This window comes from Hymenobacter sublimis, from assembly GCF_023101345.1.
Taxonomy (GTDB): Bacteria; Bacteroidota; Bacteroidia; order Cytophagales; family Hymenobacteraceae; genus Hymenobacter; species Hymenobacter sublimis.
Genome location: NZ_CP095848.1, coordinates 4,373,270 through 4,430,940, shown reverse-complemented (window position 1 = coordinate 4,430,940; position 57,671 = coordinate 4,373,270). Strand labels below are relative to the sequence as shown.

43 protein-coding genes, 5 tRNA genes and 3 rRNA genes (2 of these 51 running past the window's edge) are annotated in these 57,671 nt (G+C 57.1%); 22 read left to right on the top strand and 29 right to left on the bottom strand.

Features of this window, described 5'->3' with window-relative positions; all coding sequences use genetic code 11:
- Positions 1-1,084 carry the 3' portion of a lipocalin-like domain-containing protein gene (locus tag MWH26_RS18570; RefSeq protein ID WP_247975435.1) on the top strand. The gene continues 47 nt to the left of window position 1, outside the view, so only the last 1,084 of its 1,131 coding nucleotides appear in the window; its start codon lies off the left edge, out of view; the stop codon is at positions 1,082-1,084.
- Between the two features lie 42 nt (positions 1,085-1,126).
- On the opposite strand, the gene MWH26_RS18565 is transcribed toward MWH26_RS18570, so the two are convergent.
- Positions 1,127-2,314 carry a sensor histidine kinase gene (locus MWH26_RS18565; protein ID WP_247975434.1) on the bottom strand — a complete coding sequence of 396 codons (1,188 nt, stop codon included), beginning with the start codon at positions 2,312-2,314 and terminating at the stop codon, positions 1,127-1,129.
- Positions 2,315-2,590: 276 nt separating this feature from the next.
- On the opposite strand from MWH26_RS18565, the gene hemA reads away from it, so the two are divergent.
- Complete coding sequence (hemA, locus tag MWH26_RS18560; protein WP_244694365.1) at positions 2,591-3,862, top strand: glutamyl-tRNA reductase; 1,272 nt, start codon at positions 2,591-2,593, stop codon at positions 3,860-3,862.
- Positions 3,863-3,957: 95 nt separating this feature from the next.
- On the opposite strand, the gene MWH26_RS18555 is transcribed toward hemA, so the two are convergent.
- Positions 3,958-4,266, bottom strand: a complete 309-nt coding sequence (locus tag MWH26_RS18555) for an ArsR/SmtB family transcription factor (RefSeq protein WP_044003755.1) — start codon at positions 4,264-4,266, stop codon at positions 3,958-3,960.
- Between the two features lie 328 nt (positions 4,267-4,594).
- Between MWH26_RS18555 and MWH26_RS18550 the strand changes: the two genes are divergently transcribed.
- Both MWH26_RS18550 and MWH26_RS18545 read left to right on the top strand, forming a co-directional pair.
- Positions 4,595-5,824: a Glu/Leu/Phe/Val dehydrogenase dimerization domain-containing protein gene (locus MWH26_RS18550; protein WP_247977107.1), complete on the top strand. Its 1,230-nt coding sequence runs from the start codon at positions 4,595-4,597 to the stop codon at positions 5,822-5,824.
- 111 nt (positions 5,825-5,935) lie between these two features.
- Positions 5,936-7,045 (top strand): mechanosensitive ion channel family protein, encoded by a 1,110-nt coding sequence (locus MWH26_RS18545; RefSeq protein WP_247975433.1) that lies wholly within the window; start codon positions 5,936-5,938, stop codon positions 7,043-7,045.
- Positions 7,046-7,137: 92 nt separating this feature from the next.
- Here the strand turns inward: MWH26_RS18545 and MWH26_RS18540 are convergent, their stop codons facing one another.
- Positions 7,138-8,046, bottom strand: coding sequence for a TerB family tellurite resistance protein (locus MWH26_RS18540; RefSeq protein WP_247975432.1), 909 nt, complete (start codon positions 8,044-8,046; stop codon positions 7,138-7,140).
- Between the two features lie 183 nt (positions 8,047-8,229).
- The gene (locus tag MWH26_RS18535) at positions 8,230-10,734 is read right to left on the bottom strand and encodes an AsmA-like C-terminal region-containing protein (protein WP_247975431.1); all 2,505 of its coding nucleotides are present in this window, start codon (positions 10,732-10,734) and stop codon (positions 8,230-8,232) included.
- A 184-nt stretch (positions 10,735-10,918) separates the two neighbouring features.
- On the opposite strand from MWH26_RS18535, the gene MWH26_RS18530 reads away from it, so the two are divergent.
- Positions 10,919-10,993: transfer RNA gene (locus tag MWH26_RS18530), tRNA-Val, on the top strand.
- A 24-nt stretch (positions 10,994-11,017) separates the two neighbouring features.
- Positions 11,018-11,092 (top strand) — tRNA-Val (locus MWH26_RS18525).
- Positions 11,093-11,172: 80 nt separating this feature from the next.
- Here the strand turns inward: MWH26_RS18525 and MWH26_RS18520 are convergent.
- A complete protein-coding gene (locus tag MWH26_RS18520) occupies positions 11,173-12,465 on the bottom strand; it encodes a hypothetical protein (protein WP_247975430.1) in 1,293 nt (430 codons plus the stop codon).
- A gap of 75 nt (positions 12,466-12,540) precedes the next feature.
- Here MWH26_RS18520 and MWH26_RS18515 point away from each other — a divergent pair, with 75 nt between their 5' ends.
- Positions 12,541-14,184, top strand: a complete 1,644-nt coding sequence (locus MWH26_RS18515; protein WP_247975429.1) for a hypothetical protein — start codon at positions 12,541-12,543, stop codon at positions 14,182-14,184.
- Positions 14,185-14,230: 46 nt separating this feature from the next.
- Positions 14,231-15,403 (top strand): GNAT family N-acetyltransferase, encoded by a 1,173-nt coding sequence (locus MWH26_RS18510; RefSeq protein WP_247975428.1) that lies wholly within the window; start codon positions 14,231-14,233, stop codon positions 15,401-15,403.
- Between the two features lie 123 nt (positions 15,404-15,526).
- Here MWH26_RS18510 and coaE read toward each other — a convergent pair whose 3' ends face one another.
- The 8 genes from coaE to MWH26_RS18470 form a co-directional block, all read right to left on the bottom strand.
- Positions 15,527-16,123, bottom strand: coding sequence for a dephospho-CoA kinase (gene coaE / locus MWH26_RS18505; RefSeq protein WP_247977106.1), 597 nt, complete (start codon positions 16,121-16,123; stop codon positions 15,527-15,529).
- A 32-nt stretch (positions 16,124-16,155) separates the two neighbouring features.
- Positions 16,156-17,121: a YbbR-like domain-containing protein gene (locus MWH26_RS18500; RefSeq protein WP_247975427.1), complete on the bottom strand. Its 966-nt coding sequence runs from the start codon at positions 17,119-17,121 to the stop codon at positions 16,156-16,158.
- A gap of 144 nt (positions 17,122-17,265) precedes the next feature.
- Positions 17,266-17,595 (bottom strand): preprotein translocase subunit YajC, encoded by a 330-nt coding sequence (gene yajC, locus MWH26_RS18495; RefSeq protein ID WP_247975426.1) that lies wholly within the window; start codon positions 17,593-17,595, stop codon positions 17,266-17,268.
- A gap of 80 nt (positions 17,596-17,675) precedes the next feature.
- Complete coding sequence (locus MWH26_RS18490) at positions 17,676-18,200, bottom strand: DUF1573 domain-containing protein (protein ID WP_244694353.1); 525 nt, start codon at positions 18,198-18,200, stop codon at positions 17,676-17,678.
- 201 nt (positions 18,201-18,401) lie between these two features.
- Positions 18,402-19,406 (bottom strand): isocitrate/isopropylmalate dehydrogenase family protein, encoded by a 1,005-nt coding sequence (locus tag MWH26_RS18485; protein WP_247975425.1) that lies wholly within the window; start codon positions 19,404-19,406, stop codon positions 18,402-18,404.
- A gap of 272 nt (positions 19,407-19,678) precedes the next feature.
- Positions 19,679-19,990, bottom strand: a complete 312-nt coding sequence (locus MWH26_RS18480; protein ID WP_188557732.1) for a YtxH domain-containing protein — start codon at positions 19,988-19,990, stop codon at positions 19,679-19,681.
- Positions 19,991-20,123: 133 nt separating this feature from the next.
- Complete coding sequence (gene nusB, locus MWH26_RS18475; protein ID WP_247975424.1) at positions 20,124-21,308, bottom strand: transcription antitermination factor NusB; 1,185 nt, start codon at positions 21,306-21,308, stop codon at positions 20,124-20,126.
- A gap of 116 nt (positions 21,309-21,424) precedes the next feature.
- Positions 21,425-22,516 carry a Glu/Leu/Phe/Val dehydrogenase dimerization domain-containing protein gene (locus tag MWH26_RS18470; protein ID WP_247975423.1) on the bottom strand — a complete coding sequence of 364 codons (1,092 nt, stop codon included), beginning with the start codon at positions 22,514-22,516 and terminating at the stop codon, positions 21,425-21,427.
- A gap of 559 nt (positions 22,517-23,075) precedes the next feature.
- Between MWH26_RS18470 and MWH26_RS18465 the strand changes: the two genes are divergently transcribed.
- A complete protein-coding gene (locus MWH26_RS18465; RefSeq protein WP_244694351.1) occupies positions 23,076-24,860 on the top strand; it encodes an ABC transporter ATP-binding protein in 1,785 nt (594 codons plus the stop codon).
- An 85-nt stretch (positions 24,861-24,945) separates the two neighbouring features.
- On the opposite strand, the gene MWH26_RS18460 is transcribed toward MWH26_RS18465, so the two are convergent.
- Positions 24,946-25,356, bottom strand: coding sequence for a T9SS type A sorting domain-containing protein (locus tag MWH26_RS18460; protein WP_247975422.1), 411 nt, complete (start codon positions 25,354-25,356; stop codon positions 24,946-24,948).
- Between the two features lie 293 nt (positions 25,357-25,649).
- Here MWH26_RS18460 and MWH26_RS18455 point away from each other — a divergent pair.
- Together MWH26_RS18455 and MWH26_RS18450 are read left to right on the top strand one after the other, a co-directional pair.
- Positions 25,650-25,723: transfer RNA gene (locus tag MWH26_RS18455), tRNA-Pro, on the top strand.
- Between the two features lie 104 nt (positions 25,724-25,827).
- Positions 25,828-25,901, top strand: a tRNA-Pro gene (locus MWH26_RS18450).
- Between the two features lie 141 nt (positions 25,902-26,042).
- Here the strand turns inward: MWH26_RS18450 and MWH26_RS18445 are convergent.
- From MWH26_RS18445 to MWH26_RS18430, 4 genes are all read right to left on the bottom strand, one after another.
- Positions 26,043-26,567, bottom strand: coding sequence for a hypothetical protein (locus MWH26_RS18445; protein WP_244694349.1), 525 nt, complete (start codon positions 26,565-26,567; stop codon positions 26,043-26,045).
- A gap of 65 nt (positions 26,568-26,632) precedes the next feature.
- Positions 26,633-28,411 (bottom strand): ABC transporter ATP-binding protein, encoded by a 1,779-nt coding sequence (locus MWH26_RS18440; RefSeq protein WP_247975421.1) that lies wholly within the window; start codon positions 28,409-28,411, stop codon positions 26,633-26,635.
- Positions 28,412-28,523: 112 nt separating this feature from the next.
- Entirely contained in the window at positions 28,524-29,315 is a 792-nt protein-coding gene (gene truA, locus MWH26_RS18435; protein ID WP_247975420.1) for a tRNA pseudouridine(38-40) synthase TruA, read from the bottom strand.
- Positions 29,316-29,618: 303 nt separating this feature from the next.
- Entirely contained in the window at positions 29,619-30,818 is a 1,200-nt protein-coding gene (locus MWH26_RS18430; protein ID WP_247975419.1) for a thiolase family protein, read from the bottom strand.
- 90 nt (positions 30,819-30,908) lie between these two features.
- Here MWH26_RS18430 and MWH26_RS18425 point away from each other — a divergent pair, with 90 nt between their 5' ends.
- A complete protein-coding gene (locus MWH26_RS18425; RefSeq protein WP_247975418.1) occupies positions 30,909-31,385 on the top strand; it encodes a DUF4293 domain-containing protein in 477 nt (158 codons plus the stop codon).
- Positions 31,386-31,949: 564 nt separating this feature from the next.
- On the opposite strand, the gene rrf is transcribed toward MWH26_RS18425, so the two are convergent.
- From rrf to MWH26_RS18385, 8 genes are all read right to left on the bottom strand, one after another.
- Positions 31,950-32,061 (bottom strand): 5S ribosomal RNA (gene rrf, locus MWH26_RS18420).
- Between the two features lie 95 nt (positions 32,062-32,156).
- Positions 32,157-35,058 (bottom strand): 23S ribosomal RNA (locus MWH26_RS18415).
- A 195-nt stretch (positions 35,059-35,253) separates the two neighbouring features.
- Positions 35,254-36,768: ribosomal RNA gene (locus MWH26_RS18410) — 16S ribosomal RNA — on the bottom strand.
- The 16S, 23S and 5S rRNA genes sit together here, the layout of an rRNA operon.
- Before the next feature lie 888 nt (positions 36,769-37,656).
- Positions 37,657-37,944, bottom strand: a complete 288-nt coding sequence (locus MWH26_RS18405) for a proline and serine-rich protein 1 family protein (protein ID WP_247975417.1) — start codon at positions 37,942-37,944, stop codon at positions 37,657-37,659.
- Positions 37,945-38,617: 673 nt separating this feature from the next.
- Positions 38,618-40,549, bottom strand: a complete 1,932-nt coding sequence (locus MWH26_RS18400; protein ID WP_247975416.1) for a CHU_0125 family OmpA-like outer membrane integrity protein — start codon at positions 40,547-40,549, stop codon at positions 38,618-38,620.
- A 95-nt stretch (positions 40,550-40,644) separates the two neighbouring features.
- Positions 40,645-41,142 (bottom strand): hypothetical protein, encoded by a 498-nt coding sequence (locus MWH26_RS18395; RefSeq protein ID WP_247975415.1) that lies wholly within the window; start codon positions 41,140-41,142, stop codon positions 40,645-40,647.
- 144 nt (positions 41,143-41,286) lie between these two features.
- On the bottom strand, positions 41,287-42,141 hold the full coding sequence (locus MWH26_RS18390) for a (Fe-S)-binding protein (RefSeq protein ID WP_375374051.1): 855 nt from the start codon (positions 42,139-42,141) through the stop codon (positions 41,287-41,289).
- A 127-nt stretch (positions 42,142-42,268) separates the two neighbouring features.
- Positions 42,269-43,660, bottom strand: a complete 1,392-nt coding sequence (locus tag MWH26_RS18385; RefSeq protein ID WP_247975413.1) for a 4Fe-4S dicluster domain-containing protein — start codon at positions 43,658-43,660, stop codon at positions 42,269-42,271.
- A 177-nt stretch (positions 43,661-43,837) separates the two neighbouring features.
- Between MWH26_RS18385 and MWH26_RS18380 the strand changes: the two genes are divergently transcribed.
- Positions 43,838-43,910, top strand: a tRNA-Phe gene (locus MWH26_RS18380).
- Positions 43,911-43,964: 54 nt separating this feature from the next.
- Here the strand turns inward: MWH26_RS18380 and MWH26_RS18375 are convergent.
- The gene (locus MWH26_RS18375; RefSeq protein ID WP_244694338.1) at positions 43,965-44,336 is read right to left on the bottom strand and encodes a hypothetical protein; all 372 of its coding nucleotides are present in this window, start codon (positions 44,334-44,336) and stop codon (positions 43,965-43,967) included.
- 349 nt (positions 44,337-44,685) lie between these two features.
- Between MWH26_RS18375 and nagB the strand changes: the two genes are divergently transcribed.
- The 5 genes from nagB to MWH26_RS18350 all read left to right on the top strand — a co-directional run bounded on the left by nagB (position 44,686) and on the right by MWH26_RS18350 (position 53,883).
- Complete coding sequence (gene nagB, locus MWH26_RS18370; RefSeq protein ID WP_247975412.1) at positions 44,686-46,644, top strand: glucosamine-6-phosphate deaminase; 1,959 nt, start codon at positions 44,686-44,688, stop codon at positions 46,642-46,644.
- A 149-nt stretch (positions 46,645-46,793) separates the two neighbouring features.
- Positions 46,794-47,432 carry an RNA polymerase sigma-70 factor gene (locus MWH26_RS18365; protein ID WP_247975411.1) on the top strand — a complete coding sequence of 213 codons (639 nt, stop codon included), beginning with the start codon at positions 46,794-46,796 and terminating at the stop codon, positions 47,430-47,432.
- Between the two features lie 142 nt (positions 47,433-47,574).
- Positions 47,575-48,669 carry a FecR family protein gene (locus tag MWH26_RS18360; protein WP_247975410.1) on the top strand — a complete coding sequence of 365 codons (1,095 nt, stop codon included), beginning with the start codon at positions 47,575-47,577 and terminating at the stop codon, positions 48,667-48,669.
- A 171-nt stretch (positions 48,670-48,840) separates the two neighbouring features.
- On the top strand, positions 48,841-52,341 hold the full coding sequence (locus MWH26_RS18355; protein WP_247975409.1) for a SusC/RagA family TonB-linked outer membrane protein: 3,501 nt from the start codon (positions 48,841-48,843) through the stop codon (positions 52,339-52,341).
- Positions 52,342-52,359: 18 nt separating this feature from the next.
- Positions 52,360-53,883, top strand: coding sequence for a SusD/RagB family nutrient-binding outer membrane lipoprotein (locus tag MWH26_RS18350; RefSeq protein ID WP_247975408.1), 1,524 nt, complete (start codon positions 52,360-52,362; stop codon positions 53,881-53,883).
- A 188-nt stretch (positions 53,884-54,071) separates the two neighbouring features.
- Here MWH26_RS18350 and MWH26_RS18345 read toward each other — a convergent pair whose 3' ends face one another.
- On the bottom strand, positions 54,072-55,214 hold the full coding sequence (locus MWH26_RS18345; protein WP_247975407.1) for a J domain-containing protein: 1,143 nt from the start codon (positions 55,212-55,214) through the stop codon (positions 54,072-54,074).
- Positions 55,215-55,359: 145 nt separating this feature from the next.
- Between MWH26_RS18345 and MWH26_RS18340 the strand changes: the two genes are divergently transcribed.
- The 4 genes from MWH26_RS18340 to MWH26_RS18325 are packed head-to-tail and all read left to right on the top strand — an operon-like array spanning position 55,360 to position 57,241.
- Entirely contained in the window at positions 55,360-55,746 is a 387-nt protein-coding gene (locus MWH26_RS18340) for a phage holin family protein (protein WP_244694330.1), read from the top strand.
- An 8-nt stretch (positions 55,747-55,754) separates the two neighbouring features.
- Complete coding sequence (locus MWH26_RS18335) at positions 55,755-55,982, top strand: hypothetical protein (protein ID WP_247975406.1); 228 nt, start codon at positions 55,755-55,757, stop codon at positions 55,980-55,982.
- Positions 55,939-56,493, top strand: a complete 555-nt coding sequence (locus MWH26_RS18330) for a hypothetical protein (RefSeq protein WP_247975405.1) — start codon at positions 55,939-55,941, stop codon at positions 56,491-56,493. Before MWH26_RS18335 ends, MWH26_RS18330 begins: the two co-directional genes overlap by 44 nt.
- The gene (locus MWH26_RS18325) at positions 56,471-57,241 is read left to right on the top strand and encodes a geranylgeranylglyceryl/heptaprenylglyceryl phosphate synthase (RefSeq protein ID WP_247977105.1); all 771 of its coding nucleotides are present in this window, start codon (positions 56,471-56,473) and stop codon (positions 57,239-57,241) included. Before MWH26_RS18330 ends, MWH26_RS18325 begins: the two co-directional genes overlap by 23 nt.
- A gap of 122 nt (positions 57,242-57,363) precedes the next feature.
- Here the strand turns inward: MWH26_RS18325 and MWH26_RS18320 are convergent, their stop codons facing one another.
- On the bottom strand, positions 57,364-57,671 hold the 3' end of the coding sequence (locus tag MWH26_RS18320; protein WP_188557287.1) for a helix-turn-helix domain-containing protein. The gene runs 616 nt beyond the window's last position; only the last 308 of its 924 coding nucleotides appear in the window; the start codon falls outside the window, past its right edge — the gene reads right to left on this strand; its stop codon occupies positions 57,364-57,366.

Genomic DNA, 57,671 nt, shown 5'->3' with positions numbered 1-57,671 from the left:
CGGCTGCGCCCTCAAGCCCACCAACAAGCACGATGTATTTTCCGAGCGGGCCCAGCTGCCTCAGGAAGAGGCGGTGCATAAACAGAACTCCTTGGAATGGTGGTACTTCACGGGCCACTTGCGCGACAAAGCCACCGGCGAGACGTTCGGGGTAGAGTATGTGTTCTTCCACTTCAACATCACGGGCAAGAAGGACTGGCAGATGGTCAACTTCGCCCTCACCGACCCGCAGCAGCAGCAGTTCCGCTACGATTATAAAGTGGAGCGCCTGCCCCAGCTGCTGGCTCCTACCCTGCCGCTCCGCTTAGTGACCCAGAAACAGGCCCAGCGCTGGACGCTCAGCGGGCAGGAAGGCACCTACCACTTGCAGGCCCGCATGGCCGCCCACACCGGCCACGCCATCGACCTGACGACTACCCCCACCAAGCCCGTACTACTGCACGGGGGCACTGGCTACGAGCACTACGGGCCCACCGCCACGGCCGGCTACTACAGCTACCCCCGCCTGCAAGCCAGCGGCTCGGTTGAAATCAACGGCAAGGTCCGGCAGGTAGAGGGCGAGCTGTGGTACGACCGGCAGTGGAACTGCAACAGCGTAACCACCAAGGACCTGGGCTGGGACTGGTTTAGCATTCAGCTCGACGAGCCCCGTGAGGAAATTATGGCCTATCAGCTCTACAACAAGGCCACAGGGCAAAGCATTGGGGGCGGCTCGCACTACGGAGCTCAGGCCCAAAACACCCACCTTGGCCAACAGGACTTTCAGCTGGAGCCCCTGGCTTATTGGACCAGTCCGCACTCCAAGCTGCGCTACCCCAACAAGTGGCGCCTGCGCATCCCCAGCCAGGGCTACGACCTGACCATTACCCCCGTCATGCCGGATCAGGAGTTGACCCTAAAACTATTTGCGGGCATCAAAATGCACTACTGGGAGGGCATGTGCCGGGTAGAAGGCACCCACCACGGCAAGCCCGTGCACGGCAACAGCTACGTAGAAATCACCAACCGCTCGGAAGTAAAAAAGGTCAGGGAAGGGGCCGAAGAGGTGGCAACCCAGGACCAGAAAACCGGCCGGAGCGAGTAGCACACTGGTCACGGTAGCAGGGTAGGCTAACTAGCCGCTAGGTTACCCGTTCAGTATCACCCGGAAGGTAGTGCCGCGGCCTACCTCGCTCCATTTCACGAAGAGGCGCCCTTTGTGGTAGTTCTCGATGATGCGCTTGGCCAGGGCCAGCCCCAGGCCCCAGCCCCGCTTTTTGGTGGTGTAGCCGGGCAGGAACACGCTTTCGAGCTTACTTTTGGAGATGCCCTTGCCCGTATCGGTGATGTCGATGGCAATTTGGGACTTGTTGCGCACGGGGCGGCGCAGGTGAATGGTAATGCTGCCGCGGCCGTCCATAGCATCCACGGCGTTTTTGCAGATGTTCTCAATGACCCAGTCGAAAAGTGGGATGTTGACTTGGGCGGGCGTATCAGTGGGCAAGTCGGTTTTTATCTCGAAGCTCACCTTTCTAGACACCCGGCTTTGCAGATAGCTGATGGCATTCTGGGTGACGCGCAGGATGTTCTCGTCCTTGAGCACGGGCACCGAGCCGATGTTGCTGAACCGCTCCGTAATGATTTCCAGTCGCCGGATGTCCTTGCCCAGCTCCTCCACAATAGGCTCACCCTTAAACCGTTCCGACTCGCGCAGGTAGGCCTGCCAGCCCACTAGGCTGCTGAGCGGGGTGCCCAGCTGGTGGGCCGTTTCCTTGGCTAGGCCCACCCACACGCGGTTCTGCTCCGCCCGGCGGGAGTAGCTGAACGCGAAGTAGGCAATAACGCCCAGGCAGCCGATAATAGCCAGCTGCACCAGCGGGTAAAACCGCAGCTGCGTCAGGAGCGACGACTCCTTATAGTAAATGAAGTTGCGCACGCCGCCCCCAATCTCAATGACAATGGGTGGGTGCTGCTCCTTCATTTTTTGCATTTCCCGTTGCAGGTAGGTCACGCGGGCCGTCTCGCTCAGGCCCTTCGGAACCGGTAGATTCTGGGCGTCGAGGGGGTAGCCGCTGTCATCGGCCCAGATGACGGGAATGGTGGTGTTGGCCTCAATAATCTCATCATACAGGAAGGACACGTTCGATTCTTCCTCGGTGTTGATGAGGTAGCGCTGGGTTTTGGCGTAGAGGTCAATTTGCTTTTGCTCCCGCTCCGAGAGGCGCTGCACCAGCAGGTTGGTGTAGATAACCGTGGCCGCCCCAATCAGCAGGGCCACGCCTACAATTACGAGCTTGATGCGGGACTTTTGGTCGTAAATCGGGATGGGCAGCACAGGGCAGAAACAAGCGGATGGGAAGGTGCAGCATACGGCCCGCACCCCTACGAAGATACGGCCTCGCCAACGGGCAGCTCAACAGTAGAGAGCCTAGGCGTAACGCAACGAAATGATTTTTGTCTAATTAAACGAGAATAACCTTTCTTTAATCTGCTTAAACCCCTCTTTCAACGCCAATATAGGTTTGCCCGAACCACTAGGGGGTAGCAACTGTTTTTACGCTAGCAATTTGTACTGTATTTTTGCCCTCTGATTCTCGCACTAGCACAAGCTATGCTCCATCCATTCAAGGCCGTTAGTCTTTCCTTTAAAAAAGCTCCCCTGGAAATCCGGGAGCTGATTGCCTTGGACGAGGCTGCCTGTCGCCGTTTCCTGCACACCCTCCACCACGAGCTGGCCCTCACCGACCTGCTTGTGCTGAGCACCTGTAACCGCACAGAAGTATATTATTCCGCTGCGCGCGACCAAAGCCCCGCCATTATTGAAGCCCTGGGTCAGCTCAAGAATCTGCCCGAGGTAGCTGAGTACTTTCCCTACTTCGATATTCTCGATCAGCATACCGACGCCGTACGCCACCTCTTTGAGGTAGCCATGGGCCTTGACGCCCAAGTAGTTGGCGACATGCAGATCAGCAATCAGGTCAAGCAGGCTTATCAGTGGTCGGCTGATGCCGATGCCGCGGGCCCTTTCTTGCACCGCTTGCTGCACACTATCTTCTTCACCAACAAGCGCGTGCAGCAGGAAACCTCCTTCCGCGACGGGGCAGCCTCTACCTCCTACGCCGCATTGGAGTTGGTGGAAGAGTTGACCGCCGACCTCGCCAACCCGCGCGTACTGGTGGTAGGCTTGGGCGAAATTGGAGCCGATGTTTGCCGCCACTTCGGCGACAGTAAGCTGTTTCAGGACGTGACCATCTGTAACCGCACCCGCTCCAAGGCCGATGAATTGGCTCAGGAGTGTGGCCTGAAGGTTATTGATTTCGAAAGCTTGGTGCCTGGTCTTAAGGAAGCCGACATCATCATCAGCAGCATTGCCCGCGACGAGCCTTTTTTCACCCGCGACATGGTGGAGCGCCTCGACGTGCTGAGCTATAAGTTCTTCATCGACCTGTCTGTGCCCCGCAGCATTGCCACTGATGTGGAGCAGGTGCCTGGCGTGCTGGTGTACAACATTGACGCCATCCACAGCAAGGCCTCGGCCGCGCTGGAGCGCCGTTTGGCCGCCGTGCCCCAGGTACGGGCCATTATCGAAGAAAGCATGATTGGCCTGCAGGACTGGACCAAGGAAATGATGGTGTCCCCGACCATTCAGAAGCTGAAGAACGCCCTGGAGCAGATTCGGCTGGAGGAAATGGACCGCTTCCAGAAGAAAATGAGCCCCGAGGAGGCCAAGCGCATGGACGACATTACCCGCTCCCTGATGCAGAAGATTCTGAAGCAGCCCGTGCTACAGCTCAAAGCCGCCTGCAAACGCGGCGAGGCCGACCAGCTCATCGATGTACTGACGGATCTGTTCGACCTGGAACGCCAGCCCGACGTAGCTTAGTTATTTCACCATTGGATCCATACAAAAAGCCCTTCTGAGAGTCAGAAGGGCTTTTTGTATATCGATAGTTACCGTTGCTCCTTCGAAGCCGGCACTTACATGGTGTCGCAGCAATCCTCCAACGAATCGATTACGTCCAGTAGCTTCGGAATGGAAAGAGAATAGTAAATCTTAGTGCCCACCTTAAACGAGGACAGGATGCCCCGGTCTTTGAGGGTGATGAGGTGCTGGGAGGCAATAGCCTGGGGCAAATCGAGGGAGCGGTAGATTTCCGTGACGGTCATCTTCTCCTCTTTACCGAGCAGATCGACGATGGCCAGGCGCTTCGGGTGCGCCAATACCTTCAGCATGGCGGCCGCCTTGTCTACTTTTTTGGACTCTACTCTTGAAAGCAATGGTTTCATATGTCGTTACAACGGTGGTACCAGGGTGGGGCAGGCAGGAATATGGCTAATACGATATTCTACGGCTGCATAGTTCCTTTTAACGTACCAGCTGCCAAAAAAATTTACAAATCCAACAGATTTGCATCCTCTTTCCCTTAAACGTGGCAATTCCCGGCAACAGTACCCTTGCCTTTGTAATACGCTCATAGTCAGCGAGTGGGCTACACTGGCCACGAAATCAGCGGCAGTGGCCTTCCCAAGCCGTGCCCGCACGCTATAACCACGGGCCCAAAGCCACTGCTTACCTTTGCGCCGAAGCTCCTACCCTACCCCCGACTATTTTTCCATGAAAGACCTGCTCACCAAGTTTGAAAACAAGCGCCCCGAAATTGTTTTTGAGTGGAAAGACGCCGAAACCGAAGCCGAAGGCTGGGTGGTGATTAACTCCCTGCGCGGCGGGGCAGCCGGCGGGGGCACCCGTATGCGCAAGGGCCTCGACAAGCGCGAGGTGGAAAGCTTGGCCAAGACCATGGAGGTGAAGTTCACCGTCTCGGGTCCGGCCATTGGCGGCGCAAAGTCGGGCATCAACTTCGACCCCCAGGACCCGCGCAAGCGCGGCGTGCTGGAGCGCTGGTACCGAGCCGTAATTCCCTTGCTGAAAGCCTATTACGGCACCGGCGGCGACCTAAACGTGGACGAGATTCACGACGTTATTCCCATTACGGAGGACTATGGCCTCTGGCACCCGCAGGAAGGTATTGTGAACGGGCACTACCGCGCCACCGAGCCCCAGAAGATACAGAAGCTGGGCCAACTGCGCCAGGGCGTGGTAAAAGTGCTCGAAGACGCTACCTTCTCTCCGGACCTGAGCCGCAAATACACCGTCGCGGACCTGATTACGGGCTACGGGGTAGCTGAAGCCGTGCGCCACTACTACGCGCTGTGGGGCGGCCGCTCCGTAGCAGGCAAGCGCGCCATTATTCAAGGCTGGGGCAACGTGGGCGCGGCGGCAGCTTACTACCTAGCCACCCAGGGCGCCCGCATCACAGGCATCATCGACCGGGCTGGCGGGCTCATCAAGGAAGATGGCTTTTCGCTGGAGGAAATCCGGACGCTTTTTTTGCAGCGCGAAGGCAATGCCTTGGCAGCCAGCAACCTGCTTTCTTTTTCGGAAGTAAATCAGCGCATCTGGAGTAGCGGGGCTGAAATTTTTATTCCGGCGGCGGCCTCCCGCTTGGTAGCGCGCGAGCAGGTTGAGCAGCTGGTAGCAGGCGGACTGGAAGTGATTTCCTGCGGGGCCAACGTGCCCTTCCAAGACCCAGAAATCTTCTTCGGCCCCACCGGCGAGTTTGCCGATGCCAATGTCAGCGTGATTCCCGATTTCATTGCCAACTGCGGCATGGCCCGAGTATTCGCCTACCTGATGGAATCCAACGCGGAAATTACCGATCAGGCTATTTTTCAGGACACTTCTACCATCATTCGGGCGGCCCTGCAACGCACTCGTCACCAGAGCGAGGCCACTACCGGCATCGCCCAGAAGTCGTTTGAAATGGCGCTGCGCCAGTTGGTATAATTGGGTCTTAGGGACGCAGGATCTTGGATAATGTTCACCGAAGCAAGAAGCTAGCAGAACAGTAGTCAAGACCCGAAACCCACAGGACCTCAAGGCCCCAAGACCTTACTCATGACCCTTCAGGAGATTCTGAACTACCGCTTCCTCGGCAACAACGTGGGGGCCTACCTGACGTGCCTGGGCATTTTGCTGTTCGGGTACGCCTTCAAGACGCTGCTTTCGCGCCTGCTTTCCAAGCTGGTATTTCGCTTCATTCGCAAGCGCACGGAGGGCGTTAGTGAGCAGCAGTTTCAGGCCTTGCTGATTCAGCCCGTGTCCATCGTGGTGTTCTTCGTCACGATATACCTAGCCTTTCAGGTCCTGGACTACCCCGTGCGCAGCGCCGACATCACCAAGCACGAGCCCTGGCCCCAGGTGGCGCTGTTTCGGCTCTACCAGATTGCCATTATCACGGGTGTCGCCTGGATTGGGCTGCGGCTGATTGATTTTCTGGTGCTGGTGTTCCGCCGCCGGGCCGAGACGCAAGTTTCCCGCCTCAACGACCAGCTGATTCCCTTCGCTAAAGACCTGCTCAAGGTTCTGGTCCTGACGCTGGCCTTTCTGGTGATGCTCAGCAAGGTGTTCGGGGTCAACGTAACGGCCCTTATTGGGGGTTTGGGTATTGGCGGCCTGGCCGTGGCCTTTGCTGCCAAGGAAAGCCTCGAAAACCTGATTGCCTCCTTCACCATCTTCCTTGATCGGCCCTTCGCGGTCGGCGACCTGGTGGAAGTGGGCGCCGTGACGGGCACCGTGGAGAAGGTTGGCTTCCGGAGCACGCGCCTGCGCACGGCGGAGAAAAGCTACGTCACGGTGCCCAACAAGAGCATGATCGACAAGCCCCTGGACAACCTCTCGCTACGCACGGCCCGGCGCGTAAGCTTCACGTTGGCGTTGAGCCACACTACCACCAGCCAGCAGCTCCACCGCATTGTGGAAGAAGGCAAGCTGGCTCTGGAAGAAAACCCGCTGGTAACCAAGGAGGTGCAGATTCAGTTTGCGGCCCTTACCCCCGCGGCCAAAGAGGTAACCGTGCAGTATTTCGTAGAAACTACAAACTACGACGAGTACCTGCACGTGAAAGAGCAGCTGAATTACCGCCTGGTGGAGGTGGTAGAAGCCGCCGGCGGTGCCTTCGCCAGCACGGGCACCACGGTGGTGCAGCTGGTTGGCTCCCCGAGCTAATACTATCCTGCTTTCAGGTTGGCATAATAAATAAGCGGGCTGCCCCAGTTGGAGCAGCCCGCTTATTGTTGTATTGTTTTTAGAAGGTAAGGTTACCGGCCCCCGAGCAAACCGCCGAGCAAGCCACCCATACCGCCGTTCATCAGGCCACCCAGCCCGCCACCGCCAGCACTGCGGGGCTGCGAGTTAGGCTGTCCGCCCAGGCCTCCCAGAATCGACATTAGGGAGCCCAAGCCCCCACTGCCCACGTGCGAGCCTTGCTGCGGATAATTGCCATAGGAGCTTTGCTGGCCCCCGCCGCCCATCATGCCGCCAAGGAGGCCACCGCCGAGCAGGCCCCCGAGCAAACCGCCCATGCCGCTTTGGGCCGCGCCCCCGAGCAGGCCCCCCATGGTACCACCACCGGTCATGCCGCCGAGCAGGCCACCGCCACCACCGGGCATTCCGCCGCCGCGGTTCATCACTCTGGAAATAACCATGGGAGCCACTACCCCGAGCAGGCCCGCCATCAGGGCTCCTTTAGGAATTCCTACGTTCGACAGCTTGTCGGAAATGCCGCCCAAAAAGCCTTGTTTGGCCGGGTCATTGGCATCGTGGGGTACGTGCGCAGCTTGGTCAACTACTTGTTCCAGAACCTGCTTTTGCTGCTGGTTGATGCCAAGGTAGGCGGCAATTTTGTTTACCATTTCCTCCTCCGTGTTGGAGTAAGCACCATCGGCGCGGGCAAAGCTGATCAGGTCGGTTACCAGGGAGAAACGCAGGTCGCTGGAGCGCAGGGCATCCAAGTTGCCTTTGATGCTTTCGTTAGAGGCGTCTTTGGCTGCGCTCAGTACCTGTTGGGTAGCGCCGCCGCTCAGGTTGGCCTGGTGGGCAAGTTGCTGCAGGAACTCTATTTCGGCGGCCGATGCTTCGCGGTCAGCAGAAGCGAGGCTAGCAATAACGCTCAGGTAAGCGGCTTTCTCTTGGTCGGAGTAGTTCTGCAGGAGTTGGGTATCGTTCATAACAGCAAGGAAAGTAGGTGGAAATAAACCAGCTACCCTTAACGCAAGCTCTTCGGATAGGTTAGCCCCGCCTCCTGTCCAGAAGCAACTAGCGCTTATCCGGGCCCAACCATCAATCGGCCACGCTTTTCACCTGACTCACAGATATTTACTCGGTGCGCCAGAGCTTGCACTACCCCAGTTTTAAAAATCAAAGTACTCGCCTGTTTGCGGCTGGGCTGGTTTTTTCACTGGTTTTTTTATCTCGAAACTGGGTTTTGCCACGGCGGCGGGGCCGATGGGAGCAGCCGTGGTTCTGGGGGCACTGCTTGCACTACTGGGCCGGGTGCCGGTGGCTGGCCCCGCCACAACCGGCGCGGTGGGCTCCCGGGCCGCCCGCTCGTAGCGAATGGTAAAGTCCCGCTCGTTGCCCTGAATAGCCAGGCGCAGCATAGGCCCTTCCGCCCCGGCCCGAACCTGGGGCAGCAGCCCAGGCAACAAGGGAATCCGAACGTGATAGTCCATTTGCTGATCAAATGTGTGGGTGCCCGTCACCCGAATCAGGGAGGCGGCTTTCACGTTAGACCGAATATCCATTTCGGGCACATACACAGTCCGGCTTTGCACGTAGAGGCGGTTTTGCAACTCGGCAAACCGCAAATGGCGCAGGGTGGCTCGGCTGGCTAAAAAGCTCAGCTTCTGCATGGGCTCGAAGTTAAGTAGCTCGCCCTGCCGGACGGTAGCGTGCACTTCCGCCTCCAGGCGGTCGGTAAGTGGGGTTAGATGCTGGTCGAAGTAAGAATCGACCTCGGCCGTCGCCGTAAGGCGGCCCCGCAAGTGGCGCTGGGTGATAAACTGCTGACCGAAATCCTCGAACACGTAGAACAAGCTGTCCAGCGGCACTTGCTGGCAGCCTACCACGGTACTGGCCTTCATAAGCTGGGGCTGGCGCACATCTACGCGGCCCTGTACGCTCACTTGGCCCCCGGCAGCGAGCAACGTTAGGCCAGGGGAAGTAAACACCCGGTCCTGTAGGTGTAACGTGCCGCGCAGGGTACGCCCCCGCAGCCGCCGAAAACGCAGCTGGGCAGCCGTCGTCTGCAGGTTGAGGGCAATACTGGCCGGTACGCGCAAGCCATCCCCTTTTGTAGTACTACCCTGTTTCTGGCCGGCAGATGGGGTAGCCACGGGCTGGTAGGCGTAGAGGAGCTGATTGAAATCCAAGAGGCGGCTGGCTACCACGGCCTCCAGCCGGAGGGGCTGACCGGGCTGGAGCAGCCACCGGGTTACGTTGCGCAGTGTGCCTCGGCCCCGAAAATCGGAGTTTCCCAGCTCCCCGCTCAGGGCAGGTACGGCCACATCCGAGCCCTGTAGCTGCAAGCGGCCGGTTAGGTGGGTGAAGGGCTGCCGAAAGTCGCGCAGCTGCAGGTACACGTCTCGCAGGGCTAATTCCCCACTAGCCTGAGCCGCAGTGGGCCGATGACGCAGGTCTTGCAGGCGTCCGTTCAACCGTAGCCGCACCGTGGCATTGCCGCGGGCCTGGCGCACGGTAGCAAGCGGGAAGAAACGCACCGCCCGGGCCACGTCTAACTCCGCCTGGGCCTGCAGCTGCACCCGGGGGTCGGCGAAATTGCGAATTTGCAGATTACCGCTGAAAGGCCGGCCACTAAGTTGCCCCCGCACATTGTTCAGGGTTAGCTCGGCGGTACGGGCGGCCTGGGAGCTTCCGTTGGTGAAAGCCCCGGTAAGGCTGACGTGGTCAATGGCCTGCTGGTAGCGGGGGTGGTAAAAAGAGGCTTCCTTGCAGCCAAACCGCACCGCTACCGTGGGGTTACGGGCGGCAGACAACTCGCCGCGCACCGTGCCCCCAAAATATACAGCGCCTCGGCTCCGGTAGCCCGCTAGCCGCTGGGCCAGGCGGGGCGGCAGTAGCGCCAGCACCGATTGCACATCAGCCCCGGTGGCCTCGCAGCGCACATCTAACACGGCCGCCCGCTGGTAATCAATGGTGCCCGCTACCGCGTAAGCGGCGGGTCCGATATGGATTTGGGAGGGTTCAATGGTCAGCTTCTGGCCGGGCCGGTCGATAACCAACGTTGTACTCACCGTCAGCTCTTTGCGCTGAAAGTACTCGTCATTTCCCAGGCGTAGGGCTGCCACCTGCGCTACCCCTTGGGCGGTAATATCCAAGCGGGCGTCGGTGATGCTTAAGGCCGCGCGCAGCTGTGGGGTGTGCAGGCTGAAGTGCTGATGCCGGCTGGCATCTTCGTACAGCACCCGCACCCGCTGCAGTTCAATACCTTCCAGCTCCATGCCGAAAGGTGAGGTAGCGGCGGGAGCGGTGGTATCAGGGCGCAGAACGTGGTAGTTGCCCCGGCCCTGGGCGTTGCGGCGCACCCGCACCTGCGCATCGGCCAGCGTAACGGCCCGGATGTGGTAGCGGCCGGCCAGCAGGTCCCAAGCATCAAAGGCGCAGTAGAGCCGCCGGGCCCGGGCCAGCTTCACGGTATCGGTAGGCTCGGAGCCGGCCACCACTACGTTGTGCAGGGTCACGGACAAGCGTGGAAACTGATCTAGCACTGATACCTCCAAGCGGCTGGCTTGCACGGGTACTTGCAGGCGCCGGTTCAGGGCCTGCACAAACAAGCCGATGATTCGATCCTGCCCCAACCACACGCCGCCTACCGCGCCAACCAGGAGCGCAAGCAAGGTTAAAAAAGAAATTTTGAGAAATCTGCTCACCGTGTTTACCTCCTGAAACTTCTGACTGGCAATCAGTTTCCCGCACAACGCGTACCAGACAGCAAAATTTCTTGACCCAAAGATGGGATAAAGTGTTGCGTATTCGAAAATGACCTCCCATATTTGCCATCCCAAACGGGATACGCCCAACGGGAGATTAGCTCAGCTGGTTCAGAGCATCTGCCTTACAAGCAGAGGGTCACTGGTTCGAACCCAGTATCTCCCACTTACTTTTTTACGCATACCCCTCGGGAGATTAGCTCAGCTGGTTCAGAGCATCTGCCTTACAAGCAGAGGGTCACTGGTTCGAACCCAGTATCTCCCACGAAAGGACAGTCCGTAACGGCTGTCCTTTTTTGTTTTGGTACAGGAGTGGCAACCATCCGGGTCGATAAAGTCCGCATCTTATCGATTTTCCGGCGGCAGGGTCAGCCGCTGGCGCAACCGGTGTCCCACTATTAGGGGAAATAAAAGCAGGGCCGGCTCGGCGAAGAACCGCCACCGAAAGCCCACGAAAAACACCAGGCTGATAGCCCAGGTAGCCAGCAGTGGCAGCAGCAACAGCCAGTCGCGGCTTTCGAAGCGCAGACCGCGGTAGTGCAGCACAGTAAGAGTCAGAGCCGCGAAAAAGGCCAAGTGCACTAGGGCCGTGAAGGGGTTCCAAGGAGTGCGGGGAGCATCGGCTACAAAGTTTTCCGGTGAAAAGAACAATGCCGTTTTCTTTATCCACAACCGAGCTTCTTTCAGTGGGTGTGCTGCTACCCATTGCCGAGCCAGTTGGGCACGAGCCTGGCTTTCTTGGTACTGATTTAACGAGTCGAGGTGAGGAATGGCGGCGCGGACGTACTGGTCGAAGGGGCCCGTGCGCTCGTCCCAGTCGAACATAAAGCGCCCCTGGGCTACCGGATTATGGCCCTGCAGCAGCTCGAAGCCCGCTTGATTGCTGAGCGTGTACGCCCCAAACTGCCGGTAATTTTTTAGCAGAATAGGCATGTGGCTCAGCACCAGCAGCACGAGCACAACGGCCCCAAGGCCCCAGGCCGCCCGGCGGGTAGCGGCTGGCACGGAGCGGCGCAGCATCAGCAGCAAGAATACGGCAAACAGGCTACCATACACGGCCAGCAAATAGCCCCGTAGTAGGCACGACAGCACCACGGCCGACGTAACCAAAGCTGCATCTGGCCAGTGCAGCGCCCGCCCGCCGTGCAGACGCAACAGCTTATACACCACCACAATCAGCAGGGGTAGCGTAATATTTTCAAACCACCAAAAGGCGCCCACATAATAGACTACCCCCGGCGAAATAGCCCAGAGCCCGGCCCCGGCCCACGCCACCCCGGGAGCTAGCCCAAAGTAGCGCAGGGTGCGCTGCACGTAGAGGCCGCCGAGCAGGTAGCAGCCAGCCGCCGCCGCGTACACCAGCAGGGTTAGGTAGTGGCGGGGCAGGCCTGCCTTGCTCCAGCCCATGTACACGAATACCGGAAAGCTGGCGTGGAAGGCATCGGGGCGCAGTTGCTGGCGCTCCGGGTCGAGGCTAACGTAGCCGCGGCCGGCTAGGTAGTTGTCGGCAATGCGGCCGTTGCGGCGCTCATCGTAGTTCCACTCCAGACCCGGATTCAGGCCCAGATTAAGCGCCAGACGAATAACCAGCAGCAAAACCGCCACGGGCCAGATAAAGCGAGGAATGGAGCGTAACACCAGCGGAGCAGAACGTGAGTTGGCAATGAATTGCCGAATTTAGCCGCGTTTTCTGCTTTCCTTGCCACTTCGTTTATGCCCATTTCCGTTCCGCCTCGCCTTCCTGCTTCCTCTGGCCCGTGGGCCCGGTGGGTAGTAGGAAGTTTCTTTGGGGTGCTGGTGTTGCTGGGCGTGGTTCTGCACCGCGACTATGGGGTAGGCTGGGATGAGCAGCTCGACCGATTGAACGGCATCATCAATGCCAAATATGTGGCTCTGCACCTGGCCCCGGAACTGGCCCGACGGCAGCCTACCTTCGCTGCAATTCCGGACATGCGCGAAAACTCGGACGCCGACCACGGGGTGCTGTATCAATTGCCGTTGGTGGTGCTGGAAAAAGTGGTGGGCACCGAGGATTCCCGGGACGTGTACTTTCTGCGCCACCTGGTTATCTGGCTAACCTGCGTGGCCGGCACCTACGCCCTGTACCGGGTAGCAGCGGGCTACCTCGGTAGCTGGCGCTGGGGGTTGCTTATTGCCGCGGCCCTGGTGCTTTCCCCGCGGCTGTTTGCCGAGTCGTTCTACAACTACAAGGACGTGGTGTTTCTGGGGTTTTTCACGTTGGGCATTGGCACGCTGCGGCGCTGGCTCCGGCAACCTACCGGATGGCACGCGGCCCTGCACGCCCTGGCCGTGGGGGCAGCCATTGATGTGCGCACCATGGGCGTGCTGCTGCTGGGCCTTACCATCGGGTTTGCGGGCTTGGAAGCCTGGTTTCGGCCCGACGTGCGGCAGCGGCTGGCTACTGGCCTTGCGCTGTTTGTTCCGCTGACGGCGGCTGTGGTAGTGCTGGGCTGGCCTTACCTCTGGGAACACCCGGCGGGCAACTTCTTGGCCGCCTTCCAGAGTTTCAGCCGCTACCGGGCCGAGATGCTGACCGTGTATCTGGGCCAGGAAATTTCTATTCAGCACCTGCCCTGGCACTACGCCCCTGTGTGGCTGCTGGTAACTACCCCCCTGCCCTACTCAGTACTATTCGGCGTGGGCGTAGGGGTAATAGCGTGGCGGGCCCTGCGCCGGCCCTGGGCGTGGCTGACCTCGACTATTGGCCGGGCCGATTTGCTGATGTTAGCTTGGTTTTTCGGGCCGTTGGGAGCTGTTATTCTGCTAAACTCCGTGCTGTATGATAGCTGGCGGCACCTGTACTTCATCTACCCGGCCTTTCTGCTGCTGGCGGGCCGAGGCCTACAAGCTGCGTGGAACTACTGGCGGGCTACCCCTACCTCTCGGGTGATAACGCGGCGACTGGGGTACGGGGCGGTGGGGCTGCTGACGCTGGGGCTAGCCCACACGGCCTTGCGCATGGTGCTCGATCATCCCTACCAGAACATGTACTACAGCTTTCTGCCTGGTCCCGTTGCCGGGCGCCTCTTCGAGCGGGATTATTGGGGCCTTTCGGGTCGGGAAGGATTGCAGTGGATCATGGACCACGACAGCAGCGCCACGGTGCCCGTAGCCACGGACCCGCGCACGGGCCTGATGCTGCACAATGCCCAGCTGTTGCTGCCCCCCGCCCAACGAGCCCGCCTACGCATGGTGCCCGTGGAGCAGGCCCGCTACTTTCTTACGACCTACCGTTGGCACCCGGCCGCTTACCCTAGCAGTTTGGGCCCGGAGGTATATTGCCGCCGCGTACGGGGCATCACCCTGGTTTCCGTTTTCCGAAGGCCCGGCCGGTAACATACGCTGCTGAAGCCGTCCTTCCCCTTATTCTGCTTTCTTTTCCATGCCCCTGCTTGAAGTTTCTTCCCCCCAGCACATTCGTCAGTTCCTGGATTTGCCCGCGCGCCTGTACCAGGATCAGCCCAGCTGGATTGCGCCCCTCGACCACGAAATAGAAGCCGTTTTCGACCCGCAGCGCAACCATAACTTCGCCCACGGTGAAGCCATCCGTTGGATTCTGACCAATGAGGCCGGCACGGTCATCGGGCGGGTTGCGGCCTTTATCAACCACGAAACACCCCAAACCGATCCAACTCTGCCCGTGGGCGGCATGGGCTTTTTTGAGTGCGTTAATGACCAGGCGGCGGCCAACGTGCTGTTCGAAGCGTGCCGGCAATGGTTAAGCCAGCGTGGCCTGCAAGCCATGGACGGTCCCATCAACTTCGGGGAGCGGGACCGGTACTGGGGCCTGCTAACGGCGGGCTTCACGGAGCCCAACTACGGCATGTTCTACCACTTGCCCTACTACCAGCAACTGTTTGAGCAGTACGGTTTTCAGGTATTCTTCAAGCAGTATACTTGCTACCGCGAGGTAGCCGCTCCCTTGCACGAGAGCTTTAGCCGGGCGGCGGTGAAATACGCTCAGCAGTATCCGGAGTTCCGCTTTCAGCACGCGCAAAAACGTGACGCCGAGAAGCTGGCCCAAGACTTTCACCACGTCTATAACCTGGCTTGGGCCAACCACAGCGGCGTTAATCCCATGTCCCTGGACAAGGCCCGGGCCTTGGTGAAGGAGATGAAGCCCGTAGTGGATGAGCGCCTGCTCTGGTTTGCCTACCACCACGACGAGCCCATTGCCTTCTTCGTGAGCCTGCCCGAGCTAAACCAAATTTTTAAGCACGTAGGCCGCAACTTCAACCTCTGGGGCAAGTTGCGTTTCCTGTGGGAAAAGCGGAAGTACGACCAGCGCTCCGACAAGAAAATGTTCGGCGTCATTTTCGGGGTGGTGCCGGAGTGGCAGGGCAAAGGCATTGAGTCGGCGCTGATGGTGCACGCCCGGGCCGAGTTTATGCGCGCCGGCTACACCGATATCGAAATGAACTGGATTGGCGACTTCAACCCTCGCATGCTGGCCGTTACCCGTTCCATCGGGGCCCGCATTCACAAAACCCACGTCACCTACCGCTACCTCTTCGACCGCGCCCGCCCCTTCGAGCGCAGCCCAATTATCCGGTAGGTGGTAAGGTTGTGAACTAGTGAATTCGTGAGTAATAATAAGCTCTAACACTCACCCTTAAGCCGTCATCCTTCGCAAGCGCAGGATGACAGATGGGTTTAACTAGTTCACCATTTCACCAACCTAATACTGTCTGAATTCCTTGTCCAGCTGCAGGACCTGCGGGATTAATAGATGATGGTCGTCGTTGTGGATGACGTAGTTGGCCCGGCGGATTTTTTCTTCCTCGCTGAGCTGCTTGCCGATGATGGTCAGGATATCATCGGGGGTGCGGTGCGGGTCGCGGTGGAGCACCCGGGCCTGACGAATTTCCAGGGGCGCAAATACGGTGATGATGCGGTCTAGCTGCTGATAGGCGCCGGACTCATACAGCAAGGCGGCTTCCTTGAGAAGGTAGGGGTAGCCAGCCGCTTGTTGGGCGGTGGCCCAGGCCTCAAAGTCGCGGCCTACGTGGGGGTGCACCAGGGCATTGAGGCGGGCCAGTTGGGTCGGGTCGGGAAAGGCTACGCGGGCCAGATACGTGCGGTTTAGCTGGCCCTGGGTATCGAACGTTTCGGAACCGAAGGCGGCCGTGAGTTCTTCTCGCAGCTGCGGGTGGTGCGCCATAACCCATTTAGCGCGAGCATCAGAATCATACACCGGAGCGCCTAGCACTTGAAACAGTCGGCATACCACGCTTTTCCCGGAGCCTATTCCGCCGGTAATCCCGATTTTCAGCATCATTTGCACTAATTGAAGTATACCGATTAGCCTTAGTGCTCGACCCGGTGCACCTGCACCCCGCGGGTGAGGACTAGGTAGCCCCGGGCCTGGGCCGGCTTCTCGGCCAGAAACGGACGCAGGCTGGAGTCTCGATTAGTGAACTGCCCGTAGTGTAGCTGCACCCGCACCTGCTTGCGCTGAAAGCCTACGGTATCCTCGGGGAAAAACTGCAGCCGCACCCGCACGGTAGCCGGCGAAAAGTGGTAAACGTGCCCCGCGGGGGCGTCCAGCAGCTCCGGCACCACCTCCACGGGCACCGTCACCACGGGCCGGCGTAGCAAGCGGACCCGTACGTCCTGCACGTTGGTGTGCACCAAGTCGGGCCCGCCAATGGGTACTCGAATATCTCCGGTGGAGGAGCCCGCGGGAGCCTGGGGCAGATGCACGGGGTAGGGACTAGGCAAGTAATTTACCTTACTGGCCGGGCCCCGAAATACCACGCTGGCGGGCTCAAATCGGGCATCATAGGGCAGCGCCGCCCCGTCGGTGGCCGGGCTCAGGGCCAGGGGCAGCCGCCGGCTCACTAGGCGGTCCAGCTCCACCCACAGCGTATCGGAGAGCAGGTAGTTGAATTGCAACCCTTCCATGGCCTGCTGCAGGGCCGGCCGAATGGCCCGGGTGGTGACGTAGCGGGTAGAGGCCGGGGCGCTTAGAGTCAGCTCGGCCGGTTTTACGTCCAGCATCAACTGGCGGCGCAGCAGCTTCCAGCCCCGGCCCGTCACGTTCACAGGTACCTCCTTGGGGAGGGGCTGCACTGGAATAAAGCGGCTGTTATCGTAGCGCCACGCCAGGGGGTAGGTAATGCGGGTGGTGTACGTCTTGTTCAGGGCGTTGAGCAGCCAGAACGTGCTGGCCACCAGAAAACACGCCGTAACGGCCCGCCAATAGCTTCGCTCCTGCCCGTAAAACGGGTTCATAAACCAGCGCAGCACACGGTCGGGACGGGCAGATGGCACGAGCAGCAGAATTAGGTCTTGAAACGAGTATCCCGAAGCAGGGCTCCTGCTCGCTCCAACCAGCAGATACTGGTGCAACAAGGTACTAACCTTGCCGCTTTGGTGCGAGCGAAACTTCTGCTTCGGGATGCCGGCCAGTAGATATTAAGCGGCGGGGGTAGCGTTTTTGCTGACTACCTCGCGGGCAATGGCTGAGCGGTCAAAGCGCAGACGCACTCCTTTGTCTACTTCCACCGTCACGGTGTCCTCGTTCACATCTACCACCCGGCCGTGCAACCCACCGATAGTCACCACATTGGCGCCCTTCGCTAGTGCCGCCCGAAACTTTTTGGCTTCGGCGGAACGGCGCTGCTGAGGCCGGATCATAAAGAAGTACATCACGACTACCATGGCCACGAGTGGCAGGTAGGAAATCAGGCCGCCGGAGGTAGGCGAGGCTTGGAGCAGAAGCGTGGCAAACATGAGCTGTAGCATCAGGAAGGAAAGAAAAACCTGTCATCGGCAGCAAACCCTGAAGCTTACTGCCGATGACAGGCTATTACGCAAACGCTGGATTAGCGCGTGGGACCGTTCTGGCCGTCGGAAAGGATGTTGGCCTTAATTACCACTTTCGTGATGCTAGGCTGGGTGTTGGCCTGAATGGCTACTTCCTTGTTCTGGATGCCGCTTTTGCCGTGCGAGTCAAACTGCACATCAATGGTGCCTTTGGCGCCGGGCGCAATGGGCTCCTTGGTCCAGTTGGGGGTAGTGCAGCCGCAGGAAGCCGTGGCGTTTTCAATCAGCAACGGCGACTTGCCGGTGTTGGTGAACTCGAAGGTGTGCTTTACCACGTCACCGGGCTTGATGTCGCCGAAATCGTGCTCAGCAACGGCAAAGTTCATGACCGGGGCGTTCGGGTTCGGGGCCTCCGTTTCGTTGGTTACGTTGGGGTTATCAACGACCGGGTTAGCTACCGCCTCGTTGGCGTTGGCGGCGGCGGCGTTCATGCCCTCGGCCCCAACCTCGGCCTTGTTGTTGTTACAAGCACCCAGCAGCAGCGCGCCGGAAAGCAGGAAAGCTGAAAACAGATTGCGTTTCATGTTGATCGGAAAAAGAAGCCAGCTTAGGTGTAAGCCAGCAGCTTAGTAGAAAGACGTTTATGGCCGTGAAAGTACGGCATTATTCGTTGCCGATTAAGGAACTGTCCTTCCGACCCAGGAGGAATCTGGGGTAGCATTACGTGAGTAACTTAGAATCCTCTCGCCGCTTGATGCGCGGCATGTCGGCAGGACAGTTCCTGCCTACTTGTTCAGATTATCGATGATGGCCTGGGCAAACTCGCTGGTGGAAGCGGAGCCGCCTAGGTCGCCGGTGCACTTCTCCTTGTTTTGCAGCGTCGTCTCCAGGGCCCGCTCGATGTTGTTGGCGTGCTCATGCTCGCCAATGTGGTGCAGCATCATCAGGGCCGAGCGCAGCAGGGCAGTGGGGTTGGCTTTGCCCTGACCGGCAATGTCGGGGGCCGAGCCGTGCACCGCTTCGAAAATGGCCATGTCGTCGCCGATGTTGGCACCCGACACTACCCCTAGCCCGCCCACGAGGCCGGCGCAGAGGTCGGAGAGGATGTCACCGAATAGATTGGTGGTTACAATCACATCGAACTGCTCCGGCTTGGTTACCAGCTGCATGCACATGTTGTCGATGATCTTGTCCTCATACTGAACCTGAGGAAACTCGCGAGCGGCCTCCTGGGCGGCATCCAGCATGATTTTGCCGGGCACCTTCAGAATGTTGGCCTTATGGGCCAGCGTTACCTTTTTGCGGCCGTGTTTGGCAGCGTAGGCGAAGGCGGCGCGGCAGATTTTGCGGGCACCCGTCACCGACACGCGGGCAATGGAGTCGCCGATGCCGTTGTGCTCGTCGAAGATTTCCAGGCCGGCGTACAGACCCTCGGTGTTTTCGCGGAACAGCACCAAGTCAATGCCCGCGTAACGCGTCTGGATGCCTTCAGTGGTTTTGGAGGGCCGCACGTTCTGGTACAGGTCGTACTTCTGGCGTAGCGTCACGTTGATAGAGCGGAAGCCTTTGCCGACGGGGGTCGTAATCGGGCCTTTTAGGGCTACTTTGTTTTTCTCCAGCGACGTGAGCAGAGCCTGCGGAATTAGCTCCCCCGACTGGTCGAAGGTGGTCTGGCCCGCGTTCTGCTCCTCCCACTGCACCGGCACCTGCGCCGCCGCGAAAATATCGGTTACTGCTTTCGTGATTTCGGGGCCAATGCCGTCGCCGGGGATGAGAGTGATGAGATGCATTCTATTGAGTTGGGGTTAATGGGCAATTTCAGATTGTGGGCCAACCAAGGGGTAGCGCTTTGGCCACATTATCAGCTAGCCAGCTAAGTCAGTTAAGCCTATGCGTCCTTCTTGGAAGTGTCAGCGGCCCGCATTGCTACACGTTCCGGGCACCCCACCATTGCACAAAGGTACCCATCCTGGGCGGTACTAAAAACGATGATGTGCTGATAAGCTGCCGGCAGGAATCTGCCTATCAGCTCATCAGCACATCGGGTACTCAGGGCATGGAGTTATACTGTTTTCCGGGAATTGATCTGGTTGATAAGCTGATCAACATCGCCCAGTAGTTGCTCGGCCTTGCTCTTGGCGTCTTGAATTACGCGCTGGCCTTCGCTCTTAGCAGAGCTAGGGCCCTGATCGGCGCGGCTAGTCACCAGATTTTCGGTTAGTTCAGCCAAAGTTTCGCGGTACTTTTCCAGCTGATAGCTCAGCCAGCTGCGCGTTTCGCGACCTTTTTCAGGTGCGTATAGTAGTCCGATAACGGCCCCGGTGAGGGCGCCGCCGGCAAAGCACAGAATGCCGGTAGTGGTTTTGCTACCCATGATGGAAAGAAATGAGTACGGAGGGTGAGAAGTAAAGACAGGGAGTACGGGTACGTACGTAGAACTCGGATGCAGGATATAGAAAAAAACGAATATTCGCTCTATTTTCGCCTCACAAGCCTACCCTATCGGCTTACTGGTTGTCCAGCAAGCCTCGGCCCGATTTGCGGATAGCGCCGCTAGCCGTCAGATCCTGCGCCAATTTATCCAGAATCCCGTTTACAAATTGCTTGCTCTTGGGCGTGGAGTACATCTTGCTGATTTCGATGTACTCGTTGATGGTCACTTTCACCGGAATAGCCCGGAACAGGTGCATCTCGCAGAGGGCCATTTTCAGCAGAATCTTGTCGGTCAGGGCTACGCGCTCCACGTCCCAGTTCTGCACCGACTCGGCAATCAGCTTCTCGTACTTCTCGTCGTCGGCCAGGGTCTGCTTGTACAGGCTTTCAGCAAACTCCTTGTCTTCCTGCCAGTTAGCGGACAGTGACATGAGTACTAGGTTTTCGTCGGCCGCCTCGTCGAGCATCTTGATGGTTTTCACCACCAGGTTTTTCACGATGGCGCGGTTTTCCTCCCAGTTCAGGTCGTCCTCCTCAATGTAGGCCGGCAGACTTTCGCCCTTGAACACGTAGGTTTTGTAGATGTGCTTGAGGATTTCCTGGTCCTGCTGGTAGTTACCGGCAGGGGCTGCCAGGTAGCTCAGCAGCTCCGGGTCCTGCTTCATCTCGTTGCGCCAAGCGTTGCGCAGGGCGTCCAGCTCGTCCTCGCCGTGCCACTTCAGGGAGCGGCGAATGGTCAGGTCCTGGAGCTGCAGGTTGTTGATGAGCTTCTCGATAACCGGATTCTCCTGCAGGCGTGTGGCATCGAGCAGGGGCTCCTTAGCAGCCGTAAACCGGCGCGAGTCGCGTACCTTTTCCTCCTCAATCACCTGAAGCAGAGCCTCCGGGATATTGAGCAAGTGAATGTACTGGTCGTGAATGCTCTCGGCGGCGTGCACCATCTGGCCTCCGTAGTAGGTAGCGTCCTTGGCTACGGCCTTCTGGTAGTATTTAATGGCCTCTTTCACGGCGTCGTTCACGTCCGCATCATCGGTAGGCTCCGGCTGCTCGGCGGTTTTGTGCCACTCCTTGAAAATGACCTCGGCCATTTTGCGCTGGCCCTGCAGTTGCTTGCGGTCCTGGGGCTCGGGCGAGTTCAAATCGGGCGCGAAGGCATCCGCAATCTGATCAAGGGCCAATAGAAAATCGGACCCGACGGCCTGATGGTAGGCGTACAGGGCCTGCATGACCTTGATGCGAAGCGTGCGACGGTTGAGCATGTTGTCGAAGATGGTGAAATGGTGAGATGGTGAATTGGTGAGTTGAGGTTTTGTCTGCGCAGGTCCGCGCCAGCGGAACGACAAACTCACCAGTTCACCATCTCACCATTTCCCTGCTAGTAAGTTGATTTAACCTTACCGATGGCTTTGATACGTTCCTCGGCCTGGCGGGTAGCGGCGGCTTGGGGGTGGCTACCTTCCTGGGTGGCGCGGTTCAGCACCTGGGTGGTAATGTCGTAGATGCGCTCCGTCTGGGTCATCACCGACTCGCGGTTGCCGCCCTGCACTTCGGAGCAGACGTTAATCAGGCCGCCGGCATTGATGAGGAAGTCGGGGGCATAGATGATGCCGCGCTCTACCAGGGCCGGACCGTGCACATTCTCGTCGGCCAGCTGGTTATTGGCGCAGCCGGCTACTACCTGGCACTTTAGGCGGCGTAGGGTGTCGTCGTTGAGGGTAGCTCCCAGGGCGCAGGGCGAGTAGATATCCACATCCTGGTCGTAGATTTCGTCCAGACCGACTACTTTGGCCCCGAAACGAGCCGCGGCTTCCAGAGCACGGTCCTCGTAGTAGTCAGTCAGCACCAGCTTAGCGCCTTCCTTCTGCAAGTACTCCAGCAGGTAGGTACCCACGTGGCCCACGCCCTGCACAGCAATGCGCTTGCCGGCCAGCGAGTCGGAGCCAAACGCCTTATTAGCAGCAGCTTTCATGCCCATGTAGGTGCCGTAGGCCGTAACCGGCGACGGGTCGCCGCTACCGCCCATGCTCTCGGGCAGGCCCGACACGTGCTTGGTTTCCATCCGAATGTATTCCATGTCCTTGGTGGTCATGTTCACATCCTCGGCCGTGATGTACTTGCCGTTCAGGTTTTGCACGAAGCGGCCGAACTTACGCAGCAGGGCCTCCGTCTTCATGGTTTTGGCGTCGCCGATGATGACGGCTTTGCCCCCACCCAGATTCAGGCCGGAAATAGCAGCCTTGTACGTCATACCGCGCGAGAGGCGTAGCACGTCGTTCAGGGCTTCGGCCTCCGAGGTGTAGTGCCACATGCGCGTGCCGCCCAAGGCAGGGCCCAGCACCGTGTTATGAATGCCAATGATGGCGCGCAGACCCGTCTCGTGGTCGTGGCAGAATACTACCTGCTCATGCTGGTGCTCGGCAATTTGCCCGAAGACCGACGTTTCGGTCAACACTTTCGTTTCTACCATACGTAGGGTGGAAAAAGAAATGGGGTGGGGTGGTTGTTGTACCTTTGCGGCAGCTCCTGCAGGGGAAATTCGCTTCGCATTTCGGTTAAACGAATGGCAACGCCCCGTGGCTATTTCCCCGTCGTTCAATGATCTACGCAGTTTGACTCTCCCCAGGGGCTCCCGCAATGCGGGTGCAAAAGTACTCCGATTTTCTGACTTCAACCATCAGCCAGCTGTCTTTTCCCGGGGAGCAGCGTGGTGGGCCCGAACCCATTAGGCTACCCAAAGAGGCCTAGGTAAAACCCTTTCGCAGCATTTTAACTTTCTAGTTGCCAACCTACTAGTTTTTGCGGGGTATGATTGAAAAGTTGGTGATAGTTTTTCCTTGCCCGTAGTTCCGAGCTTGCCGAAGAATCTGACGTGCTGGCTTCGGGAGTGACTTAGTTACCCTTGCAACGTTAGCCTACCAGATGCCTCGGCAAGCTCGCAAGGACGTTCTGTAATATTTTCCTTGCCTTCTACCCCTTAGCAACGGTCCGACGTTCTTCCTCGTCCTTGTACTTTCTAACTTCCCCTCGTGCGCGCCCTCTCTGCTACCAATACCTACCTGTTGCGTTACAAGTGGCACTTCCTCGGCGGGGTGCTTTTCGTGGCACTCAGCACGCTGCTAGCCATTTTTCCGGCCCAGATTGTACGCTACGCCTTTGACCTCGTTAGTGAAGGCATTGACCTCTACCACCTTTACGCCGGCACTCAGGCCCAAAGTAAGGTGTACGAATTGTTTGGGCGTAACGTGCTGCTCTACGGCGTGCTCATTCTGCTGATGGCCCTGCTGCGCGGCATCTTTCTGTTCTTCATGCGCCAGACGCTTATTGTGATGAGCCGGCACGTAGAAAACGACCAGAAAAACGAAATCTACCAGCATTACCAAAGCCTGCCCCTCTCCTTCTACCGCCGCCACAGCACCGGCGACTTAATGTCCAGGATATCCGAGGACGTAGGGCGGGTGCGCATGTACATCGGGCCGGCCCTGATGTACTTCATGCAGCTCGTGATTCTGTTTGTGCTCATCGTGCCGCTCATGCTCATGGTGAACGTGAAGCTGACGCTCTACACGCTATTGCCCCTACCCATCCTGAGCGTGAGCATCTTTTACGTTAACAACCTGATTGAGAAGAAGTCCGATGAGATTCAACGCTCCTTGGCTTCCATGACCACGTTTGTACAGGAGGCGTTTTCCGGGATTCGGGTGCTCAAATCCTTCGTGCGGGAAGAGGACTCGCACCGGCAGTTTGCCGAGGCCTCGGAGCACTACAAGCAGAAATCCTTGAGCCTGAACTTTGTGAACTCCCTGTTTTTCCCGCTGATTCTGTTTTTGGTGGGCATTAGCACCATTGTTACGGTGTGGCTGGGCGGGCAGGAAGTGATTCGCGGCACCATTACTACGGGCAGCATTGCCGAGTTCCTGATTTATGTGAACCTACTCACCTGGCCCGTTACGGCCCTGGGCTGGACCAGCTCCTTGGTGCAGCGCGCCGAGGCTTCCCAGGCCCGCATTAATGAGTTCATGCACCAGCAAACCGACATCGTTTCTCGGCAAAATCTGGAGTTGGAGTTGAAGGGGGACATCGTGTTTGAGCATGTCACTTTCACCTACCCCGATACGGGCATCCAGGCCTTACGTGACGTGTCGTTTCGCATCCGGCCGGGCCAGACGCTGGCCGTTATTGGCAATACTGGGGCCGGCAAAAGTACCGTCGCCGCCGTGCTCTCCCGCCTCTACGACGTAACCAGCGGCCGCATCCTGATTGACGGGGTAGATGTGCGCGACTTGTCGCTTCGCTCCCTGCGCAGCCAGATTGGGTACGTACCCCAAGATGTGTTCTTGTTCTCCGATTCCATCCGTAACAACATCAACTTTGGCCTTGATGCGCCTGATGAGGAGCGCATGCTCCAGGCCGCTAAGGATGCCAACGTGTACGAGAATATCCTGCGGTTTCCGGAAGGCTTCGATACGAAGGTTGGGGAGCGGGGCATCACTCTTTCCGGCGGCCAGAAACAACGCGTCAGCATTGCCCGGGCCCTGGTAAAAGAGCCCAAAATCCTGATTCTGGACGATGCTTTGTCGGCGGTGGATACCAATACGGAAAATGCTATTCTGGGGGCCCTCCAGCGCATTATGCACAACCGCACTAGCCTGATTATCTCCCACCGCGTGTCGTCGGTAAAGCTAGCCGACGAAATTCTGGTGCTCGATGACGGCCAGATTGTGCAGCACGGCACCCACGAGAACCTGATGCAGGACGACACCGGCCTGTACCGCGCCCTTTACGAACGGCAGCTCCAGAGCGAGGAAGCATAAACCTCCTGGCTAGCCCGGCACGCAAACGCCCCCTGCACCAGACGTGCAGGGGGCGTTTGCGTGATAAATAACAGCTAGGGGAAATTTACTGGCCGATAACAACCCGCTTCATGCCCCGCCGCTCACCCGAGGTGCACTGTACGATATAGGTGCCCTCCGGCAGTCTGCTTACGTCCAGCACCGCCGCATCATCCCCCGAAATCAAGTCGCGGGTAATAACGGGCCGGCCGTCAGTTCCATTGACCTCTACCCGGGTAGGACCGGTAGCGTTGGTGCGCACAGTCAGGCGCTTGGTCAGTGGATTGGCTTCGGCCCGGACTTTAAGCGCGTCGGTATTTGGGGTAGGGTCGGCTAGCTTGTCGGTGATAAGGGCTGGGGGTGCTACGACCGCAGATGCTACTGCTGCAGTAGGTGCCGGTTTGGTGGTTTGTGCCTGCGCCGGGTGCAACAGCATGAGCATGGCCAGCAGACAACCCAGAAAAGTAAAAGTTTTCATACGCGTTCCTAAACGAAGATGATGAACGATACGGTGATGATAAAGCGAGAAGGTGTTCTTCCAGCCGCAAGAGAACAGGCCAAGAACGTATGTGGCGGTACGGAGCAAGAAACGCGCCAGCCAACGGGGTTATTTTATTTTCAGCACCTGATTTCTGCAACTACCACACCACTAGCCTTCTGCCATGGCGCAGGACTCCCAAAGCTACGAAATACTGACTACAGGTAATAAATTTAGCGGGTAAAGCTTGCGTGGTAGCACCCAGCCTGCTTACATTTGTGCCATAATTCTATCGGGGTGTAGCGTAGCCTGGTATCGCGCCAGCATGGGGTGCTGGAGGTCGTAGGTTCGAATCCTGCCACTCCGACCGAAGAGTTAGTTGCTCGAAAAGCCTCTGGGAACCCCACCCGGAGGCTTTTTTCGGACAAAAGCATAAAGTAAATACCCGTGGTGCCCACTGGCACTAACCCTCGGGGTGTAGCGCAGCCCGGTAGCGCGCGTCGTTCGGGACGACGAGGCCGTAGGTTCGAATCCTGCCACCCCGACACAAGTACTCTCCTTAAAACCGCCCGCTGAACACTGGTTTAGCGGGCGGTTTTGCTTTGTTCTAAGTCCCAACCGCTTTAAAAGCAGAAAAGCCAGTTCTACCCACAGGGTAGACTGGCTTTTCTGCTTTTCAGGTTGTCTTACTTCACCACCGCCAACACCTCTGGCTCGCCCTTATCAGGGAAGCGCTCCAGGTAAATGTTCTGCAGGGTGAGCTTATTGGCCGCGGCGTACTCTTTGATGCCGGTATACAATTTATCCGGCGCGACTAGGAAACTGGCGTCTACGCGGGCATGCACCACCCGCTGACCAGCGGCAAAGGTGCGGTAGCGGTAGTTGGTGGGCAGTGTTTGTGAGGTGGTATCCGCCACAACAACCCCAACGAATACCTTGGCGGCATCACGCGAGCTTTCAGGGCTGTTATAGAAGATGTTGCCGAAGTCGCCGCGCAACTTTCCATCCTTGCGGTATTGGTAGGCGTCGCGGGTTAAGTTGCCGAAGGCTTCATCGTTGGCAGGACCTTCGTAGTAGCGGCCGGCCAGGTAGTAGGGCTTGGCCGTTGTTTCGAGGGTAATAACGGGCGCTTTGAAGCCGCCCATCTTCCAATATGCCACGGCGAAACCAGCGGCCAGTAACAAGGCTAAAGCCAGGAAAATTTTATTCATGCAATCCGAAAGGCAAAAAGTAGGAGAACCGCTGCAAAGGTAGCAGCCAAGGCACGCCAAGCGGCTTATTCTGCCGACAGCACGTCTTTGTACTGCATCTGGTAGAGGGTGGCGTAGAAACCTTGGTGCCGCAGCAGCTCCTCGTGCGTACCCGACTCTTGAATCTCCCCCTTGTCCAGCACGATAATTTGGTCGGCCTTTTGGATGGTGCTCAGGCGGTGAGCAATAACCAGGGAAGTCCGGCCCTGCATAAGCTTCTCAATGGCCTGCTGAATCAGTTCCTCGGTTTCGGAGTCGACGGAGGAGGTAGCCTCATCCAGAATGATAATGCGGGGCTGGTACACCATGGCCCGTACAAAGCTGATAAGCTGGCGCTGCCCCACCGACAGCGTGGCCCCGCGCTCCATCACCTGGTAGTCAAGGCCACCGGGCAGGCGCTCGATAAAGCGGCGGGCTCCTACTAAGTCCGCTGCTTCCCAAATTTGTTCATCGGTAATATCAGTTTTGCCCAGGGTGATATTGTCGCGGATGGCACCGGCGAAGAGGAACACATCCTGCAGCACTACTCCAATGTGGCGGCGCAGGTCCTTGAGGTCATACTCGCGCAGGTCGCGGCCATCGATGCGGATAGCGCCCTTATTGATTTCGTAGAAGCGGCTCAGCAGGTTGATGATGCTGGTTTTGCCCGCTCCGGTGGCACCTACAAACGCGTACGTCTGGCCGGCTTTGATGGAGAAGTTCACGTCGCGCAGCACCCATTCCTCATCGTTGTAGGCAAACCAGACGTGCTCAAAATCTACGTTGCCCCGCAGATCGGTAGGGATATAGGTACCGTTGTCGGCAATCAGCTCCTTACTGTCCAGCAGCTTCAGCAGGCGCTCAGTGCTTACCAGACCCAACTGCAGCGTATTGAACCGGTCGGCAATCTGACGGATGGGACGGAAGAACAGAGCGTTGTACATGATAAAGGCAATAAGTGCCCCTTTCGAAATAGTGCCCTCGATCTGCCCCTGAGCTGCATACCACACCAACAGCCCTACCCCAGCGGCGGCAAGCACCTCGGCCACGGGAAAGTAGATGCTGTAGTAGAGCACCGAGCGAATGTTGGCGCGAGTGTGCTCCTGGTTGATGGCCTTGAACTTGCGCAACTCCCGCTCCTCGTTGTTGAAAATCTGCACCACGTTCATGCCGGTGAGGTGCTCCTGCACAAAAGAGTTTAGGTTGGCTACTGCCGTCCGTACTTCCTGAAACGACTTTTTCACCTTCTCCTTGAAGACGTAGGTGCTGAACAGCAAGGGCGGAATTACCGAGAGGCTCACCAACGTTAGACGCCAATCGATGTAAAACATAAAGCTGACGATGAACACCAGCTGCAAAATGTCGCCAATCATTGCGGCCAACCCTTCGCTAAATACATCCGACAAAGTTTCTACATCGGATATATTGCGCGTCACGAGTACGCCAATCGGGGTCTTGTCGAAGAACTTCAGCCGCAGGTCCAGGATGTGCTTGTAGAGGTCCACCCGAATGTCGCGTACGATATATTGACCCAGCCAACCGCCAAAGTAAGTTTGCAAGTAGCTGACAATGGCGTGGGCTACCAGCAACACTAGCAGAAGTCCGAACATACGATTCAGCCCCGCCCAGTCGCCCTGCTCGATGGAGACGTCCACCATTTGCTGAATCAGGAAGGGCCGGAGCGTACCGAGTATAGCGGTGGCAACCGTCAGGAAAATTAGGAAGTAGAACACGCGCTGGTAGGGCCGCACGTACGCTACAAGCCGGCGCAACACTTGCCAATCGAAAATATTGCCGCTCTTAGTGGTCGTGGTAGCTTGCTCCATTGGGGTGGGTAGCGGTGGGAAAGATAAGTGGGTAACAAGGCAGCCGGCAGATTGTGAGATGCCTCAACACGGCCCGTATAAGGCAGTTAATAGGCTCTGGCAATGGACGTGCCTACACCCGGGAGAAGTACGGCAAACCGGTAGGTAACGCTGCAGCAGGCACCATATCGGCTGGATATTCTACTCGGCATAGAAATAACCCATTAGCCAGCGCTGCCCCGCTTGCGTGCACCCGGTTCAGGCTCCGAAACACTTCCCCAAACTCCTGCGGACTCATTTTTCCTCGCCCGACCGTTAAGAGCGTCCCAACCACCAGCCGGACCATGCCCCTAACAAAGCGGTTGGCTCTAATCCGGAAGGCCAGGCCGCCGGGCACCTCGTGCCACCCAGCCTCAAAGCAGGTGCAGAGGTAGTGTTTCTCGCTGCCCTTTACCTTGGAGAAGCTCGTGAAGTCGTGCGTACCCAGCAGCATAGCAGCTGCCTCGTTCATAGCGGCGAGGTCGGGGGCACGGTCTAGGTAAAGGCTGAAGGTAGGCGCGAAAGGGTCCGGCACGGTACGCACGTGGTACTCGTAGGTACGTGCTACGGCATCAAAGCGGGCGTGAGCCTTATCAGGTACTTCATGAACCAGTTGGGCCCGAATGTCGCGGGGTAGTGCCCGGTTCAGCCGGTACAGGAAGGTAGGCAGGTCAAGCCCTAACGGCAGTTCGGCATCAAAATGCGCAACCTGGTGGCTGGCGTGCACGCCGGAATCAGTGCGGCCACTTCCTAGGCAGTACACGGGCTGCCGCAATACCTGCGACAGGCAGCGGTCCAATTCCTGCTGCACCGTGAGGGTACGCGGTTGAATCTGCCAGCCGTGATATTGAGTGCCGTCGTAGGCTAAGTGAAGGAAGTAGCGCACGTAGTATAGCAGAAAAGAAAAGTGAGGCTACCTGTCGGCGAGCATAGAAAGGCATCAACTAACAACTAGTCAGGCAGCCGCAGTCTGCAAGGCATACAGCGGCCGGAGAGCAGTTGCAGCTACTGGTTGCCCCATTACGCTCAGGTCAACCAGTAGCCGATTTCTGCCGAACGCCGCCGGGCTTTCGCGGCACACAGGCGCGCAACAGCGGCCCTGCTGTGAGTAGGGCAACAGCTGGAGTGACTAGGCAAGAAGCAGTGGTGGCAACGCAAGCCCAGGCAGTTGGAAAAAGCCGCTGCAGCTCTAGAGCTTCTCGTAGATAACAGCGGCGCCCTGGCCTACACCCACGCACATAGTTGCCAGTCCGTACCGCACATTTTCCCGGCGTTGCATTTCATGCAAGAGGGTAGCCGTGATGCGGGAGCCACTAGCGCCAAGCGGATGCCCAATAGCAATAGAGCCACCGTTCACATTCACTTTTTCGCTATCCAAGTCCAGGTCCCGGATGCACGCAATTGTCTGTGCGGCAAAAGCCTCGTTAAGCTCAATTAAATCGATGTCGTTGAGTGTTAAGCCCGCCCGCTGCAGCACCTTTTGGGTAGCAGGCACGGGTCCTAGGCCCATGTAAGCCGGATCAACCCCTGCCACGGCCGAAGCCACTACCCGCGCTATCGGCTTCAGGTTGTAACGCTTCAGCGCATCTTCCCCGACTAGCAAAACGGCGGCAGCTCCATCATTGATGCCAGCGGAATTACCAGCCGTGACGGTGCCATCTACCTGAAACGCGGGTTTCAGCGTAGCCAGTTTTTCCAGGCTAGAAAGCCGAGGCGGCTCGTCTTGATCAAACAAGGCCGTGTCGCCCTTTGGCTGCGGAATGAAGACGGGCACAATTTCCCGCCGGAACCTGCCTTTCTCAAAAGCGCGCTGGTACTTGCGCTGGGAGTTAAACGAATATTGGTCTTGCTCCTCCCGGCTCACGTTGTACTTGCGCGCAACATTCTCCGCCGTTTCGCCCATAGCGTAAGGATGGTGCATCTTTGCCAGCTTGGGATTCACGAAACGCCACCCCAGGGTAGTATCGTGCGCAGTGAAGTCTCGGGCAAAAGCTGTAGCCGACTTAGCTACCACAAACGGCGCCCGCGTCATGCTTTCGGCCCCACCGGCCAAATACACGTCTCCCTCCCCAGCCCGAATAGCCCGAGAAGCGTCCATAATGCTTTGTAAACCAGAAGCACACAGGCGGTTGATTGTAACACCTGGCACCGTAATGGGCAGCCCGGCCAGCAACGCGGCCATACGAGCTACATTTCGGTTGTCTTCTCCCGCTTGGTTTGCGGCGCCAAACAGAACGTCTTCAATGGCATTCTTATCAAGAGAAGAATTACGGCGCAGTAGTTCTCGCAATACATGCGCGGCCATATCGTCGGGGCGGACGCTACTTAGAGCGCCACCAAATTTACCAATCGGAGTGCGGACGGCGTCCACAATGTAAGCAGTAGGCATTGTCTGTAATGCGGTTATTCCGGCCGTTGTTGGCTACTTTTGCGGGCCTGATAGGCACCTATTTAAGAGCCGAACTCTCAAAACACAAAGATGATACAAAGAATCCAAAGCGTATTCCTTCTGCTGCTTGCCTTGGCAATGCTCAGCGTACTGTTTCTACCAATCTGGAGCAAGACTGACCCCAGCAGTCAGCAAACAGTCGTATTAACAGCTACCTCCCTCAGCTTTGCGAATCCCAGCCCAAACTCAGTGGGCTCTACTACTACGTGGCCCATTGCGGCATTGGCAGCTATATCTGCAGCTGTTGCTCTCTTTGAAATAGCTCAGTACCGTAACCGTTTCAATCAATTGAAGCTGGGCATGCTAAACTTCCTTTTGATTGTAGGCACTATCGGAGCTGGCTTTTACTATTCTGGGGTTGGGGAGCGGATGGTGAATATTAAAGTACCTGGTGCATTCGAAGCAGGCTTTTACTTGCCAACCCTAGCCCTACTACTAAATCTGCTTGCTAACCGCTTCATTCGCCGCGATGAACAGCTAGTACGTAGTATGGACCGTCTCCGCTAACACCCAAGCTTCGCTAGAATACATAGCCCTTGCTCTTCTCCGAGTAAGGGCTTTTCATTGTTCATTGTTAACCATTTCTAAGGTTATCAAAATAGAATTACCCGTGACAGAAAACCCACTTCTGGTAGCAGCAAGAAGATTAGCAGTCAAGGCCATATGCGCTAGACTAACATAGATTTTTAGGCCGGTGTGCCTGTTTACAGCAAATACCGTTGTCAACTATATTACTGAGCAAGGCGAGTAATTATACACCCAATAGGCTTCATCTACCGCCCAAGTCAAAGGCACAATACAAATGGCCATTTCCACCCGGATCCATCTGCTATTTGCTTCAACTATTAGAAACCGTTAATAGCTAGCTTGACGGCTTTCCTTACAGAGTCGATGGCGAAGTATTTCGCTTACTAACAATACTGAACTACTGAACGGCCTAAGGCAAGTACCCCGCCTCTTCCTCTCTACCGGGCGAAGGGAGGCATAAGGGGAGCAGAGGAGTAAGGGGGATAACGCACGTCGGCCCCCCGCAGCACGAAGTCGCGGGGGGCCGAGGCACATAAATGATAAGGTTGGCGGCGACCGACTCTCCCGCCGGTGAAGGCAGTACCATAGGCGCTCCGGGGCTTAACGACTCTGTTCGGAATGGGAAGAGGTGAACACCCGGGCTAAAGCCACCATTATCAAGCCAGCATCCTGTCCACCGAAGCGGACAAGGGCTGTCGTATTTTAACATAGAGGCAGAGTAGGAAAAAGAAAGAGGTGAGCTACGTATGCTACAGAAGTGTTCGAGTCCTTAGTACCCCTCGGCTGTGCGATTTCGCGCTCTACACCTAGGGCCTATCAACGTTGTGGTCTCCAACGACTCTTCTATCGGATATCTCATCTTCAGGTGAGTTTCGCACTTAGATGCTTTCAGCGCTTATCTCATCCCAGCGTCGCTACCCGGCGCTGCAACTGGCGTCACAACCGGTGCACGAGCGGCTGGTCCAACTCGGTCCTCTCGTACTAAAGTCAGGTCCTGTCAAATATCCTACGCCCACCACAGATAGGGACCGAACTGTCTCACGACGTTCTGAACCCAGCTCGCGTGCCACTTTAATCGGCGAACAGCCGAACCCTTGGGACCTTCTCCAGCCCCAGGACGTGACGAGCCGACATCGAGGTGCCAAACCTCCCCGTCGATATGAGCTCTTGGGGGAGATCAGCCTGTTATCCCCGGCGTACCTTTTATCCTTTGAGCGATGGCCCTTCCATGCGGAACCACCGGATCACTATATCCGTCTTTCGACCCTGCTCGGCTTGTAGGCCTCACAGTCAAGCCCGCTTCTGCTATTGCGCTCTGCGTACGGTTACCAAGCGTACTGAGCGGACCTTTGAAAGCCTCCGATACATTTTTGGAGGCGACCACCCCAGTCAAACTACCCAGCAGACACTGTTTCCGTTTCCAGATTAGGTGCCAAACAACACAAGGGTGGTATTTCAACGTTGGCTCCCCCAGACCTGGCGGCCCGGGTTCACAGCCTCCCACCTATCCTACACATGTGTTGTCCAGCATCAATGTCAACCTATAGTAAAGGTGCACGGGGTCTTTCCGTCCCGTGGCGGGTACTCGGCATCTTCACCGAGACTACAATTTCACCGAGCTCATGGCTGAGACAGCGCCCAGATCGTTACACCATTCGTGCAGGTCGGAACTTACCCGACAAGGAATTTCGCTACCTTAGGACCGTTATAGTTACGGCCGCCGTTTACCGGGGCTTCGATTCAAACCTTCGCTTGCGCTAAGTTCCCCTCTTAACCTTCCGGCACCGGGCAGGTGTCAGGCCTTATACTTCCGCTTACGCGTTCGCAAAGCCATGTGTTTTTGTTAAACAGTCGCCTGGGCCTTTTCACTGCGGCTTCTCCATCACTGGAGGAAGCGTCCCTTCTCCCGAAGTTACAGGACCATTTTGCCGAGTTCCTTGGCCATGATTCACTCGAGCGCCTCAGGATGCTCTCCTTGACTACCTGTGTCGGTTTGCGGTACGGGTTATCTAGCAGTAAACGCTTAGCAGGTTTTCTTGGCAGTCTGATTAGGAGAACTATCCCATTGGCCGAAGCCGCTAGGTACTATCACGTTTCAGCTAGGTGGGCGTACTTAACTACCCTCCCACTACCTACACGCTTTAACGGGCACTTCCGTCCGCCCGCGTCTCTTTCACTTCTGCGTCACTGCATCACTCCACTAAATAAGTGCGGGAATATCAACCCGCTGTCCATCGACGTAGCCTCTCGGCGTAGCCTTAGGTCCCGACTAACCCTGCTCCGATTAGCGTTGAGCAGGAAACCTTAGTCTATCGGCGAGGGGGTTTCTCACCCCCTTTATCGTTACTCATGCCTACATTTGCTTTTCTGGCCGCTCCAGCAACTCTGACAAGTCACCTTCTCCGCTGACCAGAATGCTCCCCTACCACTTAGCTATAAGCTAAATCCATCGCTTCGGTACCGGACTTGATGCCCGCGTATTATCGATGCCCTCTCGCTCGACCAGTGAGCTGTTACGCACTCTTTAAAGGAATGGCTGCTTCCAAGCCAACCTCCTGGCTGTCAAAGCAAGTGGACCTCCTTTGTTCAACTTAGTCCGAATTTAGGGACCTTAGCGGATGGTCTGGGTTCTTTCCCTCTCGGCATGGGACCTTAGCACCCCACGCCTCACTGCCGAGTATATCAACGGGCATTCGGAGTTCGTCAGGATTCGGTAGGCTGTGACACCCCCTAGTCCTATCGGTAGCTCTACCTCCCGCTGACTCCACCTCGACGCTGTACCTAAATACATTTCGGGGAGTACGAGCTATTTCTCAGTTTGATTGGCCTTTCACCCCTACCCTCAAGTCATCCAAATCCTTTTCAACGGAAACTGGTTCGGACCTCCAGTTGGTGTTACCCAACCTTCATCCTGCTCAAGGGTAGATCACAAAGTTTCGCGTCTACCCCCTCTGACTCTGCGCCCTATTCAGACTCGCTTTCGCTGCGGCTCCATGCGTCTACGCATTTAACCTTGCCAGAGAGGAGTAACTCGTAGGCTCATTATGCAAAAGGCACGCTATCAGGAAACGAATTCCCTCTAACTGCTTGTAAGCACACGGTTTCAGGTTCTTTTCACTCCGGTATTCCCGGTTCTTTTCACCTTTCCCTCACGGTACTAGTTCACTATCGGTCTCTCAGGAGTATGTAGCCTTAGCGGATGGTGCCGCTGGATTCAGACGGGGTTTCTCCGGCCCCGCCCTACTCAGGAATCCTCTACCGTACATAACTCGCTCGCTTACCGGACTCTCACCGTCTCTGGTGGGCCTTCCCATGCCCTTCAGCTAAAGTTATGTAATCAGATGTTGAGGTCCTACAACCCCGGGTTGGCCGTAACCACCCCGGTTTGGGCTCCTCCCCGTTCGCTCGCCACTACTTGGGGAATCATATGTTATTTTCTTTTCCTCCGGGTACTTAGATGTTTCAGTTCCCCGGGTTTGCCTCTTATCTATTAAAAGATAAGATCCTTGGTCTTCAACCAAGGGGGTTGCCCCATTCGGATATCTACGGATCACCGGATATGTGCTCCTTCCCGTAGCTTTTCGCAGCTTATCACGTCCTTCTTCGCCTCTGAGAGCCTAGGCATCCCCCGTGTGCCCTTATCTACTTCTCGTAGTGATCCAACCCCGCAAGGGGCGGATCGAGCTCAGGTGACTACCCGCAGGTAATCACACTTTCTTTTTCTTACTCTGTTTTCCTCTATGTCAAAGAACGTATACTACTCCAGTTGAGTAGTCAAGAGAATGAAGGAAAAGACAAATGATGAGTGTAACGTAACGGGGGTAACTCACGAGTCGAACCGCTCCAGAAAGGAGGTGATCCAGCCGCACCTTCCGGTACGGCTACCTTGTTACGACTTAGCCCCAGTTACCTGTTCTACCCTAACTGGCTTCTGTAACGAGCACCAGCTTCAGGTCTACCAGACTTCCATGGCTTGACGGGCGGTGTGTACAAGGCCCGGGAACGTATTCACCGCGTCATTGCTGATACGCGATTACTAGTGATTCCAGCTTCACGAAGTCGAGTTGCAGACTTCGATCCGAACTGAGAACGGTTTTTAGAGATTGGCATCACATCGCTGTGTAGCAACCCGCTGTACCGCCCATTGTAGCACGTGTGTAGCCCTAGGCGTAAGGGCCATGATGACCTGACGTCGTCCCCGCCTTCCTCACTGCTTGCGCAGGCAGTCTGTTTAGAGTCCCCAGCATAACCTGATGGCAACTAAACATAGGGGTTGCGCTCGTTGCGGGACTTAACCCAACACCTCACGGCACGAGCTGACGACGGCCATGCAGCACCTTGCTTTGTGTCCCGAAGGAAAAGCTCATCTCTGAGCCGGTCACGCGCATTCTAGCCTAGGTAAGGTTCCTCGCGTATCATCGAATTAAACCACATGCTCCACCACTTGTGCGGGCCCCCGTCAATTCCTTTGAGTTTCACTCTTGCGAGCGTACTCCCCAGGTGGGATACTTACCGGTTTCCCTAAGCCAGTGACGGTCTATCGCCACCAGCGAGTATCCATCGTTTACGGCGTGGACTACCAGGGTATCTAATCCTGTTCGCTCCCCACGCTTTCGTGCCTCAGCGTCAGTACCAGCCTAGTCAGCTGCCTTCGCAATCGGGGTTCTGGATGGTATCTATGCATTTCACCGCTACACCATCCATTCCGCCAACCTCGTCTGGACTCAAGCCCGCCAGTATCCAGGGCAGTTCTCTTGTTGAGCAAGAGGCTTTCACCCCGGACTTAACGGGCCGCCTACGCACCCTTTAAACCCAATAAATCCGGACAACGCTTGCACCCTCCGTATTACCGCGGCTGCTGGCACGGAGTTAGCCGGTGCTTATTCCTCAGGTACCGTCAGTTGAGTCCGCAGACCCGTTTTCTTCCCTGAGAAAAGCCGTTTACAACCCAGAAGGCCTTCATCCGGCACGCGGCATGGCTGGGTCAGACTCTCGTCCATTGCCCAATATTCCCTACTGCTGCCTCCCGTAGGAGTCTGGCCCGTATCTCAGTGCCAGTGTGGGGGATCACCCTCTCAGGTCCCCTAAGCATCGTCGCCTTGGTGGGCCGTTACCCCGCCAACTAGCTAATGCTACGCAACCCCATCCAGATCCGATAAATCTTTACCCATTACATGATGCCATGTTGTGGGCTTATGCGGTATTAATCCGCCTTTCGGCGGGCTATCCCCCAGATCTGGGCAGGTTGGTTACGCGTTACGCACCCGTGCGCCACTAGTGGTATTGCTACCACCCGTTCGACTTGCATGTATTAGGCCTGCCGCTAGCGTTCATCCTGAGCCAGGATCAAACTCTCCATTGTATAACTTACTGCACTAGCCCGAAGACTAGCTGATGTCAAGTGCTGATCCGACTCGTCTTAACGAGTTACCTCGTTTGTTACGCTTCTTGCCTCTAGTACCCGTAGGCAGCCAGAGGCCTTACCAATTTGTCTTTTCCAATCATTCAAAGAACGTGTGCCAGACCCCTGTTGGGTCTAACCGTGTGCCTCTAGAAAGAGGCTAAAGGTGTTAGGCAAGCTAGCTTCCGTTCGAAGCGGGTTGCAAAGGTAACACCTATTTTTTATTTCGCAACCGTTTCGAAAACTTTTTTTTCGAGGCGAGTTGCTCTCTTTTTCTCGCGCCAGCTTCCGATTGAAGCGGGCTGCAAAGGTACAACTCGTTTTGCTTTTTCCAAGTTCACAGCGGAAAAACTTTTTCTCGTTTTTCGCGGCCTGTTTTCCCAAAACCCAGTTTCTCGTTCGAAAGCGGGGGTGCAAAGGTACCACCAACTAGTTGGCTTATGCAAGGAAGTAGCGAAAGTTTTTTTCGTCTTTCAGCGCCCGCTTCCGGCTGAATCGGGGTGCAAAGGTAGCACCGGCTACTTCAACTTTGCAAGCCCAGTAGAAAACTTTTTTTCATCCGTTTCCCGCCCGCCGCATCAGTTACTGTCTTCGTACCAAAGCGAGTCGCACCGCGTGTTCGCTCAAGGCCCTCCCGCGTTCCGGTTTGGGAGTGCAAAAGTGGCGCTTCGAATCTAGTTCTCCAAACCCTGCCCACTCTTTTTTCGTTTAAGTCCCCTCTTTTCAAAACAAAGCTGCACTTAGACGACAGTTAGGCAAACACTTAGCAATTGAGAATTTGTTCCAACAAAATGAAAAAAGGCTTCTACCTAAAGTAGAAGCCTTTTAAAACAAGTTCAAGGCTGTTGTTCAGGGGCGGTATGCGTCCACGTATTGCTGCACCTCCTTGATGCTGGACTGGTATTGCAGAGCCTCGTACACCCGGTAAAAGTTCTGGCGGTCAGCTACCCGAGTGTACATGTACTTAGCTAGTTCTATTCGATTACGATCAAATGTCATTGAAGCCACAAATCGACGAGCATCATCAGCGGGTATGCTGGCTTCACGTAAGGCCTCCCGGATAATAGCCAACTTATTATCGTCGAAAGATTGCCGTTGCACGGTCTGCCATAGCACATCGACTTCTTGCGGGTCCATTACATAAGAGTCCGCAGAATACCCATCACTACCGCGAGGATACCTAGGCTCATTGCTATAGTCAGGTAGTGGAGATGGTGGAGTGGTAGGGGGATAATTGCCTCTAGGCCCGTTGCTATAGCCTCCGCGGGTGATAGGGAAGGCAGATACTTTCCTTAATACTGGCGGATACCCGTTACGGGCTACCAGCACAAAACTAGTTTCGAGGCCTCCATCTAAGAATACTTGCGTGCGATAGGCAATACTGCGGCCATATCCGGTGGGAATTAGAAACTCAGCTTGGTGGAAGCCTGGAGCAAGTCGGTCGAGGGAGATGTGTTGGGCACCGCCGCGGGTAAGAGCCCGACCATCGAAAATCAGTTGAAATAGCATGCCGCGCTCCGCAGTAAAATTAGCATTGGCGGGAGCCGCCTGTGCGTAAGCAGCCAGCAGTAGGAACAGCGCCGTACAGAATAGTAAAGTCTTTTTCATGGCAGTAACAGTAAGCTGGTCCGAAGTGTAACCTGCTACTGCCAAAGCCAAGGATTATGCCAACTCTACACTTATTATATATAGGAGTTGCCTAGTGCCTACTCCGATATACTGTAGTAGTGCGTTTAGAGTACACTTTAGCGTGGACATGAAAAAGCCCGAGTTACTACAGTAACTCGGGCTTCTAGCTTTTCTATCTTATCTACTCAGCTATTCGGGTGACTTTGAATTCCGTCCGGCGGTTACGCTGGTAGTCTTCCTCTGTTTTGGCGCCTTTGACTACGGGTAAGGATTCGCCGTAGCCTTTAGCTGTAATACGGGATTTATCGATGCCTTTTGACACGATATATGCTACCGCTGACTCAGCCCGACGCTGGGAAAGAGCCAGGTTGTAGGCATCCTTACCACGGGAGTCAGTGTGGGAGCTTAGCTCAATGGTGATTTTAGGATTGTCGTTGAGGGTTTGCACTAGCTTGTCCAACTCTACTGCCGCGTCCGAACGAATATCTGCTTTGTCGTAGTCGTAGAAGATGTTGTCGACTACAATGGCTTTGTTTTTCACGATTTTCGTGAGCGTCAGGGTCACGGGCACTCGTACGTCGTTCATCAGATCTGGCAGGGCATCTTGGGCCGGCCGCTTGCCTATGGTGCTTAGCGTATTGCGGGCAGCGAAGTAACCCGGCCGATCAGCTATTAGGGAATAGCTAGCAGTAGCAGTGTCGAGCCGCATGCTGAACTTGCCATCGGCAGCAGTTGTCACTTCCTGTAATTTCTGCCCGTTGCTGCCGTATAGGGTTACGGTTTCGTTGGCAATAGGAGCTGTTTGCCCGGTTCGGTCGTTGCGCTCTACCAGCGTACCGTCGGCGTAGAAGGTTACGTACTTGTATGGCCGCTCCCGGAACAAATAAAGGTCGTCGGAGCCTTTGCCCCCGGCGCGGTTTGAAGCGAATACGCCTACCCGCTGACTAGTGAAAAAGGGCGCGAAATCGTCGCCGTTACTATTAATAGGTGCGCCTAGGTTGGCAACTTTACCTTTCTGCACCTTGAATATGTCGAGCTTGCCAAAGCCGGGATGCCCGTCGGAGGAGAAATACAAGGTGCCGTCCGGGGCAATGGCAGGGAAGTTCTCGTTACCGGGAGTATTGATTTGGTCGCCCAGGTTTTCGGGAGAAGAAAAGCGGCCGGGGCTTTCCATAGTCGACTTATAAAGGTCGTTGCCGCCGAGGCCCCCTTTGCGCGTGGAAGTGAAGTAAAGCGTTTGACCATCGGGCGAGAAGACCGGCGAGAACTCATCGGCAGTGCTGCTGTTTACACCGCGCAGAATTTCGGGCTCACTCCATGCGCCGTTCTTATAGTAAGAAGCCCAGAGGTCAACGCTGAGGTAGCCTTTCTTGGACCCGTCGTTGGAGCGGGCGAATACCATCATCTTGCCATCGGGCGAGTAGGTGGCGCTGGCTTCATGACGGTCTTCGGAATTGAAGATGGACTCAAGCTTCCGAACCGTGCCGCCCGTAAGCTTCTGCTCATCTTCAAATTTGATGGCGTACAGGTCATTGAACCCTTCCCCATTGCCTTGGAACACTTTGCCCTCACGGCCAGAAGCAAATACCAGCTCCTTGGTCTCGGGCATGCGCGTGGCGCTAAACTCAGCTGCCGGCGTGTTTATCTGATCCAGAGGAGTTACTTCATCATTGGTGCGCATGGCTAGCAAAGCCGTAGAGGCTCGGGCCGTACGGGCGGCTGCCTCCGCCTGTTCGGCTAGGGTACGGTTGCTACCCGCTTGGGCGTAGGCCTCGAATTGGGTGGCTGCCTCCTCAGTTTTGCCGGAGGCCCGCAGGGCCTGCGCGTAGCGGAACCCTGCATCCGGGGCCTTGGCTTTGCCATCCAGCGCTGCCTTATAATATGGTTCAGCTAACTCAAGGCGGTTGGAAAGGCGGTAGGACTCGGCAATGCGGTAGTTCGATTGCGCGATGTTACGGCCCTTGGCCACATCCTTTTTATATAAGGCAATAGCGGTTTCGTACTCGCCCTGGGTAAAGCGCTTATCGGCTTTGCTTACGCTGCCAGACGTGGCGCAGCCAGTAAGCAACGCGGCCGAAGTAGCTACGGCACCTAGTAGGATATAGGTTTTCATGAAGGACAGGAATGGGATGGGTGCGATACCAAAACGAATAACGAACATTTTGGTGTCAAGTATATCAAGATACAACCAGTAGCGGGAAAATCCGCTTAGGAAACGACCGGCTGAAAGTAGCGTGCCAGCCAAGTAGAAGCTGCCGGCGCGGGCCAGGCCGCACGCAGCTGCCCTACCGTGCTAATGGTGTTATAGAAGTACAAGGTAGCAGCCTGGATAGTACCAGCGGCTACGGCCGAACGAAGCTCCCGACGATCCAGTAGCAGTAGCTGCTCTGACTCTAGAAACGCCAGCTTCGATTTATCCAGTAACTGCAGGCCTAGTTGCTCCTCTATGCCACGCACAAAGTGCACGGAAGCATCAATGGAGCAGCCACTAGCGTCTGCTACGGCTTCATCTAGACCGATTACTAAGAACTGGCGGTGCAGTATATCAGCTGATGCGGCTAGGGTGCGGCCGTGGCTGGTCCAATCGGCTGCAAACTGGCGCAGAGCGGGCTGTAGAGCCGTTAGTTCAGCGTCAGTAAACGGGCGGTTTGCTTGGTAAATCCAGAGGCGAGCCGAAGCAGGCAATTCATCAAACGGTACGTACATACTAAAATTCACAAGAGAACGACATCAGCAAACCGCTTAGCAACTGCTACGCTGCGTTGGGCTGGTATAGCTACAAAGAAACAGCCCCGCCCGGAAGTTCCGGCGGGGCTGTGTTACTACGTGTCCGCAGGCACGAATAACTTTCTACGCATTAAGTCCTTCGGCCGAGGCAATTAGTTCGGCTAAGTCAAAGACCTGCACATCGGCTTCGCGCTCCTTGTTCTTTACGCCGTCTGCCATCATAGTCATGCAGAAGGGGCAGGCTACGGCAATAACGCTACCGCCGTGGTTAGAGCCCGCCGGCAGTGCTGGCGATGTGCTTTCTGCGCCTTGCAGGTTGCGGAGCACTTCAGCGTTACCATCGAGCGTAGCCAAGGCTTCCTCCGCGCGCTCAACGTTTACATCCTTTTTGCCTGGTTCCGGCTCTTTCCACATCTGCGCCCCGCCAGCCCCGCAGCAGAGGCCGTTGGTTTTGCAGCGCTTCATTTCCAGCAGGTCGGCGTCCAGCACTTCCAGTACAGCACGCGGGGCCTCATAAATGTTGTTGGCCCGGCCCAGGTAGCAGGAATCGTGGAAGGTAATGCGGCGCCCCTTGAACGATTCCCCTCCTTCGGCCGTGACCTTGCCTTCGTTGATAAGTTGCTGCAGGAAGGTGCTATGATGGATTACTTCGTACTCGCCGCCCAAGGCTGGGTACTCGTTTTTAATCGTGTTAAAGCAATGCGGGCAAGCCGTTACTACCTTCTTGATGCCGTAGCCATTGAGGGTAGTAATGTTCTGCATGGCCTGCATCTGGAACAGAAACTCGTTGCCGGCGCGCTTAGCCGGGTCGCCGGTGCAGGATTCTTCCATACCCAGCACGGCGTAATTTACGCCCACATGTTCCAGAATGCGGACGAAAGCTCGCGTTACCCGCTTGTACCTGTCATCGAAGGCACCGGCGCAGCCTACCCAGAACAATACTTCCGGAGTTTCGCCCCGAGCCGCCAGATCGGCCATCATCGGAACGTTGATTTGACGTTTTTCCATTAGAAACTAGAAGTGAGAAGCCGGGAGCTAGAAGAAGCTACTACCGACTCTCAAAGGTAAATTGAAGGTAGAAAAGAGGGAAGCGTAGCACCATGCGTTAGCGCTGGGCTACCACAGCCTTATCGGTCACGAACAGATCATCGGCCCAGTTAAAGCGGTCAGAGGGCGAGAAGGCCCAAGGTGCACCGTTGTTCTCGATGTTGCTGAACATCACGTTCAGGGAGTTTGGGGCCGCCGACTCTTCTAGCACTAGGAAGCGGCGCATTTCCACGATGCTTTCCAGGGGGTTGATATTTACTGGGCAGGCTTCTACGCAGGCATTGCAGGTGGTGCAGGCCCATAACTCTTCGGGCGTCACGTAGCCGCGCAGCAGGGTGTGGTTTTCCTTATCCAGCTGTTCCTGCTCGCTGTGTTTAGCCTCTTTGCCGTACAGGTTCGGGCTAAAAATCAGGGGCGAATTGTACTTCTCCTCCACCCGGTCGCGGGTGTCCATGATGATCTTACGCGGGGAGAGCAGCTTGCCAGTGAGATTGGCGGGGCACACGGAAGTGCAGCGGCCGCACTCCGTGCAGGAATACGCGTTCAGCAGATTGGTCCAAGCCAGATCGTCCACGTCCTTGGCCCCGAAAGGGGTAGGCGCCGCCGCCGAGCCGTCGGGACCCACTGCGGGAGCCGGTACTTGATAACTGGGGTCCATCATGGCTTTTACCTCATGGGTGATGCTCTCTACATTCGAGAACTGTCCCTGCGGCACCAGACGTGAAAAGTACACGTTGGGGAAAGCCATGATGATGTGGAAGTGCTTGGAGCTAGGTAGGTAGTTCAGGAAGAGCAGAATACCCACAATGTGTGCCCACCACCCAATGCGCTCCAACACGTGCAGCGCGGCCGGACTATCGGGCAGCAAGCCAGTTAGGAACTGACTAATGGGGTAAGCGCCCGGCAGGTCCGCGCCGTGTAGCTTTAGGTCGGCGGCATTCATCGTGAACAGAGCCGTCATGAGAATTACCTCGATGTAGAGAATAACGTCGGCATCGAGGCGGGGCCAGGCCCGCATTTCGGGGCCTGTAAAGCGGCGGACGCCTTTCACGTTGCGGCGCCACCAAAAGGCTGCTACGGCCAGAATAACCAGAGCCCCCAGCACCTCGTTGGTGGCGGTAAGTGCCGAGTACAGCGGGCCTAAGAACTGCAGAAAACGGTGAGTACCGAAGATGCCATCTACCAGTATTTCAATGACTTCAATGTTAATAACAATGAAGCCGACGTAGACAATCAGGTGCAGAATGGCCGGCGTGAGCCGCTTGAACATCTTCTGCTGGCCAAAAGCTACGAGCAGCGTTTTCCACAGCCGCTCGTTCACATTGCCACTCATATCCCGGTCGCGCCCGACCAGGATATTGGCGCGAATCTTCCGCGCCTGCCAGAAGAACAGGCCGAAGCCCGCTACTGCTACCAGCAGGAAAAGAATGTTTTGAAAGGAAAAGTGCACGGGAATTGGGTAGGTTTGGGTTTAGGCCGAAATATACTCGTTATGCATAACAAATTATAGAATTTGCCTGCCTACTTTCCGGCTGAAATATTTTTTCAGATACGATTTGCAGGTTAAAAATGGTTTACTACTTTTGTGCTCCCCAACGGCTACAACGCCTCTGGGGACCTAAGAGCTGGTAATGTAGCTCAGTTGGTAGAGCACAGCACTGAAAATGCTGGTGTCGTTGGTTCGATTCCAATCATTACCACAGAAAACGCCCTTCATGCTACATGAAGGGCGTTTTTGTTTTTATCTCAGCCGCTTAGTTCCAGTAAGAAGCTGGCTTGTCCGTGGCTGGCCAACTCAGGGGCGCTCGGCCGCCGTGCTGCCGAAAAAACTCTTCTACCTGCAGCCGTAACCCGATTGGGTCGTCGGTTTCTAGCTCCGCTACAATATGGTCTGGGGCGGACAAATGACGCTCAGTGCTCAGCAGGTAGCCCGGCTCCTGCACCCAAGAGTAGGCATAAAGCCTCGCGCCATCGGAGGCAGCCGACTGATGCAGATAACGAACATCAGTAGCGGGAATGAACGAGGCCTCCAGAGCGCCCATTGGGTAATCCCAGGACCAGTAAAGCGAGAGACGAACGAACCCAAGCTGACACAGGTAGGCTTCTTTAAGGTCTGAGGCAAGCATAAAACACTAGCGCTAGCAACGGGCAAGATTACCCTAGCTACTAGCAGCAAGTTGCACCACAACCCAACGATAGAAAAGGACCAAACCGCAGTCGTTGTGACTTCGTTTTTGCCCGTCAGGTGGCCATGATATCGTTTGTTAGTCTTCCCTAGCGGTTATTATAGGGCTGTGATTAGGATGTTTTTGTGACATCAGATAGAGTAAGAATTATGCCCTGCTCACTGGGCTTGGCAGTAGCCTCCCTCCCACTTTCAGCAAACAAATTGCCAGGGGGCTAGGGGATTTTGTTCATTATGGCTATTCTTCCGGCGGATTCTGTACTCGCTGGCTTCACCTGTTTTTTCTGACTATGGACACTGCCGCTCAGTTGCGGGCCGAGCGCCTGCCCACTACCATTTACGCTGACTCTGAACAGGCATCGGTAGCGGTGGCCCAGCAGATTGCCGCGCTAGTTCGGCAGAGGGCCGCCGAGGGGCGCATGTGCGTGCTAGGATTGGCAACTGGCTCCACCCCTACTCGCCTATATGAAGAGTTGGTGCGGCTGCACCAGCAAGAAGGGCTGAGCTTTCGGAACGTCATCAGCTTCAACCTCGATGAATATTACCCGATGGCTCCGGACTCCTTGCAGAGCTACGTGCGCTTTATGCGGGAGTACTTATTCGACCACTTGGACATACAGCCCGAGAACATCCACATCCCCGACGGAACGGTGCCACAGGAGCAGGTAGCGGAGTTCTGTCGGCGGTACGAGGAACAGATTCGCGCGGCGGGCGGCATCGACTTGCAAGTGCTGGGCATTGGTCGCACGGGGCACATTGGCTTTAACGAGCCCGGCTCGGGGGCCACCTCCCGGACCCGCCTTATTACCCTCGACCACATTACCCGCACTGACGCCGCCTCTGACTTCTACGGGGAAGAAAACGTGCCCCGGCGTGCCATTACCATGGGGGTAGGCACCATTCTGGAAGCCCGCCATATTGTGCTGCTGGCCTGGGGCGAAGGCAAGGCGGCCGTGGTAAAACGGATGGTAGAAGGCGACCCGACGGACTCAGTGCCCGCCACCTACCTGCAGCAGCACCCCCACGTGCAGGTAGTGCTGGATGAGGCCGCCAGCGCCGAGTTGACCCGAGTAAAAACGCCGTGGCTGGTGGGTAGCGCCCTAAACTGGCAAGATGCTGCTACTGTGCGCAAAGCCGTAACGTGGCTGGCCCGCACCCTGCAAAAACCCATTCTGAAGCTCACGGACGAAGAGTACAACGAGAACGGCCTGTCCACTCTACTAGCAGAATCGGGGCTGGCGTATGACATCAACATTCGCGTGTTCCGGCAGCTGCAGCGCACCATTACGGGCTGGCCGGGCGGCAAGCCCAACGCCGACGATACCGACCGGCCCGAGCGGGCTACCCCCTTCCCGAAGCGGGTACTTATCTTTTCGCCCCACCCCGACGACGACGTTATTTCCATGGGCGGCACGCTACTGCGGCTAGTAGACCAGGGCCATGAGGTGCACGTAGCGTATCAGACCTCGGGCAACATTGCCGTATTTGATGATGAGGCCATCCGGTTTGCGGAGTTCGTGGCTGACTACGACGAAGCCTTCCGGCTCGATGAGCAGCCGGCCGAAACGCTGTACCGCCGGGTTGCCGATTTTCTGCACCAGAAACACCCTGGACAGGTAGACTCGGAAGAGGTACAGCGGATTAAGGGTCTGATTCGGCGGGGCGAGGCCAAGAGCGCCTGCCGCTACGCCGGCGTCCCGGCTCAGAACGCGCACTTCCTGGATTTGCCTTTTTATGAAACCGGCCGAGTTCGTAAAAAGCCCATAGGAGAAGAAGACATTCGCCTGACCATCGACCTGCTCCAGCGCCTGCAACCCCAGCAGATTTACGCCGCCGGCGACCTTTCCGACCCGCACGGAACGCACCGAGTGTGCCTGGCTGCTATTTTTGAGGCCATCCGCCGCCTGCAAGCGGCGGAAACGGTGTGGCTTTCCGACTGCCGGGTGTGGCTGTACCGCGGGGCCTGGCAGGAGTGGGACATTGACCAGATTGAAATGGCCGTTCCGCTTTCGCCCCAGGAGCTTACCCGCAAGCGCCGGGCTATTTTCAAGCACCAGTCGCAGAAAGACCGGCCGCTGTTTCCGGGGGCCGATCAGCGGGAATTCTGGCAGCGGGCCGAGGAGCGCAACCGCACCACCGCCCGACTCTACGACCAGTTGGGCTTGCCGGAATACGAGGCAATTGAAGCCTTTGTCCGTTGGAAGTTTGAGCTAGTGCCTCATCAGGAACCGGAAAAGGGCAACAAGTAAAACCCATTGCCGCTGCTACGTCGGTGCTAGGTTATGCCGCTGGCTGCCTACGCCACGTTAGGGTAAGTATGAAGTAACTCACGGCTACCGTAGGGCGGCATCAGTTGCTTTATCAGGTTGGGCCAAGTACTTTTAACTAAAGTATTCTCATGGCTGCCGCTACCCCCGCCACCGAAGAGTTAGTACAACGCATGGCTGCCGACGACCGGCAGGCTTTTGCGCTGTTCTTTACCCGCTACCACGGCAAGCTGGTTACGTTTGCTACTCTCTACGTCCGGTCGAGGGAGCTGGCGGAGGAGGCGGTTTCGGATGTGTTTCTAAAGCTATGGCAGAAGCGGGCGGCACTGGTTGAGGTAAAGAACCTCAACAGCTACCTCTACATTGCTGTTAAAAATCAGGCGCTGAACTACCTGCAGAAAGCCGAAAACCAGCCGAGCCTAGCCCTGGACGAAGTGCCCACGGCCCTGACCGTAGAGCTGATGACGCCTGAGCGGGAGCTGCTAACCTCGGAGCTACAGGCGGAAATTCAGCGGGCTGTAGATACGCTACCCCCCCAGTGCAAAATCATTTTCCGCCTGATTCGGGAAGATGGCCTTAAGTACAAGGAAGTGGCCGACATCATGGGTATTTCCGTCAAAACAATTGAGGTGCAGATGGGCATTGCCATCAAAAAAATCAGCGTAGAACTGCAGGATTATCTGCGCATGCGTTCCTCAGCTTCTGCTTCGGCGGCTAACCGCGTACTGCGCATTGCCCTGAGCTTGCTGCCGCTGTTGCTTAGCGCTTAGGGTAGCAACTCACCGGCGCGTTGGCAGGCGAAGCAGCCCGCTCTTTATAGCGTTGTTAAATTTTAAGGGTATCCTTTTAAGGGGATTCTCTGGTATTTATGTCTCTACACTATACAGGGGTTACCTAACCCATAGCGAGTACATGGAGCTTTCCGCACTACACGAACTTATTGGCAAAGAGCTAGCGGGCGAGCTTTCGGGCGCCGAAGGCGAAGTGCTGCACGCCTGGCTGGCCCAGGCCACTGCCGAAGAGCGTCTGGTGTACGAGGAAACCAAGCGCTACTGGCATACTCCCGCTCCTGCCACCGTAACGGCCGCTGATACGGCTGCCGCCCTGGAGCAGCTGCTAACTCGTATTGACGCGGCCGAAGCGCAACCCCAACCCCGCATTATCTCCTGGCAGCCAACCTCGTCCGCGCCGTGGTGGCGCACGCGGGCAGCAGCGGCCCTTGCGGCGTTGGTAGTAGCAGGTGGGGCGGTTTTTAGCTACTGGAGTTTCCAGCGTGCCACTCCCGAAACGGGTATTCCTCTCGCTTTCGAAGAAAAAACAACGGCTCGCGGTGCTTCCGCTAAAGTGCTACTGGCGGATGGTACGGCCGTGTGGCTGAACGCCGACAGCCACCTCTGGTTTCCAAAGTCTTTCGAAGGAGCTCAGCGGGAGGTGTACCTGGAGGGAGAGGCTTTTTTTGAGGTGACTCCCAATAAGCGGCAGCCATTCGTTATTCACTTGGGGGCGGAACAGGTGCGCGTGCTGGGTACCTCTTTCAATGTGAAGGCCTACCAGGAAGACGAAACCATGGAAACGGCCGTTGTCACCGGTCGGGTAGCTTTTATCCGGAGTGGCGCTGAGGACGCTACCTCCTCCGACACCTTGTATATAACTCCTGACCAACGGGCGGTCTACTCAAAAAGCACGGCCGCTCTGCGCCGGGAAACCATCAACAGCCAGGATTATGCCGCTTGGAGCCGGGGCGGATTCGTGTTTCAGAGCACTTCGCTGGCAGAAGTGGCCCGCACTCTGGAACGCCACTACGATGTGAAGGTGCAGTTTGCCAACGAGCAGTTGCGCCACTGCCGGCTTACCGGCCGCTTCCGCGACCAAACCCTGCGCGAGGTAGTGAGCGTGTTGGCCCTGACGGGAAGTTTTGGATTTGAACTGACCGATGACCAGCTTCTGATTACTGGCCCGGGCTGCGAGCCTACCTCGACGGCACCTGCCGTTGCGCCTTCCTTATAATACAGGAAGCAGCGTATATTAGAGGGCTTAATTTCCACCCTCGGTATTCGCGTTTTTGGTTGCATGAAGTATTGGCTTCAGTCCTGCGTGGCCTGTGCACGGCTTGGAACGAGAGCAGAATACGGCGCTTATGCAAAGCTGGTAGTGCTGGCAGGGCTACTAACCTTTGCAGTGCCAGGGCGGGCCCAAACATCCATCTCGCCAGTTGCTTCTCCGCTGGTCACTATTCAAACCCACGGGCGCGACCTGCCAACGGTTCTGCGGGAAATTGAACGGCAAAGCGCCTACACCTTTGTGTATAGTGATGGTCAGGCCCGCAGGCAGCTACCAGCCCTCACCTTTACAAAAGCCCCGCTGGAGCAGGTGCTGCACCAACTCTTACCCCCGCTTGGGCTGAGCTACCGCACAGTAGGCCAGCAGATTATTCTAATTCCGCAAGTAGCCCCTGCTACCAGCAGCCCGGCGGTTCCCTCGAGCGTAGCGCGGGGCTATACGGTGCAGGGCCGCGTTACGGCCCGCAATACGGCCACGGCCCTGCCCGGCGCCAGCGTCCTGATTAAAGGCACTACCAGGGGCACCATTGCTTCCGCTGAAGGGCAGTTTTCCTTGGCGCTCGGCCCCGCTGATACCGTGTTGGTAGTCTCTTCCTTGGGATTTATCAGCCAGGAAGTACGTTTCCGCGGCAGAGGGCGGCTGGAGGTTGCCTTGCCGGAAGACACCCGCACCTTGGCCGAGGTAGTAGTAACTGGCTACGGCCTGGAGCGGGAGCGTAAATCGTTGGGTTACTCCGTGCAAGAGGCGCAGGCGGCGCAATTGGTGGAATCACGGGAGCCGAATTTTATCAACTCCGTTAGTGGCAAGTTGGCGGGCGTGCAGGTAAGCCGTAGCGGCTCCGGGCCCATGGGTTCTACCAACATCATCATTCGGGGTTACACCTCCCTTACCCGCGACAGTCGGCCGCTGGTGGTGGTGGACGGGGTGCCCATTGACAACCGAAACCCGCTCCAAGCCACGCGCTTCGGCGGCTACGACTCCGGCGACGGACTATCGGCCGTTAATCCGGAAGACCTGGAAAGTGTATCGGTGCTGAAAGGCGGCAATGCGGCGGCTCTGTACGGCAACCGGGCCGCCAACGGGGTCCTCGTTCTGACCACCAAAAAAGGCAAGCCCGGCCTGGGCCTGACCGTCAGCTCCACTACTACCTTCGACCGGGCTCAGGTACTCACGGAGTACCAAAACGAGTACGGCCAGGGCACCCAGGGCCGGTTTCTGGTTGATGCTGCCGGCAAACCGCTGCTAACCCCGGAAGGGTACCCGCAGGTAGAGGAAGCACTGGAAACCATCGGGAGCTGGGGGCCTCGGATGCAGGGCCAGCTGGTACGGCACTGGAATGGGAAGGTACAACCCTTTGTGTCCCAACCACATAACATCCAGGATTTCTTTCAGCTGGGTTACACTACGGCCAACAACGTCGCCCTTTCTATGGGCACTGACCGCTCCACCCTGCGCATATCGGTGGCCGACCTGCGCAACCGGGGCACTTATCCCAACAGCCGCCTGGCCCGCAACTTCCTAACGTTGCGGGGCACCCACCAGCTAACGAGCCGACTATCCGTTGATCTGAAGGCCAGCTACATTTACTCCCGCAACTTCAACCGTCCCACGCTCGGCGCCAACCCCGACAACGTGATGGTGCAGTTCCAGCATCTGCCCCGCAGTACTGATGTGGACGACCTCCGCCCCTTCCGCGACCCGCTGACGTTGCAACCTGTGCTCTGGAACCAGAACTCCGGCGCGGCATTTCGTACCACCATGCGCCAGAATCCGTTCTGGGCGGCCTACCTCAATACCAACCAGGCGATTCAGCACCGGGCCAACGGCTCCATATCGGCGCGCTACGACTTCACCGATTGGCTGTGGTTGCAGCTACGGGCCGGCACCGACTTTTATGCTTCCGACGTGGGCTACCGCTACGCTAGCTATACTGCTTGGAATACTACCGCCGTGCCCGACCGGGGCGGGGTAGCGCAAAGCCGGCTCACGATGCGGGAAGACAACTTCGACTTTATCCTGAGTGGCACTCGTCGGCTGGGCCCACGCTGGAACCTAACCAGCCAAGCCTTCGGTAGCCTGCTGCAGAAGCGCAACGAAACCACGGGAAGCACTGGCCAGGGCCTGCTCGTGCCCAACGTGTTTACCCTGGCAAATGCGGCCAGCAAAACGCCCGTGTACTCCTTTTCCCGCTACGAGGTGCAGTCCTTATTCGGGCGTAGCTTGCTGGCCTACCGCGAGGCCGTGTTTCTGGAAGTTACCGGCCGCAACGATTGGGATTCTACCCTGCCAGCCGGTAGTTGGTCGTACTTCTACCCGAGCACGTCCCTGTCCGCGGCCTACACCGATTTGTTGGGCTGGCATTCCCGCTGGCTTACGCTGGGCAAGCTGCGAGCCTCCTGGGCCAAAGTGGGCAAGGGCGCGGGCCCCTACGAGTTGGCCACGCAGTACGATTTGGGCTCGGGCGTGCCAAACGCTCCTGGCGTGGGCTCATCTCACCTGGGTCAACCCTTTGCCAACCTGCAAGATCAACTAGCCTTGCTTCGGCTGAAGCCGCAGATTACCCGCTCGGTGGAGTTGGGTTCCGAAATGCGTTTTGGCCGCAACCGAGCCAGCCTAGATGTTACCGTATACCGCACCAACACGTTTAATCAGGTTACCAGCGTGCCGGTTTCAGCTACGTCCGGCTTCCGGACCCAGCTTATCAACGCGGGCAACATTCAGAACCAGGGGGTGGAGGTAGTGGCCGCTGCTACCCCGCTTCCCACCGCCAGCCGCCTGCGCTGGGATGTCAGCCTGAACTGGGCCGCGAACCGCTCCAAAGTAGTGCAGCTAAACGAAGGCGGCACTACCTACCAGCTGGGCACCGAGTCCAACAACGTGGCCATAGTGGCGCAGGTAGGTCGGCCCTTCGGCGACATTGTAGGTCCCCGCCTCCAACGTGCCCCCGACGGACAGCTGCTGGTTGGCCCCGACGGCCTACCCGTAGCACCTAGCCCAACTTTGGCTAGGCTGGGCAACTTTCAGCCCAGCTGGTTTGGCGGTATAACCAATCGGTTCAGCTACAAAAACCTAACTCTCAGCACCTTGCTCGATGCCCGGTGGGGCGGGCAGATTTATTCAGTTTCGCAGCAGCAGGCGGCTTTGTTTGGCAACGCCCGCGCCACGGTGGCAGGCCGCGCCGGCTGGTATGCCTCCGAAGAAGCTCGGGAAGCCGCTAACGTTAGCCCGGCAAACTGGACTGCTACGGGCGGCGTGTTGGTGGAAGGCGTCATCCGCAACCTCGACAACACCTACACACCGAGTCGGCGCTATGTGAACCCGCAGGCGTATTGGGCCCGGCTTTCCACCGCTGCTGAGCCGTTCGTGTACGATGCCAGCTTCATCAAAATTCGGGAGGTAGCCGTTACGTACCGGTTGCCCGTGCCCCTGCTAGCCCGCCTTGGCAAACTCAAGGGCGGCAGCGTGGCCGTTGTTGGGCGCAACCTGGGCTTTCTGAAGCGTGCCACGGAAGGATTTGACCCAGAATCGGCGTACAACCTTTCCCGGGCCCAGGGGCTGGAATCGGGCGGCTATCCTAACAGCCGAACGCTGGGATATTATCTTACCCTCGATTTTTAACCAGCAGCTTTTTCGGTTATGCTACCCCGCGGCCTTTCCCGACACTTCTTTCTTGCCTGGGGGCTAGGCATGGTGTTAGCGGCCGGCGCAACGAGTGGCTGCACGGACCGGTTTGCGGAAATCAACACGGACCCCACCAAAACCGGGGCCGCCTCCGCCGATATGTTGTTTGCCCGCGCCCTTAAGTACGGGGCGCTCTACGACAACGACCAGCAAGTAGGTGAACACCTGCACGCCAACATGTGGGTGCAGTACTTTGCCAACTCTACTCCAGGTTTCGTGACGGACCGGTACGAGAGTAATGACCAGTGGGCCACTACCTTCTGGAATGATTTCTACTCGGGCTATGGCATGGACCTGCAGGAAGCTATCCGCCAGGTGCAAGGCAAGCCCGCTGACGTGAACAAGCTGAGCCAGGCGCGAATTTGGCGGGTTTTCCTGTTTCAGCGCATGACGGATTACTGGGGCGACGTGCCCTACTTCTCCGCCTTTCAAGGAGCCACCGACCAGCTGCGCCCGTCCTACGACGACCAGCGGGCCATTTACGCCGATTTTCTGCGGGAGCTGAAAGCCGCCGCTACGGCCCTCGACGATGCCCAAACCAGTGCTTACGGCCCCGCCGACTTACTGTACGCCAACCCAGCAGCCGCTTTTCCTACTCCGACGGTGGCCGCCGCCAACCAGCGGTGGCGCCATTTTGCCAACTCCCTGCGGCTCCGCGTGGCCCTGCGCCTCAGCAAAGCCGACCCCTATCTGGCCGAGCTGCACGTGCGGGAGGCCCTGGCCGCCGGCGTGATGGAAAGCAACGAGGAATCGGCCATTATGCGGAACACGGGCGGCGGCATCCGGATCAACCAGAACCCGCTGGCCGTGGTGCTGGGCTTCGGCGACAGTCGAGTGAGTGCCACACTTATTGACTACCTAAGCCGCTACCACGATCCTCGACTGCTCATTTTCGCTGACCCCGTTTCGGCTACCAACTCGGCGCGGGTGGGGTTGCCCAACGGCCTTTCCACCGTGGAGCTGACCCAACGCCAGTACAATCCCGCCAACTTTTCCAAGGGTGGGGCCCGCTACCGTTCCAGCACCAACGACCAAAACCTGCTTACCTACGCGGAAGTCTGCTTTCTGCGAGCCGAGGCCTGCCTGCGGGGCTGGGACGTGGGGTCGGCCCAACGGTGGTACGAAACCGGCGTGCGCGAAGCCCTTGCCCTGGCTGGCATCTCTGAGCCGAATGTTGCCACGAGCTATTTGCAGGAGCCGGAGGTACGCTTCGTGGCAAGTACCGGTCTTCAGCAGATCATGACCCAGAAGTGGCTTTCTTTATTCGGGCACAATGGCTTTGAGGCCTACTCGGAATACCGCCGCACGGGCTTTCCGGTGCTGCGCCCCATTGCGGGCCTAGGCGAAACCAACGGGCAAGTACCTCGGCGTCTGCGCTATCCGCAGTCGGAGCAGCGCCTCAACGCAGCCGCCTACCAAGCCGCCATTAGCCGCCAAGGCCCCGACCTAATGACCACGCGCGTGTGGTGGGATAAATAAATTTCAAATTTCTAGAGTTGGGCTTAGGGGGTAGTGCTCCGTGGCCCGTCTTCTATCTGAAAGCCTACCCTGCCTTCCCGAGCGCAATTATTGGGCATTGTGTGTGCAGTGCAACTAGAAGTCAATTTCTACCCATTATTCCTAGTGAACAAAAACCCTCTCCGGACGCGGAGGGGGTTTTTGCTTTTCTACTTCGGGCAAGATGTGGCCCGTGCCTGCTCTGCGAAACGGTAGCCCTGCACCACAGCACGACGGAAAAATTCGCAGGCCTCCGCAGTGTTGCCTTCCTGCTGCGCAATGCGCCCCAGCAGAAAATATACTTGCCCCTGATTAGGGTAGGAAGCCAGCACCTGCCAGTAGTCGGCGCGGGCGGCCCGCAGGTCATGCTCCTTGAAGTAGGCCAGGCCCCGGTACAGCAGCAGCCGGGCTCCAATGAAGGCAGGCTCCTGGCGAGCGTGTCGTAAGCCCGCAGTGAAGTCGCGGCGGGCGGCGGAATAGCGGTGCGAGAAAAGCAGCGCCTCCCCGCGCAATAGCCGGGCGTGCGCCAAGGTAGAATCCTGAGCTAGCGCCTGCTGGGTAGTAGCTTTTACCAGATCTGGCCGCTGTAGGGCCCGGTAGCACAAGCTTAACCGCAACAAAAGCTCCGCGCGCTGGCGTGGACTTTCGGCCGTTGCTAGTGCCGCTTTATAGTCCGTAACGGCCGCCAAGGGGTTATGATAAAACAGCTCTTCTATTTCTGCCCGGCGGCGCAGGGCCGCCGCATAGTCGGGCCGGAAGCGCAGAGCATCGGAAAAAAAGCTGTGAGCAGCGCTCCACTCCCGGCGAGTGTAGGCTTCTAGGCCGCGCTGGTAATTGCTGGTGGCCGTCAGGCGATACATGGAAATACGCACGGCCAGTACGAACAATATAATGCCCCCTATCACCAATAAAATCAGGCGCAAGTCGTGGCGCGTGAACTTGGGACGCTGCTTGGGAATGGTACGATAATGCCGCTCATGAGAACCCGCCGGTCGCCGGGTCCGGACGGGAGCCGGCGGTGGCATAGGCACCCCGTAGATGTGCTGACCCTGATTGCGAAACTGCTGTTGCCGCCGCGCTTCCTCGGCCCGACGAGCCGCTACCTGGAGCTGAAAGTCATATTGAGCCCGGCGGCCCGGGTCGCCGAGTACTCGGTACGCCGCTGCTGCTGCCTTAAATAACTCCTCGTATAAGGGGCTGCCGCCGTGCTTATCCGGGTGGTATTTCACGGCCAGCTGCTTGTAAGCCAGCTTTATTTCCCGGGCCGTAGCCGTGGTAGCAACGCCCAGTACCTGGTAGTGATTTTGGCTCAACCTATGACATTATATAGTAAAAGTACGTCAATTTTCAGACACGCTGCTAGGTTTTCCGTAAGAAAGGGCTATCTGCAAAACTGGCTCCGGCGTGGTTTTCAGACCTATGCACCCGTAACATTGTTCCTCGCAAAAATCCTCCCCTATGGGCCTGTTCTCCACTGAAGATGACGCCACCAAAACGCCCCGCACGGATAATCTGATGGGCAACGTGATGGGCTACCTGGATACCCGCATTGATCTGGTACGCCTGGAAACTCAAGAAAAAGTAAAAACGGCCTTCGTTGGCACCCTGCACGGGGTAGCACTGGCTACTATTGGGCTGCTGTTTTTTCTGTTTCTGAACATATTCCTGGGGCTTCTGCTCAACGACGTTCTGGACAGCCCGTATTGGGGCTTCGGTATTGTGGCCGGCTTTTATCTGGTGCTGCTCGTCGTCTTTGTAATAGGCGTTGATAAAAAGCTTTTCCAGGGCCTAGCCGACAAGCTCCTGAACAATACCATTTATAAATCTGACAAACGCCAAGCCTAACCCATCGTATGGCCGATCTGCATAACCCGCTGTTTGAGGACGAAAAGGAGTTTCTGGAGCGCCAGAAGCTGGAATATGAGCGCGCCCTGATGGGCGACGTGGAAGGCATCAAAGCCAAAACGCAGGAAGTCAGCAAGTACGTAGCCATTGGTGCTGGCGTGCTCGGTGGCATCTGGCTGCTATCGAAGGCTTTTGGCGGAAAAAAAAAAACACGCCGACCTTCACAACGAGGATGACTACGCCCGCCACCTAAGAAACGGCAATAGCCGCCCTCGTCGTTCGCAGGCTTCTACGGCCGTGGACACGGCTGTAGCAGATGATCTGGGCTTTGGCACGGGTCATCATCACTACGACCGTGGTCGTAAGCAGCCTTACTCAGAACGCGCCCACATCGCGCCCGATGTGTATCACACGGATAATGATCCGTTTCAGCCCCTGGGTTTTGATGAGCCGGCGCCTCGTCGCTCTGTGCCAGCTCCGCGTCCGGCCAATCATCAAGGGGAGGCTTCTTCGGTCTTGGCTTCAGCAGTAAAAGCCTTTATGCAGTCAGATACTGGCAAGATGCTGATAGCACAGGCATCGGCGGTGCTGATGGCCTATGTAGCGAAGAAAGCCAGCGAGTATTTACCAATCATCAAAAATCCCGACCTTGCGTCTTCGGCTACGGTTCACACTGAACCAGAAACCCGGGACATTGAATTTACCTACCACCACGACGACGCGGATGCGCCTCACCAGCCTGTATGATGCCTTAAGCAAACGCCGGATCCACGGCCAGAAGTCTCTGGCCGTATTGCTGGACCCCGATAACCTGGATGAAGTCAGCTGCCGGCAGTTGCTAGAGCTTAGTGAACAGCATACCGTAGAATACTTTTTTGTGGGTGGCAGCTTGGTGATGAACTCTCGCCAGGCTGCCCTCATTCGTTTTATCAAGAGCCGTTCCAGCATTCCGGTTCTGCTTTTTCCCAGCCATAGCCTGCATCTGGATGACCAAGCCGATGGTATTCTTCTGCTGTCCTTGATTTCCGGGCGCAACCCTGACTTCTTGATTGGTCAGCACGTTATTGCCGCGCCGCTGCTGCGCCAGAGCAATTTGCAGATTCTACCAACGGGCTATATGCTCGTGGATACGGGCCGCCAAACCACGGCCAGCTACATCAGTGGCACTACCCCCTTGCCCCACGACAAACCAGGTATTGCGGCCTGCACGGCCATGGCAGGTGAACAGCTTGGCCTCCGCCTCATGTACCTGGATGGGGGTAGTGGCGCCCTATACCCCGTAGCTCCAGCCATGATTCGGGCTGTGCGCCAAGCGGTAGATGTGCCTTTGATAGTGGGAGGTGGCATCAACACCACGGAGAAGGCCCAGGCCGCACTAGCCGCTGGCGCTGATGTCATTGTGGTAGGAAACCAAATTGAAAAATCGCCGGAGTTTCTGGCCGAGATGTCGAAAATTGTGCGCAGCTTCAACAGTGTTGCCACCAAAACCGTGTAGCCCCAAGACACCATAGTAGTTACACTCAGCTACACCTAGCAAAGCAAAAGGCACCCGATATCGGGTGCCTTTTGCTTTGCTAAGGAAGTCTAGCCCAAGTTTCAGCCAGGGCTAATACGCTGCTAGATGTTCATAGCTGACTCACGGCGGCGCATTTTGCCGGCCGGAATGCCAAACATCATTTTAAAACGGCGGCAGAAATAAGCGGTGTCCTTGTAGCCTACCTCTTTACCAATGTCGCGGATGCTCTTTTTAGTCGTGCGCAGCAGGAACACGGCGCGCTCCATGCGCTGGTACTCAATGTAGTCCTGAGGGTTAATACCCGTCAGCATCTTGAAGTACTGACCCACGTAATCCTCGCTCACGTTAGCTACACCCGAGAGGACCTTGTTCGACAAGTCGCCGCCGATGTTTTCCTTAATATAGTTGA

What these genes read in the sequence shown, in the direction of transcription:
- nusB (WP_247975424.1), bottom strand. Translation starts at nt 21,308, where the DNA reads ATGCTCAACCGTCGCACGCTTCGCATCAAGGTCATGCAGGCCCTGTAC.
- MWH26_RS18470 (WP_247975423.1), bottom strand. Translation starts at nt 22,516, where the DNA reads ATGGTAGAAACGAAAGTGTTGACCGAAACGTCGGTCTTCGGGCAAATT.
- yajC (WP_247975426.1), bottom strand. Translation starts at nt 17,595, where the DNA reads ATGCTACAGCTCATGTTTGCCACGCTTCTGCTCCAAGCCTCGCCTACC.
- MWH26_RS18545 (WP_247975433.1), top strand. Translation starts at nt 5,936, where the DNA reads ATGACCCTTCAGGAGATTCTGAACTACCGCTTCCTCGGCAACAACGTG.
- MWH26_RS18480 (WP_188557732.1), bottom strand. Translation starts at nt 19,990, where the DNA reads ATGGGTAGCAAAACCACTACCGGCATTCTGTGCTTTGCCGGCGGCGCC.
- MWH26_RS18550 (WP_247977107.1), top strand. Translation starts at nt 4,595, where the DNA reads ATGAAAGACCTGCTCACCAAGTTTGAAAACAAGCGCCCCGAAATTGTT.
- MWH26_RS18440 (WP_247975421.1), bottom strand. Translation starts at nt 28,411, where the DNA reads ATGGAGCAAGCTACCACGACCACTAAGAGCGGCAATATTTTCGATTGG.
- coaE (WP_247977106.1), bottom strand. Translation starts at nt 16,123, where the DNA reads ATGCTGAAAATCGGGATTACCGGCGGAATAGGCTCCGGGAAAAGCGTG.
- MWH26_RS18400 (WP_247975416.1), bottom strand. Translation starts at nt 40,549, where the DNA reads ATGAAAACCTATATCCTACTAGGTGCCGTAGCTACTTCGGCCGCGTTG.
- hemA (WP_244694365.1), top strand. Translation starts at nt 2,591, where the DNA reads ATGCTCCATCCATTCAAGGCCGTTAGTCTTTCCTTTAAAAAAGCTCCC.
- nagB (WP_247975412.1), top strand. Translation starts at nt 44,686, where the DNA reads ATGGACACTGCCGCTCAGTTGCGGGCCGAGCGCCTGCCCACTACCATT.
- MWH26_RS18510 (WP_247975428.1), top strand. Translation starts at nt 14,231, where the DNA reads ATGCCCCTGCTTGAAGTTTCTTCCCCCCAGCACATTCGTCAGTTCCTG.
- MWH26_RS18360 (WP_247975410.1), top strand. Translation starts at nt 47,575, where the DNA reads ATGGAGCTTTCCGCACTACACGAACTTATTGGCAAAGAGCTAGCGGGC.
- MWH26_RS18555 (WP_044003755.1), bottom strand. Translation starts at nt 4,266, where the DNA reads ATGAAACCATTGCTTTCAAGAGTAGAGTCCAAAAAAGTAGACAAGGCG.
- MWH26_RS18485 (WP_247975425.1), bottom strand. Translation starts at nt 19,406, where the DNA reads ATGCATCTCATCACTCTCATCCCCGGCGACGGCATTGGCCCCGAAATC.
- MWH26_RS18335 (WP_247975406.1), top strand. Translation starts at nt 55,755, where the DNA reads ATGGCCGATCTGCATAACCCGCTGTTTGAGGACGAAAAGGAGTTTCTG.
- MWH26_RS18365 (WP_247975411.1), top strand. Translation starts at nt 46,794, where the DNA reads ATGGCTGCCGCTACCCCCGCCACCGAAGAGTTAGTACAACGCATGGCT.
- MWH26_RS18350 (WP_247975408.1), top strand. Translation starts at nt 52,360, where the DNA reads ATGCTACCCCGCGGCCTTTCCCGACACTTCTTTCTTGCCTGGGGGCTA.
- MWH26_RS18490 (WP_244694353.1), bottom strand. Translation starts at nt 18,200, where the DNA reads ATGAAACGCAATCTGTTTTCAGCTTTCCTGCTTTCCGGCGCGCTGCTG.
- MWH26_RS18460 (WP_247975422.1), bottom strand. Translation starts at nt 25,356, where the DNA reads ATGAAAACTTTTACTTTTCTGGGTTGTCTGCTGGCCATGCTCATGCTG.
- MWH26_RS18515 (WP_247975429.1), top strand. Translation starts at nt 12,541, where the DNA reads ATGCCCATTTCCGTTCCGCCTCGCCTTCCTGCTTCCTCTGGCCCGTGG.
- MWH26_RS18425 (WP_247975418.1), top strand. Translation starts at nt 30,909, where the DNA reads ATGATACAAAGAATCCAAAGCGTATTCCTTCTGCTGCTTGCCTTGGCA.
- MWH26_RS18430 (WP_247975419.1), bottom strand. Translation starts at nt 30,818, where the DNA reads ATGCCTACTGCTTACATTGTGGACGCCGTCCGCACTCCGATTGGTAAA.
- MWH26_RS18390 (WP_375374051.1), bottom strand. Translation starts at nt 42,141, where the DNA reads ATGGCCGATCTGGCGGCTCGGGGCGAAACTCCGGAAGTATTGTTCTGG.
- MWH26_RS18325 (WP_247977105.1), top strand. Translation starts at nt 56,471, where the DNA reads ATGCGCCTCACCAGCCTGTATGATGCCTTAAGCAAACGCCGGATCCAC.
- MWH26_RS18445 (WP_244694349.1), bottom strand. Translation starts at nt 26,567, where the DNA reads ATGAATAAAATTTTCCTGGCTTTAGCCTTGTTACTGGCCGCTGGTTTC.
- MWH26_RS18405 (WP_247975417.1), bottom strand. Translation starts at nt 37,944, where the DNA reads ATGGACCCGCAAGAAGTCGATGTGCTATGGCAGACCGTGCAACGGCAA.
- MWH26_RS18375 (WP_244694338.1), bottom strand. Translation starts at nt 44,336, where the DNA reads ATGCTTGCCTCAGACCTTAAAGAAGCCTACCTGTGTCAGCTTGGGTTC.
- MWH26_RS18395 (WP_247975415.1), bottom strand. Translation starts at nt 41,142, where the DNA reads ATGTACGTACCGTTTGATGAATTGCCTGCTTCGGCTCGCCTCTGGATT.
- MWH26_RS18540 (WP_247975432.1), bottom strand. Translation starts at nt 8,046, where the DNA reads ATGAACGATACCCAACTCCTGCAGAACTACTCCGACCAAGAGAAAGCC.
- MWH26_RS18340 (WP_244694330.1), top strand. Translation starts at nt 55,360, where the DNA reads ATGGGCCTGTTCTCCACTGAAGATGACGCCACCAAAACGCCCCGCACG.